General features: G+C 37.0%; 67 protein-coding genes and 2 pseudogenes (1 of these 69 running past the window's edge). 37 read left to right on the top strand and 32 right to left on the bottom strand.

All coding sequences use genetic code 11. From position 1 onward, the window contains the following. Positions 1–976, top strand: the 3' portion of a protein-coding gene (locus FG382_RS06765) for an RtcB family protein (protein WP_188713357.1). Its footprint begins 119 nt before the window's first position; only the last 976 of its 1095 coding nucleotides appear in the window; its start codon lies off the left edge, out of view; the stop codon is at positions 974–976. Between the two features lie 30 nt (positions 977–1006). Here the strand turns inward: FG382_RS06765 and FG382_RS06760 are convergent, their stop codons facing one another. The 4 genes from FG382_RS06760 to FG382_RS06745 all read right to left on the bottom strand — a co-directional run bounded on the left by FG382_RS06760 (position 1007) and on the right by FG382_RS06745 (position 3796). Next, complete coding sequence (locus FG382_RS06760) at positions 1007–1813, bottom strand: hypothetical protein (RefSeq protein WP_142538144.1); 807 nt, start codon at positions 1811–1813, stop codon at positions 1007–1009. A 95-nt stretch (positions 1814–1908) separates the two neighbouring features. Then, on the bottom strand, positions 1909–2286 hold the full coding sequence (locus FG382_RS06755; protein WP_142538143.1) for a hypothetical protein: 378 nt from the start codon (positions 2284–2286) through the stop codon (positions 1909–1911). A 19-nt stretch (positions 2287–2305) separates the two neighbouring features. Further along, positions 2306–2779 carry an acyl-CoA thioesterase gene (locus tag FG382_RS06750; protein WP_142538142.1) on the bottom strand — a complete coding sequence of 158 codons (474 nt, stop codon included), beginning with the start codon at positions 2777–2779 and terminating at the stop codon, positions 2306–2308. Positions 2780–2833: 54 nt separating this feature from the next. After that, positions 2834–3796, bottom strand: coding sequence for a DUF4003 family protein (locus FG382_RS06745; RefSeq protein WP_142538141.1), 963 nt, complete (start codon positions 3794–3796; stop codon positions 2834–2836). Positions 3797–3890: 94 nt separating this feature from the next. Between FG382_RS06745 and rluF the strand changes: the two genes are divergently transcribed. The 4 genes from rluF (at position 3891) to FG382_RS06725 (ending at position 6014) form a co-directional block, all read left to right on the top strand. After that, complete coding sequence (gene rluF / locus FG382_RS06740; protein WP_142538140.1) at positions 3891–4595, top strand: 23S rRNA pseudouridine(2604) synthase RluF; 705 nt, start codon at positions 3891–3893, stop codon at positions 4593–4595. 113 nt (positions 4596–4708) lie between these two features. Next, positions 4709–5131: an SRPBCC family protein gene (locus FG382_RS06735; protein WP_142538139.1), complete on the top strand. Its 423-nt coding sequence runs from the start codon at positions 4709–4711 to the stop codon at positions 5129–5131. Then, entirely contained in the window at positions 5132–5485 is a 354-nt protein-coding gene (locus FG382_RS06730) for an ArsR/SmtB family transcription factor (protein WP_142538138.1), read from the top strand. Positions 5486–5660: 175 nt separating this feature from the next. Next, positions 5661–6014 (top strand): VOC family protein, encoded by a 354-nt coding sequence (locus FG382_RS06725; protein ID WP_142538137.1) that lies wholly within the window; start codon positions 5661–5663, stop codon positions 6012–6014. A gap of 126 nt (positions 6015–6140) precedes the next feature. On the opposite strand, the gene FG382_RS06720 is transcribed toward FG382_RS06725, so the two are convergent. The 5 genes from FG382_RS06720 to FG382_RS06700 all read right to left on the bottom strand — a co-directional run bounded on the left by FG382_RS06720 (position 6141) and on the right by FG382_RS06700 (position 10523). Continuing rightward, a complete protein-coding gene (locus FG382_RS06720; RefSeq protein ID WP_142538136.1) occupies positions 6141–7682 on the bottom strand; it encodes a Mur ligase family protein in 1542 nt (513 codons plus the stop codon). A 98-nt stretch (positions 7683–7780) separates the two neighbouring features. Beyond that, positions 7781–8083, bottom strand: a complete 303-nt coding sequence (locus FG382_RS06715; RefSeq protein ID WP_373287650.1) for a DUF6509 family protein — start codon at positions 8081–8083, stop codon at positions 7781–7783. 206 nt (positions 8084–8289) lie between these two features. Next, on the bottom strand, positions 8290–9306 hold the full coding sequence (locus FG382_RS06710) for a serine hydrolase domain-containing protein (RefSeq protein ID WP_142538134.1): 1017 nt from the start codon (positions 9304–9306) through the stop codon (positions 8290–8292). Positions 9307–9413: 107 nt separating this feature from the next. Next, the gene (locus FG382_RS06705; RefSeq protein WP_142538133.1) at positions 9414–10067 is read right to left on the bottom strand and encodes a glyoxalase; all 654 of its coding nucleotides are present in this window, start codon (positions 10065–10067) and stop codon (positions 9414–9416) included. A 12-nt stretch (positions 10068–10079) separates the two neighbouring features. Next, the gene (locus FG382_RS06700; RefSeq protein WP_142538132.1) at positions 10080–10523 is read right to left on the bottom strand and encodes an ASCH domain-containing protein; all 444 of its coding nucleotides are present in this window, start codon (positions 10521–10523) and stop codon (positions 10080–10082) included. 118 nt (positions 10524–10641) lie between these two features. Between FG382_RS06700 and FG382_RS06695 the strand changes: the two genes are divergently transcribed. Beyond that, positions 10642–11814, top strand: a complete 1173-nt coding sequence (locus FG382_RS06695; protein WP_142538131.1) for an alanyl-tRNA editing protein — start codon at positions 10642–10644, stop codon at positions 11812–11814. Positions 11815–11888: 74 nt separating this feature from the next. After that, positions 11889–12344: a transporter gene (locus FG382_RS06690; RefSeq protein ID WP_142538130.1), complete on the top strand. Its 456-nt coding sequence runs from the start codon at positions 11889–11891 to the stop codon at positions 12342–12344. Between the two features lie 29 nt (positions 12345–12373). On the opposite strand, the gene FG382_RS06685 is transcribed toward FG382_RS06690, so the two are convergent. Further along, positions 12374–12652: a hypothetical protein gene (locus FG382_RS06685; protein WP_142538129.1), complete on the bottom strand. Its 279-nt coding sequence runs from the start codon at positions 12650–12652 to the stop codon at positions 12374–12376. Positions 12653–12820: 168 nt separating this feature from the next. On the opposite strand from FG382_RS06685, the gene FG382_RS06680 reads away from it, so the two are divergent. From FG382_RS06680 to FG382_RS06665, 4 genes are all read left to right on the top strand, one after another. After that, complete coding sequence (locus tag FG382_RS06680; RefSeq protein WP_142538128.1) at positions 12821–13216, top strand: MarR family winged helix-turn-helix transcriptional regulator; 396 nt, start codon at positions 12821–12823, stop codon at positions 13214–13216. A gap of 12 nt (positions 13217–13228) precedes the next feature. Next, positions 13229–14398, top strand: a complete 1170-nt coding sequence (locus tag FG382_RS06675; protein ID WP_229677442.1) for an MFS transporter — start codon at positions 13229–13231, stop codon at positions 14396–14398. A 102-nt stretch (positions 14399–14500) separates the two neighbouring features. Then, positions 14501–15037: a superoxide dismutase family protein gene (locus FG382_RS06670; RefSeq protein ID WP_142538126.1), complete on the top strand. Its 537-nt coding sequence runs from the start codon at positions 14501–14503 to the stop codon at positions 15035–15037. A gap of 17 nt (positions 15038–15054) precedes the next feature. Then, the gene (locus FG382_RS06665) at positions 15055–16137 is read left to right on the top strand and encodes a CAP domain-containing protein (RefSeq protein ID WP_142538125.1); all 1083 of its coding nucleotides are present in this window, start codon (positions 15055–15057) and stop codon (positions 16135–16137) included. Between the two features lie 80 nt (positions 16138–16217). Here the strand turns inward: FG382_RS06665 and FG382_RS06660 are convergent, their stop codons facing one another. From FG382_RS06660 to adh, 5 genes are all read right to left on the bottom strand, one after another. Next, positions 16218–16886 carry a DNA alkylation repair protein gene (locus tag FG382_RS06660; RefSeq protein WP_142538124.1) on the bottom strand — a complete coding sequence of 223 codons (669 nt, stop codon included), beginning with the start codon at positions 16884–16886 and terminating at the stop codon, positions 16218–16220. Further along, the gene (gene nfsA, locus FG382_RS06655; RefSeq protein ID WP_142538123.1) at positions 16883–17614 is read right to left on the bottom strand and encodes an oxygen-insensitive NADPH nitroreductase; all 732 of its coding nucleotides are present in this window, start codon (positions 17612–17614) and stop codon (positions 16883–16885) included. Before nfsA ends, FG382_RS06660 begins: the two co-directional genes overlap by 4 nt. A 114-nt stretch (positions 17615–17728) precedes the next feature. Beyond that, positions 17729–18742 (bottom strand): DUF1646 family protein, encoded by a 1014-nt coding sequence (locus FG382_RS06650; RefSeq protein ID WP_142538122.1) that lies wholly within the window; start codon positions 18740–18742, stop codon positions 17729–17731. 188 nt (positions 18743–18930) lie between these two features. Continuing rightward, the gene (locus FG382_RS06645; RefSeq protein WP_142538121.1) at positions 18931–19281 is read right to left on the bottom strand and encodes a DUF779 domain-containing protein; all 351 of its coding nucleotides are present in this window, start codon (positions 19279–19281) and stop codon (positions 18931–18933) included. 20 nt (positions 19282–19301) lie between these two features. Then, positions 19302–20822 (bottom strand): aldehyde dehydrogenase, encoded by a 1521-nt coding sequence (gene adh, locus FG382_RS06640; protein ID WP_142538120.1) that lies wholly within the window; start codon positions 20820–20822, stop codon positions 19302–19304. 1131 nt (positions 20823–21953) lie between these two features. Here adh and FG382_RS06630 point away from each other — a divergent pair. Further along, a complete protein-coding gene (locus tag FG382_RS06630) occupies positions 21954–22778 on the top strand; it encodes an ABC transporter ATP-binding protein (RefSeq protein WP_142538118.1) in 825 nt (274 codons plus the stop codon). A gap of 161 nt (positions 22779–22939) precedes the next feature. Here the strand turns inward: FG382_RS06630 and ahpF are convergent, their stop codons facing one another. Together ahpF and ahpC are read right to left on the bottom strand one after the other, a co-directional pair. After that, the gene (gene ahpF, locus FG382_RS06625) at positions 22940–24469 is read right to left on the bottom strand and encodes an alkyl hydroperoxide reductase subunit F (RefSeq protein ID WP_142538117.1); all 1530 of its coding nucleotides are present in this window, start codon (positions 24467–24469) and stop codon (positions 22940–22942) included. 12 nt (positions 24470–24481) lie between these two features. Further along, positions 24482–25051 carry an alkyl hydroperoxide reductase subunit C gene (ahpC, locus tag FG382_RS06620; RefSeq protein ID WP_142538116.1) on the bottom strand — a complete coding sequence of 190 codons (570 nt, stop codon included), beginning with the start codon at positions 25049–25051 and terminating at the stop codon, positions 24482–24484. Positions 25052–25573: 522 nt separating this feature from the next. Between ahpC and FG382_RS06615 the strand changes: the two genes are divergently transcribed. The 4 genes from FG382_RS06615 (at position 25574) to FG382_RS06600 (ending at position 29415) form a co-directional block, all read left to right on the top strand. Next, complete coding sequence (locus FG382_RS06615; RefSeq protein WP_142538115.1) at positions 25574–25906, top strand: metal-sensitive transcriptional regulator; 333 nt, start codon at positions 25574–25576, stop codon at positions 25904–25906. A 78-nt stretch (positions 25907–25984) separates the two neighbouring features. Then, positions 25985–26191, top strand: coding sequence for a copper chaperone CopZ (gene copZ / locus FG382_RS06610; protein ID WP_142538114.1), 207 nt, complete (start codon positions 25985–25987; stop codon positions 26189–26191). A gap of 71 nt (positions 26192–26262) precedes the next feature. After that, a complete protein-coding gene (locus tag FG382_RS06605; RefSeq protein WP_142538113.1) occupies positions 26263–28680 on the top strand; it encodes a heavy metal translocating P-type ATPase in 2418 nt (805 codons plus the stop codon). A gap of 171 nt (positions 28681–28851) precedes the next feature. After that, positions 28852–29415 carry a beta-class carbonic anhydrase gene (locus FG382_RS06600; protein WP_142538112.1) on the top strand — a complete coding sequence of 188 codons (564 nt, stop codon included), beginning with the start codon at positions 28852–28854 and terminating at the stop codon, positions 29413–29415. Positions 29416–29553: 138 nt separating this feature from the next. On the opposite strand, the gene FG382_RS06595 is transcribed toward FG382_RS06600, so the two are convergent. Beyond that, complete coding sequence (locus FG382_RS06595) at positions 29554–30312, bottom strand: MBL fold metallo-hydrolase (protein WP_142538111.1); 759 nt, start codon at positions 30310–30312, stop codon at positions 29554–29556. A 116-nt stretch (positions 30313–30428) separates the two neighbouring features. Here FG382_RS06595 and FG382_RS06590 point away from each other — a divergent pair, with 116 nt between their 5' ends. From FG382_RS06590 to FG382_RS06535, 12 genes are all read left to right on the top strand, one after another. After that, positions 30429–30839, top strand: coding sequence for an Lrp/AsnC family transcriptional regulator (locus tag FG382_RS06590; RefSeq protein WP_142538110.1), 411 nt, complete (start codon positions 30429–30431; stop codon positions 30837–30839). A 105-nt stretch (positions 30840–30944) separates the two neighbouring features. Next, on the top strand, positions 30945–31205 hold the full coding sequence (locus FG382_RS06585; RefSeq protein WP_142538109.1) for a metal-sensitive transcriptional regulator: 261 nt from the start codon (positions 30945–30947) through the stop codon (positions 31203–31205). 78 nt (positions 31206–31283) lie between these two features. Further along, positions 31284–31511, top strand: a complete 228-nt coding sequence (locus tag FG382_RS06580) for a sulfurtransferase TusA family protein (RefSeq protein ID WP_142538108.1) — start codon at positions 31284–31286, stop codon at positions 31509–31511. A gap of 65 nt (positions 31512–31576) precedes the next feature. Continuing rightward, positions 31577–31939 (top strand): rhodanese-like domain-containing protein, encoded by a 363-nt coding sequence (locus tag FG382_RS06575; RefSeq protein ID WP_142538107.1) that lies wholly within the window; start codon positions 31577–31579, stop codon positions 31937–31939. Between the two features lie 19 nt (positions 31940–31958). Further along, positions 31959–32255, top strand: coding sequence for a rhodanese-like domain-containing protein (locus FG382_RS06570; RefSeq protein WP_142538106.1), 297 nt, complete (start codon positions 31959–31961; stop codon positions 32253–32255). A gap of 89 nt (positions 32256–32344) precedes the next feature. Then, positions 32345–32596 (top strand): glutaredoxin family protein, encoded by a 252-nt coding sequence (locus FG382_RS06565; protein WP_142538105.1) that lies wholly within the window; start codon positions 32345–32347, stop codon positions 32594–32596. Beyond that, positions 32589–32984, top strand: coding sequence for a DsrE/DsrF/DrsH-like family protein (locus FG382_RS06560; protein WP_142538104.1), 396 nt, complete (start codon positions 32589–32591; stop codon positions 32982–32984). Before FG382_RS06565 ends, FG382_RS06560 begins: the two co-directional genes overlap by 8 nt. A 91-nt stretch (positions 32985–33075) precedes the next feature. Then, on the top strand, positions 33076–33510 hold the full coding sequence (locus tag FG382_RS06555) for an OsmC family protein (protein ID WP_142538103.1): 435 nt from the start codon (positions 33076–33078) through the stop codon (positions 33508–33510). Between the two features lie 68 nt (positions 33511–33578). Next, positions 33579–34706, top strand: a complete 1128-nt coding sequence (locus FG382_RS06550) for an MBL fold metallo-hydrolase (RefSeq protein ID WP_142538102.1) — start codon at positions 33579–33581, stop codon at positions 34704–34706. A gap of 51 nt (positions 34707–34757) precedes the next feature. Next, positions 34758–35534 (top strand): sulfite exporter TauE/SafE family protein, encoded by a 777-nt coding sequence (locus FG382_RS06545; RefSeq protein ID WP_142538101.1) that lies wholly within the window; start codon positions 34758–34760, stop codon positions 35532–35534. A gap of 40 nt (positions 35535–35574) precedes the next feature. Further along, positions 35575–35931: a thioredoxin family protein gene (locus FG382_RS06540; protein WP_229677285.1), complete on the top strand. Its 357-nt coding sequence runs from the start codon at positions 35575–35577 to the stop codon at positions 35929–35931. A gap of 48 nt (positions 35932–35979) precedes the next feature. After that, on the top strand, positions 35980–36591 hold the full coding sequence (locus FG382_RS06535) for an SAM-dependent methyltransferase (protein WP_142538100.1): 612 nt from the start codon (positions 35980–35982) through the stop codon (positions 36589–36591). Positions 36592–37127: 536 nt separating this feature from the next. On the opposite strand, the gene FG382_RS06530 is transcribed toward FG382_RS06535, so the two are convergent. Beyond that, positions 37128–37790 carry a DUF2306 domain-containing protein gene (locus tag FG382_RS06530; RefSeq protein WP_142538099.1) on the bottom strand — a complete coding sequence of 221 codons (663 nt, stop codon included), beginning with the start codon at positions 37788–37790 and terminating at the stop codon, positions 37128–37130. 258 nt (positions 37791–38048) lie between these two features. Between FG382_RS06530 and FG382_RS06525 the strand changes: the two genes are divergently transcribed. Next, positions 38049–38681 carry a LysE family translocator gene (locus FG382_RS06525; protein ID WP_142538098.1) on the top strand — a complete coding sequence of 211 codons (633 nt, stop codon included), beginning with the start codon at positions 38049–38051 and terminating at the stop codon, positions 38679–38681. Between the two features lie 104 nt (positions 38682–38785). Here FG382_RS06525 and yiaA read toward each other — a convergent pair whose 3' ends face one another. Beyond that, positions 38786–39256 carry an inner membrane protein YiaA gene (gene yiaA, locus FG382_RS06520; protein ID WP_142538097.1) on the bottom strand — a complete coding sequence of 157 codons (471 nt, stop codon included), beginning with the start codon at positions 39254–39256 and terminating at the stop codon, positions 38786–38788. A 272-nt stretch (positions 39257–39528) separates the two neighbouring features. Next, complete coding sequence (locus FG382_RS06515; RefSeq protein WP_142538096.1) at positions 39529–39858, bottom strand: YflT domain-containing protein; 330 nt, start codon at positions 39856–39858, stop codon at positions 39529–39531. Between the two features lie 156 nt (positions 39859–40014). Between FG382_RS06515 and FG382_RS06510 the strand changes: the two genes are divergently transcribed. Together FG382_RS06510 and FG382_RS06505 are read left to right on the top strand one after the other, a co-directional pair. Next, entirely contained in the window at positions 40015–40512 is a 498-nt protein-coding gene (locus tag FG382_RS06510) for a flavin reductase family protein (RefSeq protein ID WP_142538095.1), read from the top strand. 183 nt (positions 40513–40695) lie between these two features. Then, a complete protein-coding gene (locus FG382_RS06505; RefSeq protein ID WP_142538094.1) occupies positions 40696–41091 on the top strand; it encodes a VOC family protein in 396 nt (131 codons plus the stop codon). A gap of 54 nt (positions 41092–41145) precedes the next feature. On the opposite strand, the gene FG382_RS06500 is transcribed toward FG382_RS06505, so the two are convergent. From FG382_RS06500 to FG382_RS06490, 3 genes are all read right to left on the bottom strand, one after another. Beyond that, complete coding sequence (locus FG382_RS06500; RefSeq protein WP_142538093.1) at positions 41146–42183, bottom strand: PTS sugar transporter subunit IIC; 1038 nt, start codon at positions 42181–42183, stop codon at positions 41146–41148. A gap of 207 nt (positions 42184–42390) precedes the next feature. Further along, positions 42391–43131, bottom strand: coding sequence for a metallophosphoesterase family protein (locus FG382_RS06495; RefSeq protein ID WP_142538092.1), 741 nt, complete (start codon positions 43129–43131; stop codon positions 42391–42393). A 15-nt stretch (positions 43132–43146) separates the two neighbouring features. Then, positions 43147–43839: a TVP38/TMEM64 family protein gene (locus tag FG382_RS06490; protein ID WP_142538091.1), complete on the bottom strand. Its 693-nt coding sequence runs from the start codon at positions 43837–43839 to the stop codon at positions 43147–43149. A 137-nt stretch (positions 43840–43976) separates the two neighbouring features. Here FG382_RS06490 and FG382_RS06485 point away from each other — a divergent pair, with 137 nt between their 5' ends. Next, positions 43977–44711 carry a class I SAM-dependent DNA methyltransferase gene (locus FG382_RS06485; protein ID WP_142538090.1) on the top strand — a complete coding sequence of 245 codons (735 nt, stop codon included), beginning with the start codon at positions 43977–43979 and terminating at the stop codon, positions 44709–44711. Between the two features lie 78 nt (positions 44712–44789). Beyond that, the gene (locus FG382_RS06480) at positions 44790–46037 is read left to right on the top strand and encodes an erythromycin esterase family protein (RefSeq protein WP_142538089.1); all 1248 of its coding nucleotides are present in this window, start codon (positions 44790–44792) and stop codon (positions 46035–46037) included. 51 nt (positions 46038–46088) lie between these two features. Here FG382_RS06480 and FG382_RS06475 read toward each other — a convergent pair whose 3' ends face one another. From FG382_RS06475 to FG382_RS06465, 3 genes and pseudogenes are all read right to left on the bottom strand, one after another. Next, the gene (locus tag FG382_RS06475) at positions 46089–46904 is read right to left on the bottom strand and encodes a DUF2785 domain-containing protein (RefSeq protein ID WP_142538088.1); all 816 of its coding nucleotides are present in this window, start codon (positions 46902–46904) and stop codon (positions 46089–46091) included. Positions 46905–46953: 49 nt separating this feature from the next. Further along, a pseudogene (locus FG382_RS23190) lies at positions 46954–47118 on the bottom strand (DUF1129 family protein); the annotation flags it as partial. Between the two features lie 33 nt (positions 47119–47151). Continuing rightward, positions 47152–47394: pseudogene (locus tag FG382_RS06465) on the bottom strand (PadR family transcriptional regulator); the annotation flags it as partial. A 219-nt stretch (positions 47395–47613) separates the two neighbouring features. Between FG382_RS06465 and dacB the strand changes: the two are divergent. From dacB to FG382_RS06450, 3 genes are all read left to right on the top strand, one after another. Continuing rightward, the gene (gene dacB / locus FG382_RS06460) at positions 47614–49098 is read left to right on the top strand and encodes a D-alanyl-D-alanine carboxypeptidase/D-alanyl-D-alanine endopeptidase (RefSeq protein ID WP_142538086.1); all 1485 of its coding nucleotides are present in this window, start codon (positions 47614–47616) and stop codon (positions 49096–49098) included. 144 nt (positions 49099–49242) lie between these two features. Next, on the top strand, positions 49243–49815 hold the full coding sequence (locus FG382_RS06455; protein ID WP_142538230.1) for a TetR/AcrR family transcriptional regulator: 573 nt from the start codon (positions 49243–49245) through the stop codon (positions 49813–49815). A gap of 104 nt (positions 49816–49919) precedes the next feature. Continuing rightward, positions 49920–52013, top strand: coding sequence for an MMPL family transporter (locus FG382_RS06450; protein ID WP_142538085.1), 2094 nt, complete (start codon positions 49920–49922; stop codon positions 52011–52013). An 82-nt stretch (positions 52014–52095) separates the two neighbouring features. On the opposite strand, the gene FG382_RS06445 is transcribed toward FG382_RS06450, so the two are convergent. Then, the gene (locus FG382_RS06445) at positions 52096–52824 is read right to left on the bottom strand and encodes a polysaccharide deacetylase family protein (protein WP_142538084.1); all 729 of its coding nucleotides are present in this window, start codon (positions 52822–52824) and stop codon (positions 52096–52098) included. 213 nt (positions 52825–53037) lie between these two features. On the opposite strand from FG382_RS06445, the gene FG382_RS06440 reads away from it, so the two are divergent. Continuing rightward, the gene (locus tag FG382_RS06440; RefSeq protein ID WP_142538083.1) at positions 53038–54600 is read left to right on the top strand and encodes a histidine kinase N-terminal 7TM domain-containing diguanylate cyclase; all 1563 of its coding nucleotides are present in this window, start codon (positions 53038–53040) and stop codon (positions 54598–54600) included. A 125-nt stretch (positions 54601–54725) separates the two neighbouring features. Here the strand turns inward: FG382_RS06440 and FG382_RS06435 are convergent, their stop codons facing one another. The 4 genes from FG382_RS06435 to FG382_RS06420 all read right to left on the bottom strand — a co-directional run bounded on the left by FG382_RS06435 (position 54726) and on the right by FG382_RS06420 (position 56837). Beyond that, positions 54726–55295 carry a manganese catalase family protein gene (locus tag FG382_RS06435; RefSeq protein WP_142538082.1) on the bottom strand — a complete coding sequence of 190 codons (570 nt, stop codon included), beginning with the start codon at positions 55293–55295 and terminating at the stop codon, positions 54726–54728. Between the two features lie 16 nt (positions 55296–55311). Further along, positions 55312–55578, bottom strand: coding sequence for a spore coat protein CotJB (locus FG382_RS06430; RefSeq protein ID WP_142538081.1), 267 nt, complete (start codon positions 55576–55578; stop codon positions 55312–55314). Continuing rightward, complete coding sequence (locus FG382_RS06425) at positions 55575–55793, bottom strand: spore coat associated protein CotJA (RefSeq protein ID WP_142538080.1); 219 nt, start codon at positions 55791–55793, stop codon at positions 55575–55577. The genes FG382_RS06430 and FG382_RS06425 overlap by 4 nt, the downstream gene beginning before the upstream one ends. 138 nt (positions 55794–55931) lie before the next feature. Beyond that, positions 55932–56837, bottom strand: a complete 906-nt coding sequence (locus FG382_RS06420; protein ID WP_142538079.1) for an AEC family transporter — start codon at positions 56835–56837, stop codon at positions 55932–55934. Positions 56838–57032 lie beyond the last annotated feature (195 nt).

Genomic DNA, 57032 nt, shown 5'->3' with positions numbered 1-57032 from the left:
ACGGATGATGCCTGATCTCCATGCTGGGAAAGGATGTACTGTGGGAACAACCATGACAGTTTCCGACAAAGTTGTACCTAATTTTGTTGGAGTCGACTTAGGTTGCGGTATGATTTGTGCAAAACTAGAGCTTAAAAGAGAAGACATTAACTTCGAAAAGCTAGATAAAACTATTAAGAAAAATGTCCCAAGCGGAACGCGAGTTAGAAACAAAGAGCATCGTCATACAATAGAAATACCATTTGCAGAAGTTACTGCTCCGATTAATGAAAGTCGCGCTCGTTTGAGTCTCGGAACTCTTGGTGGTGGAAATCATTTTATCGAACTGAACGAAGGAAACGACGGCAGTATCTATTTAGTTATTCACTCGGGAAGCAGAAATTTAGGAAAACAAATTGCGGAACATTATCAACAAGTTGCCTATCAATCTCTAGGAGATGCGGTTCCGAAAGATCTAGCGTATGTAGAAGGTCAAAATATGAAAGATTATTTATGGGATCTTTCTATTGCCCAAAAGTACGCAGCACTTAATCGTAAAACGATGGCTGATGTCATTTGCAGGGGGATGAATTGGAAGATCGAATCCGTATTCGACACGATTCATAACTATATCGATTTAGATAATATGATACTTCGTAAAGGTGCAATTTCTGCACAGGATGGAGAAATTGTCATTATTCCGATGAATATGCGGGATGGTTCATTAATCTGCCGCGGTAAAGGTAATCCTGATTGGAATTATTCTGGTCCACATGGTGCAGGTCGTATTATGAGTCGTTCCCAAGCTAGAAAATTAGTTGCATTGGAGGACTTTCAGGATTCGATGAAAGACGTCTGGAGCACTTCTGTTGTAGCAAGTACGGTTGATGAATCGCCATTCGCTTATAAAGATATGCAAGATATACTTGCACATATTGAGGATACTGTAGATGTGCTGGAAGTGATTAAACCAATTTATAATTACAAAGCGCATTAATGGAGGAGCTGACAATACAAAGTCAGCTCCTTATTGATTGGCCGTCCAGTAATAAAACAATGCAGTAAAGGTCAATTTTTCTATGTGCGATAAATCATTTGCGAGCGATACATGAATGTTCATCGCTTGTGCTTCAAATGCCGGGTGAGTTGCATAAGGAAACATACCAAAACGATACGTTGCCAGACGTTTTCCCTCAAAGCTATTTACGTCGATATCTCCGTATGTACTTTTCGCTTTCATTTCGTGCATCTTTTCATTATGCACATCGAAAATAACTGCTCTATTTTTTAAAGAGGCTAATGGCATAATAACAGTGGATATAGGTGATTTTGTATGATCATATACTTTCATTCGCATAAATTTAAGTTTATTTTTTATCGTAAAATGACTTACTAACTTCCCATCCATTGTCTTCACATCATACGTAATCGGGAAGAACATACCACTTTTAAAAATCGCAAAGGCAGTTAGCTTACGTTTAATTGGTTCATTTTCGGTTGGTGTAATTTTGTAAAGCCGCTCTCCTGTATGGGAAACTAAGTAACTTTGAGGAATGATGGACACATCATTTTGAAAGTTAAGCTCGTTAACAGGGAAATCGACAGAATAATATTCGCTATCTGTTTTTTTCTCATCTGGTAACTTTTCTGCTGCATGCTGAAAAAAGTAAGAAGTACCTAACAGCATGCATACTGAAAATCCCAACATAAAATGCGTCTCGAAATCTTTCCACATAATATCTTTAAATATAAAAACTAGCGCTACATAGATAACTAACGTTAACAATGAACCTAACTTCGTATACTTTGCCGTCCGTTCATATATATGCTTCATCTGCAACACCTCTACCAATACATACGATTGAACATTCCTTATAGTTTCACAAAAAAACTTTAGAAGCTATATATTCATAACTTCTAAAGGTAATTTTACGGATTTTTCAATGCCCGCCCAAATATTCTTTTTAAAAAGTATCCTAATCCATATAAGCAAATGAATACAAAAAGGACTAATAACATTGTTTCCAAAGAAGCGGATAAAGAAAATGGATCTAAGAAAATCTGAAACAACACGAGTAAATAAATAATTCCAGCACCACTTGTTAGCAAAATTATCCCGATTATAGCTAATTGAGGGAAAGAAAGTTTCTTTATGTGTTGCCGATGTTTTACTAACTCCAGAATAATTACAAAAGCTATAATGATAAAGGTGATTGTCAGTTCCTTAATATACATAGAATTGATCAAATAAACGACGAGCAGCATAATCAAAATATATTTATAAAGTTCGTCGATTCGCTTTAACATGCGATCACTTCCTACTCTTCTAGTATCTCATCTCCATGCGTTGTCTACGATGTAAGCGTCTAGCAGGTCCCGTTTCAAATAATCGAATTTCCTCTTTCGTTTCTGGATGAATACCTTTTACTGGAATAGGTTTATTGTTTTCATCCACCGCTACCATTGTTACAAAAGACTCGGTCGTTAGCTTTTCTTCCCCAGTTAAAACATTTGTTGATGTTACACGTACATATACTTCCATGGAAGAACGGCCAGTCGAGGAAACAATTGCATCTAATTCAATTACATCCCCTACTCTTGCGGAAGAAACAAAATCTACTGAATCTATAGATGCTGTTACAACAGCTCCTTTTGCATGCTTCATAGCCGTAATTGCCGCAATTTCATCGATATAGGCAAGTACTTTTCCACCGAAGATTGTTTGATGATGGTTTGTGTCCGGAGGAAGGACTAAATGGGTTTGAATTGTTCTAGATTGGCTCATCGGGTTTGTGTTCATATTTATTGCTCCTTTAATCGTCTGTTTCTATTCCTTGATAGTATACCATGATGTTTAATTGTTACTGGATGATGCTGCCACGCTCGTTGCCGCAATAGTAGAAATCATCATCGCTTGTTGCGCTTGTAGAATAAGTTTTAAGGAAGTTGCCATCGAAATTGCGGCAGTCGCATAGATATCTTTTGATGTTCTTAATGAAAGACCAAACGCTATTGGCAATGCTGATTCTTTATACCAAGAAAATAGTTTCATACTTGCAATAGATTCGTAAGTAGTCACGATTTCATTTAACTGATCTTCCTCTAATTTTAGGGCAGCCATAAATCCAATAATCGGATATTGAGGCATCGATGTTTTAATTTTGACGCTTTTAAAACCATCACGAATAATAACAGCCCTTTGTATTAAACTTTCTTCATAGGTAGGATTTGTGTACGTTATCACTTGAGACATCCACTGCAATTCATTGCCAGCGTAAAATTTATGTCCCTTCAGTTCTTTGTAGTACCTGTTCATCGTTTCCGCACGAAGAGCAGTATCTCCTTCTAGCTGCCCTAAAAACATTGCATACGGATAATCATCTGTTGATGTCAGAAAACGATGATGTTTTTTCATATCTGCCATTAGTTGCTCTGCATGCTTTATTTCTCCTGGCCAATTCTCTTTGTCATTAGACATCATTAACGCAGCTAAATACGCGTAGCTATTCATCTTAAAAGAAGCTGCTTTTAATGCCTCTGCTTTTTCTATTAGCAAATCTACCGCTTGTTTCACTTCCATATCACTTACATCTAGCGTGGAGACGAAAAGAGGGTGTAAGTGAGAACGCAATGGACTAAACATGCCAGCACTTTTTTTAATATGCGTCGAAATCTCATTATATCTTTTCTCGTTAAATTCTCTCTCTAATGTTACATAATACCCTGCAAGCGATAATGTTACTCTCTTATCTACCGTCCATCCTAAATCTTTTTTAAGTGCATTATATGTTCGTTCGATTTTTTCATTTACCGTCATCTTCGCTCACTCCTTTTCTTTTATACGGAATTTGCACTATAATGGTTTCACGCTTTGATATAATTATATTAACTAATAAAAGTAGGTGGCAATTATGCGTATAAATAAATTTTTAAGTGAAGCCGGCATTGTATCTCGCCGAGGAGCGGACAAGTGGATTACAGATGGAAGAGTCATGATAAATGGAAAACAAGCAGAATTAGGTAGTCAAGTTGAAGCTGGCGATGATGTACAAGTAGACGGAAAACCAATTGTTGTGGAACAACCACTAGTGTATCTTGTTTTAAATAAGCCTGTAGGCATCACAAGTACTACAGAACGCCATATTAAAGGTAACATCGTTGACTATGTGAATCATCCACTTCGCATTTTCCATATTGGTCGATTAGATAAAGACTCGGATGGTCTCATCCTATTAACGAATGATGGCGATATCGTCAATGAAATTCTTCGTGCTGAAAAAGGGCATGAAAAAGAATATGTAGTCACAGTCAATGAAAAAATTACAGATACTTTTTTAACGAAAATGGCGGCAGGAGTTAACATTCTTGGAACGAAGACTCTTCCTTGTAAAGTAAGAAAGTTAGGACCAAATACGTTCAACATCATTTTAACACAAGGTCTAAATAGACAAATTAGAAGAATGTGCTCTGCACTTGGCTTTACTGTTAAACGATTACAACGCATTCGAATTATGAATATTACAATTGAAGGGCTTCCCATTGGAGAATGGAGAGAGTTGACGGAAAACGAGAAAAAAGAATTATTCACAACACTTGACTATTCTCCTAAACGGTAATTGCGGAAACATCGAATACGATTTTATTCATTTGACATAACACCAAAAGGTTTCATATAATAAATAAAATGAAACTAAAAGGTTTCATATCCAACATGAAAGCAGGGAAACCGATGGAAAATACATTACCAGATATTACACAAACGATCGTATTAAATGCTCCCATTCAAAAAGTGTGGGATACAGTAACAACATCCGAGGGCATTGCCTCATGGTTTATGCCAAATGATTTTAAACTGGAATTAGGTCATGAATTTCATATTCAATCACCTTTCGGACCATCTCCTTGCAAAGTAACGGAAATAGATGCTCCTAATAAGCTCACATTTATATGGGATACAGATGGTTGGGTCGTATCCTTTATTTTAAAAGAATTAGGGGATCAAACGGAGTTCACACTCATTCATGGTGGATGGAAAGAGCCGGAAGCAATCATTCCAAAAGCGAACCAAAAAAGTGCTATTATTCGTGAAACAATGTCCCAAGGTTGGGTAGGCATTATTCAAAACGGTTTGCGAAAGGCTGTTGAAAATTAATTGTCTTCTTCTGCACAAAAGTATGATGTATTTCAAGCAATAGCAGACCCAACGCGAAGAGAAGTTTTAAAGCTACTCGCATATAAAGAACTTCCTATATCGGAGATTACTTCCCACTTTCCGATGAGTCGAACAGCAATTGCAAAGCATCTTCATATACTTTCAGAAGCCAATTTAGTGAGCGGACAAAAAGTCGGTAGAGAAAAAAGATATCACCTACAACCAGAAACCTTTCAAGAGTTAAAAGACTGGCTTTCTTATTATGATCAGTTTTGGAATAATAAGTTGTCTATGTTGAAGTATGTAGTCGAAAACGACGGAGAAGATAGCAGAAAAAACAAAGAGACCGATTGAAGATTATCTTCCGGCATAAACATTAAAAAGTGACTATCCAATTTTATATCGATTGGATAGTCATTTTTTGTTGGATACTTATTAACTCATATAGGACAATTTTCTTTCAAAAAGACAGGATTTTATATAAGTTACATGGAATGTTTAAATATAAAAAATTTAAAGGAGGGTTTTTATGAATAATCCTATCTTAAATCAAATTGGAACAGTATTTATTCCGGTAAGCAATATAGAGAACGCGAGAGATTGGTACTCTGATATTTTAGGGTTAAAAACAGAGGGGAAAATTGAGTTTGGTCACCTTTACGTTATTCCTATGGAAGGTACAGGGATCGTATTGGATAGCAAAATTCATTCAGAGGAAAGAATATTTAAAACACCGCCATTCCACTTAAATACTAAAAACATTGAAGAAGCATTTCAGTATATGCGTAATAAGGGTGTAAATTTGATTACAGAAATTGAACATAATCATTATTTTAATTTCAAAGACCCTGATGGAAATATATTAATGATTTGTGAATGTTAATTTAAAGCGAAAGTATGCTTTAATGGAATAGCCCAGTTCGCGGAACTGGGCTACTTGGGAAATGTTTTCAACTTCATTTCGATGAAAACCAAAGACGTTATGCATATCCTCGGTCTTTGTTCGTTATTATGAATTACCAGCTACACGTTTTTCAAGTGCTTGGAATAATTTCTTTTTGTCTACATTTGGTCGAATTGTTTCCAGTTGTTCTAATGCTATTTTTGCACCGTAGTCCATTCCCTGGCATCCTGCAAGTAATACAAGATCACCTTCTTCGATGTTCTGTAGGCCTTGTTCAATTGCATTTGGCAATTCCTCATATAAACGTACATTAATTCCTGCTTCTTCCATTACTTCTTCAAATACGGCAAGTTCGCTATCTGACACCACGTCCTTTTGAGTTACATGCGATCGGCTTAATGTAGCTATCACTTCATGTATCCCGAGTCTAGGCGCCCATTTTGCAATTGTCTCCGCATTCTCTCTATTCACGGTAACTCCTCGATCTCCTCTTATTGCATACACAAGACAAATACGGTTAAAATCCATTCTTTCTAATGTACCTAATGTAATATCAATGTTCCCGCTATTTGCAAAGTGATCATCGATAATTTTAAAGTCATCCTCAAAGATAATTTCGAAACGGCGCTCTACTCCAACAAACTCTTTTAAGCTTTTTTGAATCGTTTCAACAGGCACTTCGCATAATAGACCAATTATAATACTAACTATCGAATTATATACAGAATGGAAACCTGGTGTAGAAAGTTCAATTTGGAATTGTTGTTTTGGAATAACAAGATCCTTCGTAACGATATCTTTAGAAATGACTACTGTAAATTGTGCACGACCAGTTGATAAATCGAGGTTTTTACAAGTAACATCTGCAGACTGTTCTTCCACACCATAAGTGATGACTTCCGCTTTTGTTTGATTGACAAGGGAGGCCGAATACGTATCATCTAAATTTAAGATTGCTATTTTATCCTCACCAGCGTTACGAATAAGGCTAGATTTATGTTCAAAATAATTTTCAAAGGATGAATGTAAATCGATATGCTCACGACTGATATTATTTAAAGTAACAATATCAAAGTCTACGCAGCCTACACGATTCAATTCAAGCGCAGATGAAGATACTTCCATTGTCGCATGTGTTACATCCTCTTCTACCATTTGTGCATAAAATCGTTGTAAATCTAAAGATTCAGGTGTCGTCAGCTCAGATGGTTCTGCATAATCACCGATTTTCACCACAACAGTGCCCATTAACCCTGTTTTCAAACCGTGGTTTTCTAATATAGCATTTGTCATAAACGAAGTAGATGTCTTCCCATTTGTCGCAGTAATGCCAATTGTTTTTAATTTTCTAGTTGGGTGATTATAAAAAGCATCTGCAAGTGTTGCAAGTGCAATACGACCGTTTTCTACTTTGTACTGAGGTACTTCCAAACCTTCGATAAAGTCCTCTACTACAAGTGCTACCGCTCCATTTTCAACCGCTTGTCCAGCAAACTGGTGTCCATCTACCTTAAACCCTTTTATACAAACAAACACTTGTCCTTCTTCCACTTTACGTGAATTGTAAGCAAGTCCTGTTATATCTATTTTTTTTGCATTTTTTACTTCAGTTATGTTGATATATTCCATTAAATTGGTAATTTCCATTAATGTGGCCACCTTTTTGTGAAATCTTTGTACATTACAGTTTACCCCAATTTACAAAAGAAGAAAACCGAGAAGAACGTCCCTTCTCGGTTTCGGTTTTAAATTGCTTCGTTATAATGTTCTTTACAAAAAGCAAAAACTTCCACTTCTTCTTCCTCTTCAAGTCCAAAGTCTAACACTTTGCCATTGCTTCGATTCAAGAAATGATATTGTACGATTCTTTCTTCCGTTTCTACAACTGCTAAAATTACTCGTAAATCCAATGAGCTGTCCTCATCAAATAACTCGTCATCTTCCGGCACTTCGATCCCCAATAAAAACTCATAGCGATCGCCCGTAATAATGCCTGTTGGGTCTTTTATTTTTTCAACCTCATAGGATGTTATTTTCAAAAAGTCCACCTCCGTTTATACAGTTTATCATGTTTTGTAAATAAAATAATCCAATTTATATGTTATCGATACAAAGAATACATATAGCAGAAGAGGAAAACCCGTGAAACGCAGTTCCACTTCGCCTCCTATTTCTAGTATTCAGAAAAGTGCTGTATTCCATTCTTTTTTTCATTCCATTGTTATTTTATATAAAAAAGTAAGGAACAAAAAAATCAATTTAATCTTTCCTCTATTTCACTCATCATCTTATATGCGCCCCTAGAAATATTTGCGCAAACGGCAAGGCTAGCATTCATTTCCGGATAATAGGAGGAATGAAAGCTTACCCCTGGATCATATCCCATTAGGTGATACTTAAAAATAGTATCCTCTTTTTTCTTTATCCATACTCCGTAGCCGTAAAAATCATCCGCTTCTTCCTGTACATGAGGTGTCAATAATGTTTTCGTCAATGATTCCCTTAATAATTTATGATTCACAAGAGCATCCCAAAACTTCAGCATATCCCCTACTGTTACAAAGGCTCCCCCATCTGAACCACCTTGAACAGGGATTGAGTACATATTAGTTTTCCAAATTCCATCCTCGAGTTCAATATAACCAAGTGCTGTTTTTGCTGGAAGAGAGTCTAATGCGAAATAACCCGAATCCGTCATCTTTGCTTTTTCAAAAATGGATTTTTGTACATAATCCTTAAATTCAAGGCCACTTGCTTTCTCGATGATTAAACCGAGTACGATAAAACCAGCATTATTATAGTGAAATTTCTCACCCGGGCTAAACTTCATTTGGGCATGTTGGAAGAATGGTAAGAAGTCTTGAAGACGTCTCATACGATACATTGGCTTTTCTATCCATAGTTCCTCAAAGTCATCCATTATCTCTTCATCGAAATAGTCAGGAATGCCAGAAGTATGAGTCAGAAGATGATGAATTGTAATATTTTCATCGAAATTTGGAAAGGAGATGTCTAGGCATTCCTTTAATTTGGAATCGAACGAAAGCTTCCCTTCTTCTACAAGTTGGCTAATAGCTACCGCTGTAAATATTTTGCATCCCGATGCTATTCCAAATCGTGTGTTTATTTCATTGTCTACTGTATCTACTCGATTGGCATAGCCATAACTGCTTTTAGCAAGGACTTGCTCTCTTTGTTTTACAAGGATGGATCCCGAAAAACCAATTTCTTTTTGAGTATGTTCAATTTGTTCCTTTAAACCATTTCCCATTCAAATCACCCGCTTTGTAATTTCGAACAATCTATTGTTCTTCCATTGTACACTATTATTCGTAGTCCTCGCATAATACTGCTAGGATAGCGTATTAGTCGTTTTCGTTATATTATGTTTATTTTTCCATCTTCCGAAATACTAATTGTTTGACCATCTGTAAGTTCTATTTCGATAGGTGAAGTTATACTTATTTTTTTAGAAAAATACCATCTTCTGTTTGGTGGGACCAATAAAATAAATGTATCCTTACTCCCTAGAAAGTTAAGCTCTTTTGGATCAATATCCACATGTCCTGAAACATGTACACCAATGGCCTGTATTTGCTCTCCTACTTCCTGGACAAAAGGAGTAGTTATACTGACCTCACTAAGATTTATAAGGGAATCAATACTGAAATCACTCCATTTATCTACATGTCGTCTTGCAATTAGTTCGATTATATTGCCTGCCGGATCTTCAAAATAAAATGCATCTGCATTAAAACGAGAATAGTAAATTTCATCCACTGCGTCTTCTCTATTTAACGTAACTCTCTCTTTTGCCCAATGTTTTGCTAAAGTAAACTGGTTTCCCGGAATATTAATAGCGAAATGGTATGCAGTATTGTGAGAAGACTCTTGAAAAGTTAATGTGGACGTACCGATAGATAACTTGAAAAACTCATCCCCTGATTCAAGAATAGTAAGCCCTAATACATTTCCATAGAAGCCCTTAAGTTGTTTTAGTTTATCTGTATATAACTTTACTGCCCGAAACATTTTTTCACCCCATTATTTGACGTCTATCAATTCAAAACGCTCACAAACTAAAAGCATATCCTCAGAAAACGTTAATCCTACTTCTTTGAGCCCTTTTGTAAAAAATTCGATATGCACATCACGCCAATATTTGTAGGAACGATCTCCTTCTCCTTCTGCGTAAGCAAAATCAACTGGAACCTCATTCATAGGCATTATGCTTACTTCGGAAGTTCGTATGATGCAAACAGGTTCATCTTTGCTGTTTAATACAATACTATAATCATCTACTTTTGGTAGTGCCTCATTTTCTATCTCATAAAATATATGCCCGGAACAGGTTGCTGATTTTACTCCGTTTACAACTAGTTGGACTAATTCATCTGGACTTCCTCCAAATTGCCATGCACTAACAGATTCAGGCATTTCTTTCCCTTTCCAAAAGGATGTCCAATAATTTTGCGCTTGTACATTCATTATAAATTCCTCGATTCTTTGTTCCTTTATACTATCAGTATATTAAAACAATTGTACAATTACTATTGCAAATAGTAGGATTACTCTTAATATAAACGATAGAAGGAGTGAATGGCCCATGTCTAAAAAGTTATATTATAAAAACCCATATATCCAAACATTTTCTGCCCGAGTCATTAAACAAGAACAGGATTACGTTGTTCTTTCAGAAACTGCATTCTACCCTACTGGTGGTGGACAGCCACATGATACAGGTACATTAAATGGAATTCCGGTTGTAGATGTGGAAATAATCGACGGGGAAATTAGACATTTTCTCGCAGAACCCTTACAAGTTAATACAGAAAAAGTGGAAGGCTCTATCGATTGGGATAGACGGTTTGATCACATGCAACAACATGCTGGACAGCATATATTATCCGCTGCATTTGAAAGCTTATTTGGATTCCAAACGATTAGTTTTCACTTAGGAAAAGAAAGCGCAACAATCGATTTAGACACGTCTATTGTTACTGAAGAACAACTAAATGAAGCTGAAAAGCTAGCCAATCAAATCATCTTGGAAAATTGGCCAATCGATACGAAGTGGGTTACTTTAGAAGAGCTTAAGCAGTACAAGTTACGAAAAGCCACTACTTTAACAGAAGATATACGACTTGTCATCATCCCTGATTTCGATTACAACGCTTGTGGAGGTACTCATCCTGAAAAAACAGGACAAGTTAGACTCGTTAAAATACTACGAACAGAAAAACAAAAAAGCCATATCCGAGTAGAATTCATTTGCGGAGAAAGGGTCCTTGCGCATTTACATCGCAAGCAACAGGTTTTGCTAAATTTAATAAACACCTTAAATGCACCAGAAGAGAAGCTACCCGATGCAGCAAAGACATTGCTAGACAACGGAAAAGCTTTTGAAAAACAAATAAATGAATTAAAAGATACGCTCATACATCACGAAGCAAAAGAACTACTATCGAAAGCTGAAACATCGATTATTACAGCCACTTTTCATAACCGTACTATTCAAGCATTGCAGAAATTAGCACGGACAGTAGTAACTAGCTCACCTGAAACAACTTGCTTATTTGTTTCGGAAAATGAACACAAACTACAAATAGTAGCTGCAAAAGGCAACTTGGTAGAACAAAACATGAAAGAATTAGTTGCAAATGTTCTTCCCTACCTAAATGGGAAAGGAGGAGGCAATGAAAAAATGGCACAAGGAGGAGGAGATAACATAATATCCAGCGAACAATTAATAGAAAAAGCACTTTTTTATATTCGATAAGGCAAATCACCGTTCCATAAAAATCCTCCCCCCATATACTAATTTGACAATGTAAGAAAAGGAGGATTTTTGCGTTGAACAATCAATTTCCATTTCCACAAGATCAAAACCCATTTTCTTCAGGCAGTACACGTTTCCCGGGTAATATGATGCCACCAATAGATCAGTTCCCTGGTCGTTTCCCTGGGCAATTTCCCGGGCAATTTCCGGGGCAACAAGGACCTTCATTTCCCCCTAGTTTTCCACCAGGGCAGCAACAAAACCCAGAAGGAAATCCACCAACTAACCCACCGCCGTCATTTACGCCGCAACGTCAGCAGCAATCTGTATCAGCTTTTGCGGTTGACCCGGGCGCTATAAGGGGTTGTTTATTCCGAAATACGTACATCTGGCTCATAAACGGTAATTCTTTCTGGTTTTATCCAACCTTTGTTGGTAGAAGATCGGTAGCTGGATTTAGATGGACTGGACGTATGTGGACATATTATGGAACAGATTTAAATAGAATCTCATCTTTTCAATGTTTCTAAAGAAAAACCGAGCGATTATGCTCGGTTTTTTATGCACGATTACGGTAAGCCATAAGGGAAGTTTTAATGGAAGAATAGGATCCTATCGCCGCTCCACTATAAAAAAAACCCATAAAAATACCTGCAGCTAAATTATGCGGGTGGCTTATAAAAATAGAAATGATAAGTCCAATAGACGTGGCAATAGTCGATATGTATTGCGGACGAATAGGTAGCACTCTTTTTAAAATTTCAGTTAACACAATGATAACTGGTACCGCCCAAAGAGAGTCCCAAATATTCGTATGTATTGTAGGAAATTCTGTCATATCACTCTGTCTCCTTATTTTCAGATTTCTAATTAGTTTGGACATGTCTTCCTCATTCAATGCAATCCTCTTTTTTATCTTTCTTTACAGATTTCATCAATCGTAGTAAAATATATTTAGCTAGGTAAATATATTTCTCTAACATATTACAAAGGAGCCTTTTAATCGATGAACCCACTTTTTCATGAGCTTTTTCAGAAAACACGCTTTCTAACGAATGAAATAAATGTGACTTTAAAGAAACACAATTTATATGCTTCCCAATGGACAGTTCTCTATACCATTCAAAAACATGGGGAAATGTCACTGACACAAATTTGGAAGTATTTAAACGTGGAAGCCCCAACCATTACTCGCACTGTTTATCGTTTGGTTGAGCTTGGATGGATTGATATTCGCCCTGGAAAAGATCGTCGTGAGAAAATTGTTCGTTTATCAGAAAAGGCTTCTCAAGATTTCTCTGCTATAAAAGAATCTATTTTGGAATTTGAAGATAGAATGGTCGAAGGTCTTACAAAGGAAGAAGAAACTATATTAATCGAGCTTTTACGCAAAATTAAATAAGGAGTAATACATGTGAACAAAAAAGAACCTATATGGACAAAAGCATTTATCAGTTTGTTTGCAACAAACTTTTCTATTTTTATTATATTTTATGGGTTAGTATCCGCCCTTCCTCTTTATGCCACGGACATTTTATCTCGGTCAGATGAAGATGCAGGTTTATTAATGACTATATTTTTAATCTCCGCAATAATAGTACGACCATTCTCAGGAAAAATACTGGACTTAATTGGTAAGCGCAAAGTACTTTGGACTACCTTCTTTCTCTATCTTCTATGTACTGCACTCTATTATTTTGTCGAACCCTTTGAAGCTTTATTAGTCTTACGCCTCGTGCAAGGAATATTCTTTAGTATTGCAACGACTGCTAGTGGATCCTTGGCAGCAGACAATATTCCTGTTTCTAGACGTGGTGCAGGATTAGGATATTTTGTTATGTCCACAAACCTAGCTGTTGTTGTAGGGCCTTTCATTACATTAACCATTATCCAATCCTTCTCATACGATGCTATGTTCCTAACATTGACTTCCTTACTTATTGTAGGTGCTGTTGCGGCATTAATGATACCGGCTGATGAGAAATCTACTATTCCAGCTGCTAAAACCCGATTGACTTGGAATGACCTTTTTGAGAAAAAGGCTTTGCCTATTGCACTCAATGCTTGTATAGTCGGTTTTGCTTATGCTAGTGTTCTTTCCTATTTGTCAATTTATTCACAACAAAAAGGGGTTTTACATTTAACAAGTAGCTTTTTTGCAATATTTGCTATTGTGATGCTAGTAACTCGACCGTATACTGGACGAGTTTTTGATGAAAAGGGACCGAAGTATATAATCATTCCTGGTTTACTTTCTTTCGTTATCGGTCTTATTTTACTTGCTTTGATGAATTCACCTTTCCTATTTTTACTATCAGGAGCGTTTATCGGACTTGGTTATGGAGCTGTCGTGCCTAGCTTTCAAACACTTGCTATCCAATCTACAATGCACGCTAGAAGCGGATATGCGACTGCTACGTTCTTCACATTATTCGATACGGGATTAGCTGTCGGATCTTTCATTCTTGGAATGATTGCTACACAATTTGGCTATCAAAATCTATATTTATTGTCTAGCGTATTTGTTATTTTGGCACTTATTTTGTTTATGGGAATACAAAAGAAGAAAGACCGTTTAGCGTAAAAAGCTGAACGGCTTTTCTTTTCCAATTTATTCGTTCATTTATGAATATAATCCCTCTATTTGGCAAGACTTGAATGGACTTATATTAAGGAGGGAATTTAGTTGAAGAAACAATATATTAGCTTATACGTTTTAATAATAGTCATACTCAGTGGATGCAGCTTTCCGTTAGCAGGCGCAGATTCGAATGAACAAGTACAAGTTTCACTTCTTAACACAGAGGGGAAAGAAGTAGGTCAGGCTACACTCACAGATCAAGCAAAAGGTGTGCATATTTTCATAAAAGCAGAGGGGTTATCACCAGGAGTGAAGGCTATCCACTTCCATGAAACTGCGCTGTGCGAAAAACCCGATTTCAAAACTGCAGGAGCTCATTTTAATCCTACACATAAAGAGCATGGTTTTCAAAATCCAAAAGGCTATCACTTAGGGGATTTGCCTAACATCGAAGTCGATGCTAATGGTACAGTAGAATTGGAAACAGTATCACCGGCAGTTGTATTAGCATCTGGAAAAAGTAACTCTCTACTAGACGCAGATGGCAGCTCTATTATTATTCATGAAAATGCGGATGATTATAAGACAGATCCTTCCGGCAATTCAGGAGATCGAATAGTTTGTGGGGAAATTAAGAAATAGGTTGGAAGGTGAATTGGATGAAAAAAATAGGCTGGTTGCTACTTTTGGTTGTAGCCATTTTCTTTTCTCGACCTTTATGGGAAGAGCATGCTGCAAAATATGTAGACCTTACTTTTTTAGAACCTGTAGATGAATGGATCGATTCGATAGAGGTTATGGACTATTTAAACGAAGCAAAAGCATACTGGAAAGAAATAAAGGAGGAACCAGCCACAAATATCTCTTCCAATCAGCAAGCAATACCCGGTGAAGGAATTGAATTAGATCAAATTACCATCGGAATGAAGAAAAGTGACATTGAGAAAATTCACGGAAATGCAAAGCGAGTGAGCTTGAATGAATATAATTTAGTTTGGCATACGTACCATGAAGATTATCAAAACTTTATGATGGTTTCATACGATAACAAAAATACAGTGAATGCCATGTTTACCAATCAACCTTCCGAATCTTCTTTTTTAGGTTTAAATATGGATAGCACAAGAGATGAAGTTCTTGCTAAATTAGGAGAACCGATAAAAAAATTAAAAAAAGGAAATATCATCTATATATTACCTGATGCAGGAGAATATGATTTGTATCTAATCGATCATAATTATATAACATTCTTTTACGATTTACATGAAGATAACACTATTACCGCCATTCAAATTATGAAAGAATCTGTCGAAAAAAATCAAACTAAGACATTTGGAAAACCTTCCGAGGAACTAAAGACAGGATTTGAGTTTCAGCTTTTTGACCTAACAAATTCCGCCAGAGTCCTTAGAGGTTTGTCAATTCTGACATATGATGAAGCTGTAAGTAATACAGCTCGTAAGCATAGCGAGGATATGGCAATTCACAACTACTTTAGTCATGAAAATTTAAAAGGGAAATCTCCTTTTGATCGACTAGAGGAGGACGGATTAACTTTTTCATACGCAGGTGAGAACTTGGCTTATGGACAAACTAGTAGTATCTTTGCTCATGAGGGATTGATGAATTCTATGGGTCACCGGAAAAACATACTAAATGCGGATTACCGAAATCTAGGTGTAGGGACTGCCTTTAACAAAGATGCCACTCCTTACTACACGGAAAACTTTTTCTCAAAGTAGGAAAGAACAACATAGACGACTAAACACTACTGAAAGCAACTATAAAAATTGGGGCTATCCTTTTAAGGTAGCCCCTTTCCTTATTTCATATGCTTTAATGCTTCTCTCTTACTTAACGGTGCAAGCTTAGTATTTTCTACAAACTGACGAACAACCTCTGGGCTTGTTTTTGCATATTCTCTTAACACCCAACCAATTGCTTTCTGAATAAAAAACTCTTTCGAGGTAGCATGTCGATTAATCGTAGCAAACAATAATTCTTCATTCGTTTCTTGCTTATACTTTAACTGATGTAAAATAGAAGCGCGGTTTGTCCACATATTAGCGGACTTAGCCCACTCCATCATGACAGCTTCTCCTTCTACTCGATTCCTTTTCACAATGTCTCCAACTATTTTAGGCGCAATTGCATCGACACTATCCCACCAAGAATTTGTTTCAATGAGCGTTAAGCAAAAAGCTAAATGTTCGATTGTTAATTGCTTTTGGTATTTGGCAAGTAATTCAATCGCTACGTAATGATACTCTCGTTCTTTTAACTGAAAAAGTGCCCATACTTCCTCCTGTACCGTTTTCAAACTAGGAAGCTCATTCTCTTTCACGAGTGCTCGAAACAACATTCTCCTTTCTGGTGTTTTAATGCCAAGGAAAGGAAAGTGATTTTTCATATATGTGGCCATGGGAACTGCATTATCATTATTTCGATGAGGCTCCATATAGCTTTTTACAAGTTCAATTGACCATTTCATTTTAAGTGAAATCCTTTACTTGCTAGAAACTCACGGATATGTGGGCGACGTGGACTTTCTAGAAACTCTGCCATTTGTTGTGTCCAATTTGCTACTTTTTGGTTAGAACCACGGTTTGCGTAATATTCCTCCATCGTGTGATCATATTCCGTTAATAGTGATTCATATTTTGCACTATCATAGCTATTTTCATGTAATACGGCAGCAACTGGAAGACGAGGCTTCACTTCATTTTGTTGATCTGGTACGCCTAAAGTAATCGCGAATAACGGGAAAACGCCTTCCGGCAAGTCCACTAACTGACTAATTTCTTTAGGGGCATTTCGCACACCTCCTATGAAGCAAATTCCATATCCTTTCGATTCTGCAGCAATCACTAAATTTTGTGCAAACAAAGCAACATCGACTGCTCCAACTAAAACATTTTCGGTTGTATCAATTACAATCTCAGTATTATGTAGCTTCCCCGCTGCTTGAAGTCGGTGAAAATCGGCACATAGTAATAATGCTGCACCTGCTGTCTCAAATTGTTTTGGATTTTTTGAAAGTCTGCCTAGTTCTTCTTTTTTCTCTGCGTCTGTAACCCAAATGATGCTATATGCTTGTACGAAATGGGAACTAGCCGCATGCTGTGCAGTTTCCACTAACGCAATAACCTCTTCTTTCGTGAGTGTGTAGTCTTTATACTTTCGAACCGATGAATGGGAACGTAATAACTTTTCTACCATTTGCGACAACCTCTTTCCTTTTTAATTGTTATCTTTAAGTATAGCGAAAAAATGAAAAGAGTGGACAAAAGAGCCCTCATAGACACTTCCATCCACTCTTATACTTCCAACAATTTAGAATGCAAATAGTACAATAAAATAGACAACCATTGCTACTAGTCCAAGTGGGAACCCAAACTTCGCCCACTCTTTACTTTGAATACCTAGTTTACCTGCAGAAATTATATTCGGTATGTTCCCAGGAATAAGCATTCCACCACTAATCATAAGCCCAAGAAGGATCGCTCGAATTGTTTCCTCACTCATAGCTGGACTAATTTCAGCAGCTGCTAACGTAGCATTATCCAATACAGCCGAAATCATATTAATCCAATACAAAATAGCAGGATTCAAGTCAAGTAAGTAATTATTAATTAATGGTTCAAAACCTGCTCCGAGTAATGTTAATCCCATTACAAACAAATAAATTTTAACGGTTCGAATAATGATTTCTTTATATGACTCGCTTTCTTGGTTACTAGATAAACCATCTTTATTTTGATTCGGTTTTACAAGTAAAGCTGCTAATATCCCAAAAATAATGACCGCAGAAATAATTTCCGGACCAATTAAACGGAATAGATAGAAAAAGTCTTCATCCAATCTGCTAATAGCAATGGTTGAAAGTGGTTCTCCAATTGGAGTTAAAGCTGCACCAAGGCCGATTGAGAAACAAGCTAATATAACGAGACGTACTTCTGATTTTCGGTCCAGTTTAATCACACTTACGATCAATACCAATACTAAAGCTGCAATAATTGCCGTTATTACACTCGAAATCAAGCCTAGAATAATGACTATCAGTGCACTGAATAACCGGAAAGGCATTGCATTACTTATACCTAGAATCCCTTTTTCTAAAGGGGTTTGTAGCCATTTAAATAATAATCCTGCCACTAAAACAGCGAGCGTTATTTTAATAGGATCTTCTAACGCTTTTATAAATAGAGACATATCTAGCACGCCACTAACAATCGCCGCTGCGAAACCCATGATGAATAAAAATACTTCTAAATTATGCTCTACGTATTTAACACTAAAAGGTAAAAACAATACGAACAACAGTATAATAATTAAACCAATAATCATTGCTATGTAATCTTCCCTTCCAACTAGACATCTCCAAACAATATTTAAAAAATATCAATATTAGTAGTTTAACTTAATTGTAACAATATTCTAACAATTATTTTTCTCTTCCATAAATATTTTAGTCCCTTTTCATAAAAAAAAGCGAATAAGAAGTTTTTTATCTTCCCATTCGCTCATTATTATACTTAAAGTAGTCTATATTCTTCCTCTGTAAATGCACGAGACCTTGTTAAGAAACGTTTCCCCTCAACTCCTTCAAGAGAAAACATTCCCCCTCTACCTTCCACTACGTCAATGATTAACTGCGTATGCTTCCAATAATCGAACTGGCTTTTATGCATATAAAATGGAACATCCCCAATTTCGCCTAATAATATATCCTGATCCCCAATTATAAGGTCTCCATCAGGATAACACATCGGAGAAGAACCATCACAGCAACCACCTGACTGATGAAACATTAATGGACCGTGTTTGCTTTTTAGTAATTCAATAAGTTCCAGTGCAGCTTCTGTTGCAATTACACGCTCAACCATCTACATGCACCTCCTTCTAATCAAAAGAAGCCAAGCTTGTTTTCACTATAACTCACAAGAAGATTCTTTGTTTGTTGATAGTGACTTAACATCATTAAATGGTTTTCACGGCCTACTCCAGACATTTTATATCCACCAAATGCAGCATGCGCAGGATATTGGTGGTAGCAGTTTGTCCATACACGACCTGCTTGAATGCCACGCCCAAAACGGTATGCCGTATTCATATCTCTTGTCCAAATACCAGATCCTAACCCATATAATGTATCATTTGCAATTTCTAATGCTTCTTCTTTTGTCTTGAAGGTTGTAACAGATACTACCGGACCGAAAATTTCCTCTTGGAAAATACGCATTTTGTTATTCCCTTTGAATACAGTCGGTTTAATATAGTACCCTTCTGCAAGCTCACCTTCAAGCGTGTTACGCCCTCCACCGATTAAGCACTCTGCGCCTTCTTGTTTTCCAATATCTAAGTAAGATAAGATTTTCTCCATTTGTTCGGAAGAAGCTTGAGCCCCCATCATCACATTAGGATCTAGCGGATTTCCTGTTTGAATCGCTTCCACTCTTTGCAAAACACGTTCCATGAATTTATCATAGATAGACTCTTGGATAAGTGCACGAGAAGGACATGTACATACTTCTCCTTGGTTTAACGCAAACAAAACAAAGCCTTCCACTGCTTTATCTAAAAATGCATCGTCCTCATCCATAATATCTTCAAAGAAAATATTTGGTGATTTTCCTCCAAGCTCTAACGTCACTGGGATTAAGTTTTGAGAAGCATATTGCATGATCAATCGACCAGTAGTCGTTTCACCAGTGAATGCAATTTTACTAATTCTAGGACTAGATGCTAGTGGTTTTCCAGCCTCTAAACCAAAGCCATTTACAATATTTAAAACACCCGGTGGCAACAGATCTCCAATTAGTTCCGTCAGTACTAAAATCGAAGCAGGAGTTTGTTCGGCAGGCTTTAACACGACACAGTTACCTGCTGCTAATGCCGGTGCCAACTTCCAAACTGCCATTAAAAGTGGGAAATTCCAAGGAATAATTTGTCCCACTACACCAAGCGGTTCATGAAAATGATACGCTACAGTATCATTATCAATTTGACTTAACCCACCTTCTTGAGCCCGGATAGCACCTGCAAAATAACGGAAATGATCAATAGCCAGTGGTAAGTCTGCATTTAATGTTTCCCGTACTGCTTTCCCATTATCCCAAGTTTCTGCCACTGCCAGCATTTCTAAATTTTCTTCTATACGATTTGCAATTTTATTTAATATATTTGACCTTTCAGCAACAGAAGTTTTACCCCATGCATCTTTTGCTGCATGTGCCGCATCTAATGCAAGTTCGACATCTTCTGCGGTTGACCTTGCAACTTGGGTAAATACTTGTCCTGTTACCGGTGTAATATTATCAAAATATTGTCCTTTTACTGGGGGTGTCCATTCGCCGTTAATATAGTTTTCATACTTGTCCTTAAACGAAACCTTTGAACCTTCTGTATTCGGAAATGCGTAAACCATTCTGTAATTCCTCCCCTAAGTAACATTTTTTTGCACACCACAAATATATATGCAAGCATCTATTCACGTATGCGCTTTCAAAACTATTTAAATAAAAATAGCCTCAACACTATAATGTCAGATTATAATAATAATTACAAATATTAAGTTTGATAGATTTATTGAAAGGAGAAGATTTTTTTATGTATGCTGCTAAATAAAAATTCGCACAGTATAGGGAAACTGCGCGGTAGTGAGTTGAATGAAGTGGACGCTTGGATTTCCGCTACAGGGTGGACGCTTTCCGCCGGCTTGGCTTCAGCCGCTTCCTTCTCTACGCTCAGTCCAGGGTCTTCAGCTCAAGCTATTCCGGCTGGAGTCGCCACCCTTTCGCTACAATCCAGTAGAGTCTGCTCATTACTAAGAAATGATGCACTAAATCTAGTGCTATATTGTTTTTCTATAGGAAAAACCTAAGATTAATGGAATAAGACTTANTCATTTTGCTCTGACAGAGGAACAAAGGCTAAGAACGCCACATCGTGTGGCAACGCCTTTGAAACCAACATCCTGTTGGCCTCGGCTGGAGTCGCCACCCTTTCGCTACAATCCAGTAGAGTCTGCTAATTACTAAGAAATGATCCACTAAATCTAGTACTATATTGTTTTTCTATAGGAAAAACCTATGATTAATGGAATAAGACTTACTTTATAGGGATTATTAGTAGGTTCTATTGATTGGAGTGCAAGGCGACGACTCCTGTGGGATTAGCGAGACAGGTGAGACCCCGCACGTAGCGTTAGCGGAGGAGGAGGCTCACCGCTCGCCCCACGGAAAGCTTCCGCCTGGAGCGGAAAACATGGCGGACATCTTAGTATCTTACCGCGCAGTTTCCTTATTATGTGCGTTATTGCACTTTATCGTTCTCATGAACTAAATTGGCCAGTGACAGGTGCTTAGCGCTCTTGTTCCTTTATGCATTCTATTATAAGAGTTTTTACTAATCTACTATTCTATAATTTAAAGTAGATTAACTTGTGTATAATATATTGTAATAAACGAATATTCACAATGATCAAACGAATGTATTCTGAGCAACTTTGCACAATTCAAGGTAAAGTATGAAATTATTTCAAATATGGGGGAAAGTTATGGATAAAGTTATTGCTTTTAAGGATGTATCATGGAGAAGAAGTGGTCAGGAAATATTAAGTCAGATTAACTGGGAAGTAAAAGAAAATGAGCATTGGGCCATTCTAGGGTTGAATGGTTCTGGAAAAACCTCATTATTAAACATCGTCAATGGCTATAACTTTCCAAGCACAGGAAACGTTTCGGTTCTAGGTCATGAATTTGGAAGGACCAACCTACCAGAGTTGCGAAAAGAAATAGGGTATGTAAGTAGTTCATTAGAGAGGTTTTCTCAAATTTTAGAGCGTGAAACAGTAGAGGAAATCATTGTAAGCGGCAAATTTGCCTCATTTGGTTTGTACGAAAAAGTGTCAAACGAGGACTGGGAAAAAGCGGATGCGTTACTTTCTGCACTGCGTTTAGATTATTTAAATGGAAAATCATATAATTCATTGTCACAAGGAGAAAGAAGAAGGGTACTTATCGCTCGCGCTTTAATGAGTGATCCCAAAATTCTTATTCTCGATGAACCTTGTACAGGTTTAGACGTATTTTCCCGTGAAGAAGTATTATTTCTAATGAATGAGATTGTCCAAAATGATTGTCATTTACTTTATGTGACGCATCATATTGAAGAAATTGTGGATGTCATTTCGCATGTGATACTTCTTAGAGACGGAAAAATAGTAGCTTCGGGACCAAAGGAAGAAGTTCTGACAGATGAACTATTATCAGAAGCTTATAAAATGCCGGTAAAAATTCGTTGGGAAGAAGATCGTCCATGGCTAACGATACAAAAGGATTTTGAAAAGATAAAGTTTAGTAATGTAAAAACATTACTATAAAAGTATAACTATCATATTTAGAGGATGGTTGGCTCACTCCCAGACGGAAGAGGGGGCTGATGTCTAAAATAAACAGAGTGCCACACAAGTTTACACAGCTTTTCGTTTGCACAAAAAAAGGAACAGGCTCATTTTGACCTGTTCCTTTAACTATTTGTTGATTAATTTCGGACTAGATAATCAAATGCACCTAAAGCAGCGGTTGCACCTGAACCCATCGAAATAATAATCTGTTTATACGCACTGTCTGTGCAGTCTCCTGCAGCAAATACGCCAGGTACGTTCGTTGCACCACGCTTATCGACAACGATTTCTCCAAATTTCGTACGCTCAACGGCGTCACCTAGCCATTCCGTACTCGGCACAAGACCAATTTGAACAAAAACGCCAGCTAGTTCAACATGCTTTTCTTCACCTGTTTCACGCTCAATGTAAGTAATACCGTTTACGTTATCAGTACCGGTAATTTCTTTCGTTTGAACATTTTTATGAACTGTAACGTTGGATAAGCTATAAAGACGCTCTTGTAGAACAGAATCGGCTTTTAACTCAGGCATAAATTCAAGAACGGTTACATGGTTTACAATTCCTGCAAGGTCTATCGCTGCCTCGATACCGGAATTACCTCCGCCAATAACAGCAACATCTTTACCTGCAAATAATGGGCCATCACAATGTGGACAGTACGCGACACCTTTGTTTTTAAACTCAGCCTCGCCAGGTACTCCAACATTGCGCCAACGCGCTCCTGTTGAAAGGATAACGGTTTTACTCTTTAGAACAGCACCGTTCTCCAGTTCAATTTCAACTAGATCTTTCTTCTCCAAACGTTTTGCACGCTGTAAGTTCATCACATCGACATTGTACTCTTTTACGTGTTCCTCAAGACTTGAAGCAAGTTTAGGACCTTCCGTATGTTTAACACTGATAAAGTTTTCAATCGAAGCTGTATCCAAAATCTGACCACCGAAACGATCAGCAACAATCCCTGTACGAATGCCTTTACGTGCCGCATAAATTGCTGCACTTGCACCCGCTGGTCCACCGCCGATAACGAGTACATCATACGGATCTTTATCCGCGAATTCTGATGCATCCGGTCCGCTTCCCAGTTTTGCTAGAATTTCTTCGACAGTCATACGACCGCTAGAGAATGATTCTCCATTTAATAATACAGTCGGAACAGCCATGATGTTTTTGCTTTCCACTTCATCTTTAAACGCTGCGCCATCAATCATCGTATGCGTTATGTTAGGGTTCAACACGCTCATTAGGTTAAGTGCTTGTACAACTTCCGGACAGTTTTGACAGCTTAAACTAATATACGATTCGAAGCGATAAGTGCCCTCAAGGTTTTTCGCTTGTGCGATCACTTTCTCATCGACTTTAGGAGCTCTACCACTCACTTGTAATAAGGCAAGAACGAATGAAGTGAATTCGTGTCCAAGTGGTATACCGGCAAAAACAACGCCAGTATCTTCACCAATACGATTAACGCTAAAGCTCGGTGTTCTTTCTAAGTCTACCATTTCTACTTTAATGCGAGATGACATGGTGGCCAACTCATCCACTAGTGACGTCATTTCACGCGACACTTTATCTTCTCCTGCGCTAACTTTAAGTAGAACATCGCCCTCCATCAATTCAAGATATTGGGCTAATTGTGCTTTTATATCTGCGTCTAACATGATTGTATCTACTCCTTAAATTTTCCCTACAAGGTCAAGGCTTGGTTTAAGTGTTTCTTCGCCTTCTTTCCATTTTGCTGGGCAAACTTCACCTGGATTGTTGCGAACATATTGTGCAGCTTTGATTTTGTCAACTAGAATGCTTGCATCACGACCGATGCCATCTGCATTGATTTCTGCTGCTTGAACGATTCCGTCTGGATCGATGATGAATGTACCGCGTTGTGCAAGACCTGCTTCTTCGTCAAGTACATCAAAGTTGCGTGAAATAGCTTGTGCAGGGTCACCGATCATAATATATTCCAGTTTGCTAATCGCATCTGAATGATCATGCCATGCTTTATGTGTAAAATGTGTGTCTGTTGAAACAGAATATACTTCAACACCAAGATCTTTTAGTGTCGCATATTGATCTTGAAGATCTCCAAGTTCAGTTGGACAAACGAATGTAAAATCTGCTGGGTAAAAGCAAACAACACTCCATTGACCTTTTAGGTTTTCTTGAGAAACCTCGATAAATTCACCGTTACCGCTATTAAAAGCTGAAGCTTTGAATGGTAATATTTCTTTTCCTATTAAAGACATAATTAAAATTCCTCCTAGTGTGTTTTTGTACATAGTTAGTTTAGGTTATATAGTCCAGTCCTAAACGGCAGTAACAATAAAATATACTGCATCTTAACTATAATAATTATAATTACATAATTATTGTCGTATAAGTGTCCCGATTTGTCAACAATTCTACTCTGTCCTATAGTACGAGTCATCGGTTAATACTGATGCTAATAATAGTTTTATTGACTTGATGCGTCTTTTCATGGGTTAGAAACAGAAAGGAAGTATATTTTTATTTCATTTATAAATTCTCAATTATCTTAAGGAATTCTCAATTATAGAATATTCAGTCAACTAATTGACGCTTTCCAAACAGAGGGCTTATGATGTCGAATGGATGTTTTGTTTTTAGAAAAGTTATTTTTTTCAATAGTAATTACTCCGTTAAACTAAATGTTAGGCGCAAAAAATTACAAGATAAAATTCGTACTTCTAACTTTACATACCCCCTAATGGTATGATAAGATGTAATCAAGTTAGTAGGTTAAACAGATGGAAAACTTAGTGAATGAAGTAGCTTGCCATACAGAAGAGGTTACCTCATGCCGAAAGAGTCATCATCCAGAGCATGTGAAAGATAATTTGACGACCCGATTAAATCGAATCGAGGGTCAAATTCGCGGTATTAAAGGAATGATAGAAAAAGATGTTTACTGTGATGATGTGATCACACAACTGTCTGCTACACAGTCTGCGTTAAATAGCGTTGCCAAAATTCTGTTAGAAGGTCATTTAAAAGGATGTGTCGTTGATCGTCTTTCAGAAGGTGATGAAGAAGTATTAGACGAATTAGTAGTAACGATTCAAAAGCTAATGAAAAAATAAAAAGAATAGTGAACTATTTTTTTATTTAATATATACCCCTATGGCGTATAGGGGAGAATAAAAAAGGAGAGAAAAAACATGAAAAATATAACTTTAGAAGTACAGGGTATGTCTTGTGGGCATTGTGTGAATGCAGTCGAGGGAAGCGTTGGTCAATTAGCAGGAGTAGAACAAGTAAAAGTGAACCTAGCGGATGCTCAAGTCGAGGTAGCATTCGATGAATCGCAAGTAACACTTGATACAATTAAAGAAACGATTGAAGATCAAGGATATGAGGTAGAATAAAGAGTGCTTTTTAAAGCACTCTCTCATTTTCAATAAATTATACCCCTAATAGGTATGAGGAGGTAAACATTATGAGTATAGAAGTAAAAGAATCAAATATACAAATTACTGGAATGACCTGTGCGGCATGTGCTACCCGTATAGAAAAAGGGCTCAACAAAATGGAAGGTGTCGAGCAAGCAACAGTCAACTTGGCATTAGAAAAATCATCGATTAAATATGACCCATCCAAACTGAATGCAGTAGATTTGGAAAAGAAAATTGAAGCACTTGGCTATGGTGTAATGAAAGAAAAAGCGGAATTTGATATTACAGGAATGACTTGTGCAGCATGTTCTACTCGTATTGAAAAAGGGTTAAATAAAATGGAAGGTGTTGCATCAGCGAACGTTAATTTAGCGCTTGAAAAAGCAACAATCGAATTTAATCCATCAGAAGTAACAATTGCGGACATTATTGCGAAGGTAGAGAAGCTTGGTTACGGTGCACATCAAAAGCAAGAAGATAAACAACAAGTAGACCACCGTGAAAAGGCCATCAAAGAACAGAAACGTAAGTTTATTGCATCGGCTATTTTATCGTTACCATTATTATGGACGATGGTAGCGCACTTTTCTTTTACATCATTTTTATACGTGCCAGACTTTTTAATGAATCCATGGATACAACTAATTTTAGCAACACCGGTACAATTTATTATCGGAAAACAGTTTTATGTCGGTGCATATAAAACGCTTCGTAATGGCGGTGCCAATATGGATGTGCTTGTTGTTATGGGTACTTCTGCAGCCTATTTTTATAGTGTTTATCAGGCAATTATTACAGCTGGTACACATCACAGTCCTCACCTATATTTTGAAACAAGTGCTGTATTGATTACACTTATTGTTTTAGGTAAATTATTTGAGGCCAAAGCTAAAGGCCGTTCATCTGAAGCGATTAAAAAATTAATGGGACTTCAAGCAAAAACAGCAATCGTTTTACGTGACGGTATTGAAAAAGAGATACCATTAGCAGAAGTAGTAATTGGAGATACTATTTTAGTAAAGCCAGGTGAAAAAATTCCAGTTGACGGAGAAGTACTAGAAGGGACGTCAGCCGTTGATGAATCCATGTTAACAGGTGAAAGTTTGCCGGTTGATAAAAAAAGCGGTGATGTCTTATACGGTTCGACGATTAATAAAAATGGTTTTATAAAAATGAAAGCTACAAAAGTTGGTCGTGACACAGCATTGGCTCAAATTATTAAAGTAGTAGAAGACGCTCAAGGATCAAAAGCACCAATTCAACGTATGGCGGATCAAATATCAGGTATTTTTGTACCGATTGTAGTAGGAATCGCGATTCTTACCTTCCTAGTATGGATTATTTGGGTTAAACCAGGTGAGTTTACGCCTGCACTGGAAGTGTTAATCGCGGTATTAGTTATCGCTTGTCCTTGTGCTCTTGGTTTAGCGACACCGACTTCTATTATGGCAGGTTCGGGTCGTGCAGCTGAATTTGGTATTTTATTCAAAGGCGGCGAGCATTTAGAACAAACGCAAAGCATCGATACAGTCGTTGTGGATAAAACAGGAACTGTAACACATGGTAAACCTGTACTAACAGATGTTTTAGTAGTAGCTGATCAAGACGAAGAGAAATTTTTATCATTGATCGGTGCAGCAGAAAAACAATCCGAGCACCCATTAGCACAAGCAATCGTACAAGGGATTGGGGAAAAAGGTATTGAACTTGGTGACGTCCAATTCTTCGAAGCAATTCCAGGGTATGGTGTGCAAACAACCGTTTCAGGTCAAGGCGTGGTCATTGGAACACGTAAGCTCATGCAGCAATACGGCATCGATATTACAGCTGTTCTTCCAACAATGGAGAAATTGGAGAGCGACGGTAAAACAGCGATGCTAGCTGGGATTAATGGACAATATGCAGGGCTAGTTGCTGTAGCAGATACGATCAAAGACACATCAGTGGAAGCTGTACGTCGTTTAAAAGAAATGGGTATCAAAGTCATTATGATGACAGGTGATAATAAGCGAGCAGCACAAGCTATTGGGAAAGAGGTAGGTGTTGACGAGGTGATTGCAGAAGTTCTTCCAGAAGGTAAAGCAGAAGAGGTGAAGAAACTGCAAGCGACCGGTAAAAAAGTGGCGATGGTCGGCGATGGTATTAATGACGCTCCAGCACTAGCTACAGCTGATATTGGGATGGCTATTGGGACGGGGACTGACGTTGCGATGGAAGCCGCTGACGTTACGCTAATCCGAGGAGATTTAAATAGTATTGCCGATGCAATTTTAATGAGTCGCAAAACAATGCGCAATATTAAACAAAACTTATTCTGGGCATTTGGCTACAATACACTTGGTATTCCTATTGCAGCCATCGGGTTACTTGCTCCATGGGTTGCAGGGGCAGCAATGGCATTTAGCTCTGTGTCAGTCGTGTTAAATGCTTTACGTTTGCAAAGAGTGAAATTAGAAAAATAGATTAGTTAACTATAGAGTGAACGGTGTTTACACTGTTTCCTCTATAGATTACATATTACTCCATGTTAATTCAGAGGCTTCTATATATAGTAAGAACAATTGGAGTTATTGTATATTGAATATAAAAGAAAGTTATGAAATAATTTTATAAACTATATAGGAGTGATATAAATGACATTAATTTCTGAGATTCTTGAATACAATAACAAATTTGTTGAAGATAAAGAATATGAAAAATATGAAACGACCAAATTTCCTAATAAAAAAATGGTGATTCTTACTTGTATGGATACACGACTTGTGGAATTATTGCCCAAAGCAATGAACATAAAAAATGGTGACATTAAGCTTATTAAAAATGCGGGAGCAATTGTGTCGCATCCATTTGGAAGTGTCATGCGAAGTATATTAGTTGCCGTTTATGAGCTTGGTGCAAAAGAAGTCGCGATCGTTGGACATCATGGTTGTGGAATGAATGGGTTAGAGCCTAATTCTTTCTTAGAAAAATGTAAGGAAGGCGGATTAGATGAAACCGTCCTACCAACCTTAATGAATGCAGGTATTGACGTTAAAAGCTGGTTAACAGGATTTCAATCAGTTGAAGAAAGTGTCGAACAAAGCGTTAATATGGTCAAGAATCATCCGATGTTTCCCAAACACATAAGTGTCCATGGGCTTGTAATCTGCCCGGAAACAGGAAAGTTAGATGTAGTAGTAGACGGATATGAGCGTTAATTGATTGAAAAATCCTTTCCTGATGTCTTTACATTCATCTATATTAAACAAGGAATTCCGTTTTTAAATCAAATGGACAACTATGAAATATGGATAAAAAAACAGACAGAAATGTTGTTTTTCTGTCTGTTTTTATGCTTAGAATGAGTAGGATTCGCCATCGTCTGGCACTAATACATTGGAAGAGATTCCTTTTTCCTGACTAAAGCTTTTCAATTCTTCTCTCGATAATGTCCAGTGATTGACAGCTTCCATATGGACCGAAATAATTTTTGCGTCAGGAGCAGCTTTATACACTTCATAAACATCATCTTTCCCCATTACGAGCGAACCGCCTTCAAGGAATTGATTGTCTCCAGCATTTACAACAATTACTTCCGGTTTATGTGTCTCAATCACTTCTTGAACAGCTTCATACCAAACAGTATCTCCTGCTACATATAAAGTTTTTTCACTTGGATGCTTGAAGACAACGCCACATACTTGACCGGCAAGTTCTAACACCGGTCCTCTTCCATGTTCCCCTTTTGTTTTAACTAATTGAACATCTTCAAAGAGCGTATCTTCTTGTAAAACTTCTATATTATTGAAACCAGCGTTTTGAATTACTGTCGCATCCTGCGCATTTTGAACAAATAATTTAATATCTTTTGGCAATGCTTCTATAGCGGCATCATCCCAGTGATCTAAATGTAGATGTGTGACGATTACCGCATCGACATTAATTAATTCATTAATTGGTGTAACCAAATTAACCAGTGGATTGTTTTGGTCTTGTCTTAATGAATTAGGAAAAGGTGGGTAAGTTCCTTTCTCTGCTAACATTGGGTCTATTAAAAACTTTTTGCCTGCATATTGAACAACGAGCGTAGCATTTCGAATAAGTTGAATATCCATAATTACAACTCCTTTTCTTTGATTCGTATATAGTTTATACTATGGTCAATCAGCGTTACATAGATAAATTCAAGTCTTTTTGCGGTTTGACTTGATAAATGAAAGGAGTTGAACAAATGTTAGATAACACAGATCAGCTTATTTTGGATGAGCTATCCAAAAACAGTCGTATCACCATGAAAGAATTGGGTGAGAAGGTCCATTTAACTGGACAAGCTGCTTCAGGTAGAGTTGCCAAGTTAGAGGATAATGGCTTGATAGAGGGGTATACAATAAAAGTTAATCAAACTAAATTAGGGTATTTTATACACGCTTTTATTACGATTATTACACAAAGTACTTACCATCAACCTTATCTATCGTTTATAAAAACTCAAGAAGCATACATAATCCATAATTATAAAATCAGTGGGGATGGTTGTTATCTTCTCGAATGCAAATTTCCATCGAATAAAGCATTAGGTGAATTTCTGGAAGATTTAAACAAACATGCAAATTATAAATTATCAATTGTTATTAATAAGTAGTTGAATTAATAGGGTAGGACTAGTTGTCAGTGTTGACAATATACCTGTGAGGGTATAATATGATGACTGTCAGTAATTTTGTGATGAACTTGGAGGTGAACTTCTATGGAATATAATGATCAACTTAAAAATAGAGTAAAGCGTATGGAAGGGCAACTTCGCGGGATCTTAAAAATGATGGAAGAAAACAAAGATTGTAAAGATGTCATTACCCAGTTGTCGGCTGTTCGCTCAGCAGTAGATCGTACAATAGGTGTGATTGTAAGTTCAAACTTAGTTGAATGTGTTCAAGATGCTGAAAAAAATGGAGAAAAAACGGACGAACTAATTAAAGAAGCTGTCAACTTGCTTGTAAAAAGCAGATGAAACTTAAGGGTTGACATCTTTTTTTTCTTCCGTTAATATACCCGTAGGGGTAACGGTAAAAGAAAAGGAGGAATAAAAATGAATGTTGATAAAGTATTAGATGTAAAAGGATTAGCATGCCCAATGCCAATCGTAAAAAGTAAAATGGCCATAAATGCACTTGAAGAGGGTCAATTACTAGAGGTTCACACAACAGATAAGGGAGCTAAAAATGACTTCCCAGCCTGGGCTAAATCTGGTGGTCATGAGCTTCTGAAACATGAGGAAGAAGATGATGTATTAAAGTTTTGGATTAAAAAGGGCTAATTCTATTTTTTTATACATTTTTATACCCAGAGGGGTAAATAATTTCCGTTAAGGTGGTAACAGATTTGGAATACTTAACTTACATCCTTATCGCTCTTTTCTTAGTTTTCATTTTACAGCGTGCTCTACCAACAAAAGGAGTGAGGCAACTATCAACAACAGATTTAAAAGGAGAGTTAAATAACAGGGAAAAGCAATTTGTGGATGTTCGAACACCTGGTGAATTTAAAGGTAATCATATCAAAGGCTTTAAAAATATTCCTCTTCACCAACTTTCTCAAAAAGCGGATAAGGAACTTTTAAAGGAAAAAGAAGTGATTGTTATTTGCCAAAGTGGAATGAGAAGTCAAAAAGCGACTAAGATATTAAAAAAAATGGGCTTTACTAAAGTAACAAATGTAAAAGGTGGCATAAGCACCTGGAGATAATAGAATAGGGGGTCTTAAAATGAAAGAAATGACTGCAAAAGAAGTGGAGACTTTAATGAATGAAGGAAAGCTATTAAATATAATCGACGTGCGTGAGGTAGATGAAGTAGCAGATGGGAAAATTCCAGGAGCAATAAATATTCCATTAGGATTAGTTGAGTTTCGTATGCATGAATTAGATAAGTCAAAAGAGTATATCATGGTTTGTCGTTCAGGAGGAAGAAGTGGACGTGCAACAGAATTCCTTGAAGATCAAGGTTATAACGTGATCAATATGCAAGGTGGCATGCTTTCTTGGGAAGGCAAGGAAGAGTAAATTTTTTTAGAATTTCATATACCCCTAATGGTATTTAGGTGACGGAAATGAAGGATATTTACAAATAATCGTTAAGGAGAGATTTGAAAATGAATTCAGTAACAGTATATACAACAACACAATGTCCTTATTGTGTTATGTTAAAGAACTTTTTATCCGAACAAAACATTCCTTTTATTGAAGTGAATGTGGAAACACAACCTGAAGTTATGCAACGACTTGTAAAAACAACAGGACAAATGGGAGTGCCACAAACTGAAGTGAATGGTCAATGGATTGTAGGCTTTGATCCAAACAATATTATGATTGCATTAAGAAATGGAGGAAAAATAAATGAATAAAAAAGTAGCAATTATCGCAAGCAATGGTGGATTATTTGATGCATACAAAGTATTTAATATCGCAACTGCAGCTGCTGCAACAGATCAAGAAGTAGCCATTTTCTTCACATTCGAGGGTTTGAACTTAATTCATCAAGAGGCATATCAGCAACTTCCGATGCCAGTAGGAAAAGAGCATTTTGCAGAAGGATTTACTAATGCCAATGTTCCGTCCATACCGGAATTAGTAGCAATGGCAAAAGAGATGGGTGTTACATTCATTGGCTGCCAAATGACTATGGATGTTATGGGATTAGATAAAGAGAACTTTATCGATGGAATTGAAGTAGGCGGAGCTGTTACATTTTTAGAGTTTGCTAAAGACGCGGACGTAACATTGACATTTTAACTTCACTCAGCTGAAATTTTAGGATTCTAGAAATGAAAAGTAATGAAGATTGAGATTAAATATTAATAATTTTAATGGGGGAATGTGAACGATGACAGAGTTGAAAACAAATTTAAATATTGTTTGGCATGGTGGAGCAACAGGGAATGGGACTCTTAAGGCAGATTATCTGGATACAAAAGTTGCTATTCCAATCTCTTTGGGGGGCAGTGGGAACGGGACAGATCCTAAAGAGTTACTAGTTTCTTCAGCCGCAACTTGTTTTATAGCAACGCTTACTTATATGCTTGAAAGCAGAAAGTTACCTGTAGTAGAACATACAATAAATTCCGAGGCAGCGATATCCGATAATGGATTTAACATAACTCACTATCCACAAATCATTTTATCTGCGGATGCAACAGAAATACAAATTCAATCTGCACAAAGAGCAATAGAAGGAGCAGATAAAGGATGCGAAGTCGGAAACTTATTGAAAAAAGCAGGCGTTACTATTGAAGTACAAGGTAAAGTTTCTTTGAAATAAAAGAAAGAAGATGTAACAATCACGTTTTAAATTTTTTTATAAATAAATATACCGTAGGGGGTAAAAATATGACTGTGAATACCATGACTTCAAAAGAGGTAACAAAAAAAGTATTTAACAAAGAAGAGCTATTTATTTTAGATGTTCGGAATGAAAGTGATTTTGCAGACTGGAAAATTGAAGGGGAGAACTTTGATTATTTAAATGTACCATATTTTGAATTACTTGATGGTGTGGAAGGGATTTTGGCTAAAATTCCTTCTGATAAAGATGTACTTGTTGTTTGTGCCAAAGGGCGCTCGTCTATGGTAGTGGCAGAGATGCTTTCAGCGACAGGACTTTCAGTTTCTTCCCTAACGGGTGGAATGAGTACATGGAGTGAACATTTAGAACCTGTAAAAATTGGGGATCTAAAAGATGGGGGAGAAATTTATCAGTTTGTACGAATTGGTAAGGGATGCTTGTCTTATATGATCGTCTCAAACGGTGAGGCTGCCATTGTAGACGCTGCAAGAATGACGAATGTCTATCTGGATTTTGCAAATCGTATTGGGGCAAAAATTACCCATATTTTCGATACGCATTTACATGCCGACCATATTTCTGGTGGGAGACAACTTGCAGAAAAAACAAACGCAATATACTTGCTTCCACCAAAAGACGCTGTGGATGTTACCTTTGAATATGAACCATTAGAAGATGGAGATGTAGTGACAATTGGTAATGCTTTTATAAATATTCATGCGTTATATTCTCCAGGACATACAATTGGATCAACGTCTTTTGTTGTGGACGAAAAGTTCTTATTATCAGGAGATATATTATTTATTGATTCCATTGGAAGACCAGACTTAGCTGGGTTAGCCGAGGACTGGGTGGGAGATCTACGAGAAAGTCTATACACGAGATACAAAGAGTTATCTGGGGAACTAATCGTTCTACCAGCACACTTTATGATTATAGATGAATTAAATGCAGATGGTAGTGTATCTGAAAAGTTAAGTACGCTCTATGAAACAAATCATGGGCTAAACATTGAGGATGAAAATGAATTTAGAAAAATGGTGACTGAAAATTTACCGCCACAGCCAAATGCATATCAAGATATTCGTGAAATGAATATGGGGAAAAAGAGCACTGATGAAGAAACGCAACGTGAAATGGAAATTGGACCAAATCGTTGTGCAATTCGATAAGGAATTTAAAAAGGGAGCTATTGTAGCTTCCCTTTTTAGTAGGAGGTTAAAATGGATATAAGCTTTATTGCTATCATCTTCTTCATAGGATTAATAGGCTCATTTATTTCGGGAATGTTAGGAATAGGTGGATCCATTATTAATTTTCCTATGTTGTTGTATATTCCTTCAGCACTTGGCGTTGCTCATTTTACAGCCCATGAAGTGTCGGGAATAACTGCAATTCAAGTATTTTTTGCGACAATCGGTGGTGTCATTGCCTATCGTAAAGGTGAATTATTAAATAAAAAACTGATTGCTTATATGGGTGTTAGTATTTTAATTGGTAGTTTCATTGGAGGATTTGGCTCCACACAGATTCCTGAAAACGGAATTAATATAGTCTATGGAATTTTAGCGATAATTGCTGCCATCATGATGTTCATACCTAAAAAAGGGCTTGATGACATACCCCTTGAGCAAATAAATTTTAACAAATGGATTGCCGCATTACTTGCCCTAATCGTGGGGGTAGCTGCAGGAATTGTTGGAGCAGGAGGGGCGTTCTTATTAGTGCCCATCATGCTTACTGTATTAAAAATACCAACACGAATGACAATTGCTTCCTCCTTGGCGATAACCCTTATTTCGTCAATTGGTGCCATTAGCGGAAAAGTGTCAACCGGGCAAGTAGAATTCTTACCATCACTTATCATGGTGATTGCAAGTTTAATTGCTGCACCACTTGGGGCTATGACTGGGAAAAAGTTAAATACAAAAGTGTTACAGATAATTTTAGCTGTATTAATATTTGTAACTGCAGTGAAGATTTGGTTAGATATATTATAATGTTGCTGACTTGAACAAACTGCATCAGAAAATTAATACTATGAAAACGAAAGGAGAAGATATGATTACATTAACATCGCTCACTTCAGTAGAAAAGTTTATCGAGGACCATCAATTTAGTTTCTTATACGTATCCAGAACTAATTGTGGCGTATGTCATGTTATATTGCCTCAGTTGAAGGAGTTGTTAAAAGAATTTCCACTCATACAGCTAGGGCATATAAATGCAGACGATGTCGAGGAAATAGCTGGACGTCTTTCGATTTTTACGGTGCCTGCGCTACTTTTATTTGTAGATGGCAAAGAAATTATAAGGGAAGCCCGATTTGTTCAAATGCAATCTTTACAAGATAGGATAGGTAAAATTTATAACATGATTGTTCACGAAACAGACTGATGTTGATTCATTCACTTCGCGATTATAGTTTGGAAAGGATGACATAAGATGAATCATTGGAATGCACGTTTTCAAACAGAGGATTATGTTTATGGTAAGGAACCAAATGTCTTCTTGAAAGAATTTCAACATAAATTAAATGTTTCTGGTAATGCTTTGGCCATAGCTGAAGGGGAAGGGCGAAATGCAGTTTACTTAGCAGAACAGGGAATGAACGTTACAGCTTGGGATTATGCGGAATCTGGACTTCAGAAAACAAATAAGCTTGCGAAAGAACGGGATGTAGCTGTCTCGACCAAACTGGTAGATTTAAACGAAGCAAACTGGAGTGAAGCTAAATGGGATGAAATTGTATGCATTTTTGGTCACTTTCCGACCGAGCTTCGAAAGAAAACCCTTCAAGGTGTCAAGGAGGCTTTAAAGCCCGGTGGATATTTCCTGACAGAGGTTTATTCACATTACCAGATTCCTTATCAAAGTGGTGGACCGCAAGAACTGGATTTTCTATACAAACCAGAGGAGTTTTTGAAAGACTTTGCTGACTGGCGCATAGTTCACTTTTTCATGGGAGAGGTTGTCCGTCATGAAGGTGAAAAACATAATGGATTATCACATGTAATTCAATTTGTTGGGCAGAAACCGAAGGATCAACAAAATTAAAGCATATCTAATCTATTATAAAGGACGACTCTGAAACATGAATTAGAGTCGTTTTTTTATGGTTTAGAAGATTATTAGCTCTATGATTTGTCGACCAGTATAGGGGAACTGTGAGGTAAGGTGTGTTATTAGGAGTTTACTATGACTTTCGCTTCAAGCGGACGCTTTCCGCCGGCATGGCTTCAATCTCCTCGTCGCTAAAGCTCCTGCGGGATGAGTGAGACAGATAAGCCATCACATCGTACGCGTTGCGTCGGTGATGGCTTATCGCTCACCCCGCGGAAAGCGTCTGCCCTGAAGCGGAAATCCCAGCGGACACTTCATTCAACTCACTACCACGCAGTTTCCCTATTATATGCGACACTCCACTATTATTGCTCATTTCCATTTGCCATATCGTCTATTTCCTTCATTTACTTGAAGTAAGGTTTATTGTCACCCATGATATATACTTTGCTAGAGAAGCTGCCGATAGGGGAATGTTTCTAAATCAAGGCATGATTATAAAAGAATATCCCTTAAAGTTACATTTTCTATTATTCTACTACTGTTGGATGAGCAGGCAAGGTAGATACCTGTTTTTTAATTAGTCTCCTTTGTATGTATAACTCTGCAATAACAATATTGGGAATCCAAGCTAACCAAGCGATAATAGCATAACTAAGTTCGAAACGCTCTAAACCTAATACTAACATGAACAAAGGTAGCCAAATACGGAGTGTGACTGCTGCAAAGGTTAAGGAGTAATTACGGATCATCCACTGTTGGTGGTCGTTCACTCGATTAGCTTTTATTCTAGCAAGTGCTTGATAGGCAGAAACCAACCAAAATACTGACAAGGAACCAAAACCTAGCTTTCCAGCTAATCCTCCTGTAGCGTAAAACGCTAGATAAAGACCGGAAATACCGCCGAATAGAATACCAAGCATATACAGCTTTCCTATTCGTTTATGACGAATAATACTTTTTTCTCTAAATGTTGCAGATAAAGTAAAAGGACCAATCGCTAATGCTACAATGCTCCCTGCAATATGGATAAATAGCATAACGTACCAGAATGTACTCAATTTAGAAAGCGACATTAACTTCATCTGAACGAGCCCTGCATGATCCACTCCAATAATAAAATACTGAACAACGGCATAACCGGCTACTCCAATTGCTAAAAAAGTAAAAATATATCCACTTATTTTATTCATTCTGTTATCTCTCCGTTATTAGTAAAATTTAAGATGTACTTCTGCTTTTTGGCATAAATATACTATGAACAGAAGATTACGTCAATGCTCCGGAATTTAAAAGAGGTCATAATGATGAGTGTAAGTGGCATTTTTTCTCTGCCGATAAATATTAAAATTATAAGAGAATAAGAATATTATATAATTTTTATGTATTTTTATGCTAAAATAGTTACAAACGGACGTATGAAGGGAACAAATTTGGAAGAAGTGTATCTTTTGAGTTTATTTTTTACGTATTTACTAGCAGGGCTTGCGATTGCAATGCCTGTAGGAGCAATGACGGTTGAAATGACGAAGCAAGGTTTGAAAAATGGGTTCTTGCATGGGTGGGCTGTAGGACTAGGTGGGATGACCATCGACTTCCTATTGATTATTGCATTATATATGGGTCTTGCTTCTGTGCTTGCCGAGCCTTTTATTCAAATACCCATGTGGCTTATTGGTGCAGGCTTTTTGGCATATTTAGGCTATGAATCTATTAAAAATGCGGATCAGGGCATTACATTGGCTGGTGATAAACCAACGAAATCATTTTTTAGCTCGTATCGTAATGGTTTGCTTGTAGCTGTTTCACCAGGAAACCTGGTGTTTTGGATTTCCGTCTTTGGAGCAGTGCTTGCCGATTCTTACGATACAACACAGCCGGCCACATTTTTAATCGTTGGAGCTGGTATTTTAGCTGGTATCTTGCTTCATGATGTTGGATTACTTGCTATTGTTTCAGTTACAAGAAAAGTAATGAATCAAACAATGATAAAATGGGTTTCCATCATTGCTGGATTAATATTAATTGGTTTTGCTGGATACTTTTTATATGAGTTTGTATTGGCGATAAAAGGAGTAATATAGTTTGCTATTAGAAATGCTGATGCAATGTAAAGATTAATCGATGAACGAATAAGTGCCAGTCAATCACATGTTAAAGAATGTGAGTGACTGGCACTGTTCATTATTCAATCTGCTTCTCGTGCTTTTTGCGTATCTCTTACATTTTTCTGAACTGTTATTGCTGCAAATATGCTAAGAACAAAAGCCATAGCATAAAATCCTTTTTCGCTTAAAACAATACTTCCTGCATTGTATAAGCCGATACCCATCAATAAAATAGAAATAATAATTGCAACCCAGCTAATTCCATAATAAATATTCGTAACTGGGATTCCTTCTTCTTTATCTCTTACTGCTTTTTGTAAAGATACAGATGCATAGAGTCCAAATATTAAAATTGCAAAGTAATAGCCTTTTTCATTCAATTCCATTGCGGCATTGAACAAACCTATTAGATAAGCAGAGATTCCTATTATCAGCGCTGCCACAGAAGCCCCTTTGAAAGCGGAAGTAGGTTCACCATCTTTTCTTTCCATTTTCGGTTTTGGGACGTTTTGTTTTTCCTTATCAAATAATCCTTCATGATCATTAGTCATTGAATGTTTCCCTCCTTTATAACCATCATATCCAAACGACTATTAAACGGCAACGTTTTTTGAATAGTCCATCCTTTCTAAATAAACGATTCGATTGATTTAAAGAAAAAGAAACAGATGTGTTCAGTGAACTGTATCCTGTTAGAAAATCGAGCCAGTTGAAACAATGAAAGAGGGGATAAAGGTGTAATTTAAATATTATATGCACAAAAGAAAAATCCTATTTCCCTTTACAGGAAATAGGATTAATCACTTTATTAACAGATGTATATTTATTCTTGTGGTTTATGTGCAATAATTACTAGCTTCCCTTTATCGAGCTCCATTTCTGCAGCTGCCGCTTCTTCTTTTGATAATCCGGTTGCCTCCATTTTGTTACGGAGTTCATCTCCACGGGAAGTGAAAATGTTTTTCATGGAATCCAGAAGACCTTGTTCTTTTAAACCAACATCTTTTGTATCTAAAGCATCGTTAATATCGTCGGCTCTTTCTTTGAAATGGGCGAAAATATGAATATGGTCTTTAGAATAACCTTGTGATTCCAGAGTCTCAATTTCTTGTTTTGCTTGTAAGGCATTTTCTACTGTTAATTTGACTGTCATTATAATTCCTCCATTTGTTGTTTTATTTGTGATATATCTATCTTTACCCTTCCGGAAGTGATTTAAACAAAAGTGAAAATTCTGTAGAATCAAAAAGTGTGAAAGAATATAATGACTTTGATATGCTTAAAAGAAAATAGAATGGAAGAAGTTCATATGAATAATAAAATAGAACAGATAGCAAGTTTTAAGGCGGCAATGGGCAATTACCCTACAGGTGTAACGGTTGTAACAGCATTTAACCAAGAGGGGAAACCGATGGGACTGACAGTTAACTCGTTTGCATCGGTCTCCTTAGAACCACTACTTATTTTATGGTCAATTGATAAGCGAGTGTACTCGTATGAAGAATTTTTAAAAGTAGACAAATTTACCGTGAATATTTTAGCTTCTGATCAGAGTGATTTATGTACGCTATTTTCTAGCAGAGTAGAAGATCGCTTCAGCCAATGTGACTGGGAAAAGTCGGAACTGAATTTGCCAGTTCTTGCGGATACATTAGCTACTTTACAATGTAAAGTATTTAGCCAAATCGATGCAGGAGATCACACGACCATTATTGGTGAAGTGCTGGATATCCAAAATGAAGATAAAGAACCGCTTCTTTATCATCGAAGAACTATTGGAGCTATACCGGAAGAATTTTATAATTAAGTGCCAAAAAAGATGTTTTCTATTTTAGAAGGCATCTTTTTTTGCTATCGATAGGCAAAACTATCCATTTTACCTTCGAGAAGATTCTATCATAGTTATGCAAATTTCCATCGTAAAAATTCAGAATATATGACATAATCAGAATGAACAGGTTTCCAATAATTTCAGAAAAGAGGTTTTCGGATGGGACGAGTTGTACATTTTGAAATTCATGTGGATGAGATGGACAGAGCTAAGCAATTTTACGGTGAAGTTTTCGGCTGGCAATTTGAAGACTGGAGTGACTTTGCAGGAACACCTTATTTTGGAGCTATTACAGGAGATAAAGAGGAAAGGGGAATTGATGGTGCCTTAATGCAACGTAGGACACCATCACCTGAAAGTGGACAAAGTGTAAATGCATTTGTTTGCACAATGCAGGTGGAAGATTATGATTCTACAGAAGCAGCAATTTTAGCTCAAGGCGGTACAATTTCTGTTCCCAAACATGCGTTGCCTGGAATGGCATGGCAAGGATATTTTATCGATTCTGAAGGGAATATTATTGGAATTCACCAACCAGACGAAAATGCCAAATAAGTGAATGATGCCAGGAACCATACTATTATAAAGTTTGGTTCCTGGCATTTATTTTTATTCAAAATCTAATTTATAATCATTTGCTTTAATCAGTTTTAACTTTCGAGAGAAGACATAGATGAGACCGATATTTAATAGAATCGGGAGTATTAAAAAGGTACTTAACATGATGGTGATATTTTCTAAAGTCCATCCGCCATCCGCTAAGTTTATGTAATTTAAAGGTCCAACTAATCCGGATATGCCGAACCCAGCACTATAAGGTGTTCCTTGGATGTTAAGTACTCCTGCGAGTGCACCTAGTATTGCTGCACTAATTAGCATAGGAAAAGCAATCTTTGGTTTCATAAAGAAGTTTCTCATTTGAATTTTCGGAGAACCGAGCACATGTGCAAGAGCGGTTCCAAGGCTATTTGCTTTGTAGCTTGCAATGGCCAAACCAAACCCAGTTGCAACAATACCTAGATTTGCGGCACCAGATCCAATACCAGAGAGCATAATAACTGTAGCAACTCCAACAGTAGAAATAGGGGATAGGATAATGAGACTAAAAACTACTGCAATAATGGCACCCATTAAAACTGGCTGTAGTGTTGTAAGATGTGCAATGCCTTGACCTAGTAAACCTGTGGATTTTTTCATAAATGGTAATAGTAAATATCCAATCATCCCCGGAACTAAAATAGTTAAAGTAGGAATAACTAGAATGGAATATTCTCTTAATCGGTCACCGACTAGTTTGACAAATAAAACTGCTAGTGCAGCAGTAATTCCCGTGTTAATAACAATTCCAATACCTTGAAGTGCAAATAAGCCATCTGCTGTTTTTTGAACCGCACCACTACCGACCATCGCTGCAATACCAACGCTAGCTGTTTGAATGGGTGTTAGTTCAAACTTAATCCCAACCATAACGCCAATCATTACCGGCAATAAACTCATAACAAACACAGTGATATCAAACAAATGCTGTAAAGCTGGAACGTGAGGGATTATTAACTTTAAAATTTCCCCTAACAATGCATTGGGGATCAATGCTACTACAATCCCAATGCTCATCCCGGTTAATAACTTATTGAAAAATTCTTTCACGTTACTAATCTCCATTTCTATTATGTATATTGTTGTTCATTATAGGGAGTATTCAGAAAACATTCAATATACTTTAACGCTTTAAAGTGAGAGTGTAAGAAATGACATCAAGAATATATTATATTTAGGTGTATTTATGTGATTGAAAACAAAATAACTCCCTTTGAACATTTTATTGTTTAAAGGGAGTTATTTGTAAAAGTTAATTTATTCACCAACATAAAAAAGTTTAAACATGATTTCTCTTTGTGGGACTTGAAGGGTCTCAAATCTTTGTAGAAAAGCTTTTTTATCATATGGTGCATGATGAATTTGAATAATTGGCTGCTTCAGTTTTGCAAAGTCAATAATCGCGTAAGGAGCCGTACTTCCTTTTGAAACACCTAGTGCACCTGGGTTTACATAAATTTGATGTTCATTTTTAAAAAGATGTTCAGGATGATTGTGTCCAAAACAAATAATATCAGCAGGGTAATGGGCGAACATTTTCTCCATATTATGTAGAGTTGGCTCTAGTATACTGTGAAAAGGCTCGTCTTTAATATGGGCGTTACGCTTATTTAATTCAATATGATAGTGAATTCCAATGGTGCGCGTCTCATTAATTTCTTTTTCAATGATTCGTGGCAATCGCCTTAGCTTAGTCTCATTTTCAGCAGATAATTGCTTTGCGACCCATTCGTGGTGTTCGCGTGTGTGTTTATAGGTTTCCGGATGTCCCTCGCCTCCGATGAGTGACAGGATGGCTTCATCATGGTTTCCTGTAATCATTCGAATGTTTGGACGGGAAAATAGTAAATCTAACACTTCATTCGTGTCTGGACCCATGGCAATCATATCGCCAAGGCACCAAATTTCTTCTATATCTCCACGTACGTCTAATTCCTTCAAAACTGCTTTAAGTGCTAGTTCGTTTCCATGAATATCTGTCAGTATAGCAATTTTCACATGTATTCACTCCGTTCAAGGGAATAATTTATCCTTATCATCATGAGCAGCATTTCTTTTTCGTTTCACTATTTTAGATAAATAAAATAAGAGGATCGCTACTGCGATAATAATCCAAATAATATATTCATCCCAGTTGGCGGACAGTATTCCTGCAGGTATGAGAGCGAGAATAAAGAAATAAATAAAATTACCGATAGAGGTTGCGAGTAAATAAGGAAGCAATCGGATTGTGCTTAGCCCTGCAACGATATTGACTAAACTCGTAGGGACAAAGGGAAAGATTCTTGCCTGAAATACATAAGCAAATCCATTTGCATCGATTTTTTCTATCAGCTTTGTATTAAATTTTTCTGCAATAACCTCTTGAAAAATATAGCGCGCTCCATAATACACAAGTAATGAGGCAAGTACACCCGTTAACCAGCTCCATATAAAACCATTGATAAACCCAAATAGCGTCATATTAATCGTAATCACAAGAATTAATGGAAAAATAGTAAAAGAGTTTTGAATAAGCATAACTAAAAACATGAAAAATAAAGCATATCCCATATTTTTATTTAAAAACTGTCGAATTGCTTCTACGTCACCGTTCCAAAGTAACATGATTAACTCTCTATTCAATATAAAAAATAAGCCGAAAAGGAACAATCCACACCATAATAACCATTGTCTTTTTGTTAGATTATTTAATATAGTTTTCATAAGTCACCGTGCTTTCTATACAATGTACGGTTCAAAGAGAATTATTATTCAATAGTACCATGATTTTGTAAAATCTAAAGTAAATTGCTAAGCTAAGAATAATAGAGATAAATCTTAATGGGAATAGAGGGAATGCTATGGAATTTAAGGGGTCAAGTGCATACGATCAAGCAGAGTTTTTCAAGAATTATATGAAAAGAAGGGGCAGACTGGATAGCCCAAACAATGCAATAGAGGGTCCAATCATCTATGAACTGATGGATGATTTTATGGAAAAGAAAGTATTAGATTTAGGCTGTGGGGATGCTGCGTTCGGGAAAGAATTATTAGAAAAGGGTGCTAAGCATTATTTAGGAATAGAAGGTTCGGAACAAATGGTAGCCGCTGCAAAAGAGAATCTATTTAATAGGAACGGGGTTATCCATTTCGGCACAATGGAATCTTTTCATTTTCCTGTAAATGAATTTGATATCATTACTTCTCGATTTGCTATTCATTATATAGAAGATATTCAAAAACTGTTTAACCATGTACACGATGCATTAAGTGATCATGGAAGGTTTATATTTAGTGTGCAACATCCGCTCACAACGTCCTCATTTGTTAGTAAGCAGGCCGGGGACAAACGGGGGAATTGGGTAGTGGACGATTATTTTCTGGCAGGAGAGCGAAAAGAACCATGGATAGACAAAGTAGTTGTTAAATACCACAGGACAATCGAACAATATTTTACCGCACTAAAAAATGCAGGTTTCTCCGTGTTGGATTTACGAGAAGGCACTCCAAAGCGAGCCCATTTTAATAGCGAAGAGGAATATGAAAGAAGACTCAGGATTCCTGTCGTTTTAGCATTTTCTTGTTTGAAAGCATAAGCGAAGAGGGAATCGTATCAGTGAGATGAATGAAAGGCAGGTACCCAACTCAAACTGAATGCAAAAGGAGTGTTTTCATTGATTCCACTAGAAGAAGCGATTAAAGATTATGCCTTACCATATGAAAACAATGAAGATTTAACACCGATCTTGGAAGCAATTGGAGATGCTAAAATTGTTTTATTAGGAGAAGCAAGCCATGGAACTTCCGAGTTTTATACAGCCCGAGCGGAGTTGTCGAAACGGTTAATAGAAGAGAAAGGATTCACTCTTATTGCGGTGGAAGGAGACTGGCCGTCTACTCAGCATATTAATAGGTATATAAAAGGCTATAAAGAAGGCCCTGAGAATGTGCAACAAGCATTTAAAGCCTTTAAACGCTTTCCGACATGGATGTGGGCAAATGAAGAAATCGCTGAGTTTGTTACATGGTTAAAAAATTACAACGATCTAAAAGAAGAGAAGGTGGGATTCTACGGAATTGACGTGTATAGTCTATGGGAATCACTTGATGAAGTAATCAATTATTTGAGTAGGACTAACCCCCAAGGGACGGATCTAGCGTTTGCCAAAAAAGCCTTCTCTTGTTTCGAGCCATTTAACCGTCATCCTGAAACCTATGCATTTTCTTCCGTCAATATCTCAGATGCATGTGTTGATGAAGTATCTAAGCTGTTAACTTCTATTCGGGCTCACGAAGACAAGTACAAAGATGCCGAAGAAACAGATTTAAATTTAAAGATAAATGCAATGGTCGCTAGAAATGCAGAAGAATACTACCGTGCGATGGTACGAAGTGATGAGTTGTCATGGAATGTTCGGGACGAGCATATGGTCGAGGCAATCAATGAAATTATGGACTACCATGGAAAAGATGCGAAAATAATCATTTGGGAACATAACACACATATTGGGGATGCATCTGCAACCGATATGGAAGCAGCGGGCATGGTAAATGTCGGTCAAATTTTGCGTTTGCAAAATAGAAAAGAAAATGTATTTGCTATTGGCTTTGGTACGCATAGAGGTACGGTTATCGCCTCGAACGAATGGGGACTCCCCTATAAGGAAATAGAAGTACCTCCAGCAAGAAAAGAATCATGGGAAGCTGCATTACATAATGCTGGTGCGTATGACAAGCTGTTAATATTCAATGAAGAAAATCGATCCATATTCAATAATTGGATTGGACACCGCGCCATAGGGGTAGTGTATCATCCTGAATTTGAGGCTTACGGCAATTATGTCCCATCTAAAATTGGCAGTCGTTATGATGCGTTTATCTATATGGATCAAACAAAGGCACTTTCGCCGATCCCAATGTAAGATTTGGAAATCAAAAAAGGCGCTCGCAGATTACTGGAGCACCTTTGCTTTCTAATAGAGTAATTTTAATACCAGTTGCTTAATTGTCTCTTTCAAATCTTTTTGAATAGCTTCTTTTTCAAGTAAGAAGTAGGTTGATTTCAGGAAGTTTTTAAATGCAAGATTCGCGTAATAGGGTTGTAATGCCCCATCGGCCTTTGCTTCTTTATAAACCAGGAATTGATGAAGCTCTAGTAACCAATTCGTGATTTCTGTTTCCTGAAGCTGATGCTTTGTTAGCGTTACAAAAGAATAGGATAAGCGTTCTTCTTCGTCATCCTGGTAACCATTAGCGATTGTGATAAATCGAGCGATATGTTGTAGCACTTTTCGTGCATCATGTTCAGTTGCTAATGGATGTTTGATCACTGAATCTAACAAATCTGCTCCATGTGCTACTGCATGGGCCCATCCTTTCCGAGCTACATGACCTCTTAGATCATTCTCTCTTGTCATATAGTCATGAGTAGTATCTATTACTTTTCTTACTAGATCCTCATCTACTACTTGTTTGCTCGAATCGTATTCTAATATGGCAGCGTATACAAGTGAAGTGAACGATCGTGTAAACACAAAGTCGGACGAAGATTGTTCGATATTCTTTACTAGTAATTCATTTTCTAGTAGCTTCTTTAAAATATATTCCAGCTGCTGTTTATTTAGATGATCTTTAATAATTAACGTCCCAAAAGCAGTGTATATTAATTTATCTCTTAAAATAGGGTCTGTTGAACCGATATTTTCAATCATGTCATCTAAAATATCAAGTGATACAAGTTTCAAATCATCTACTATAATACATTTTAATATATCTTCAAACTTCGTCATTTTTTTCTCCCTTTCATAATCCAAGATATAAGTACCAGCACTGCACCGACTCCTTTTGACCTTCTAATAAGTGATCTAACATTTCCATTAAAACTTCTTCCGACTGTTGTTCCGATAGGCTGAGTTTCGTTCGTATATAAAGCAATAAATTCGAGTAGTACTTTTCATTTTCCTCTGTAAGCAAATTTCTTTTTTGATTTTTTGTGCAATTAATTCACTTCCGAAATGACTATTAGTGCTTCCTTTCCTTCTGAGTTAACGAGTAATACTTTCGGTTTGGTCCAGATTGGGAAGGCATCATTTCGCCAATAATAAGTCTATTTTTTTGCAATCGTAATAAAACCGGATAAATTGTTCCTTCGCTAACCTCTGCTAAACCAATGTCCTGTAAACTACGGGATAATTCATATCCATAAACAGGTTCTTTTTCAATAACGGCAAGTACGCATCCATCTAAAATTCCTTTTAGCAGCTGACTTCTAATTGACATAAATAATCCTCCTAGCAACTATATTGCTTAACAAGATAGTGTTCTAAGAAAGGAACTACTTGTTAAGCAAAGTAGTAAGTTTGAGTATAATATAGAAAGAAATTTAATGTCACCTAGGCAATTAGAACGCATTTTCGAAAAGTTTATAAATCAACTTATTTTCTGACAATTAAGTGTTAGAATACAAATAACTACATAATTCAACATGGGAGGTACATAGTGAACGTTTGGAGAAAAATTTTAGTTAGTTTCGTTGCTCTTTTGATGATCAGTAGTAGCGCATTTATACCTTTAGAAGAAGATTCCAATGTAGAGGCAGCCACTTCTTATGCAAACTTACAAAATAAGCTAAATAATATAATGGCAGATAGTAGGATGAAAAACGCTACCTCTAGTGTGACAGTTCGAAAAGCATCCACTGGAGAAGTTCTTTATCAATATAATGGAGACAAAGAAATTACTCCTGCTTCTTCACTAAAGCTGCTGACAGGAGCTGCTGCTCTAGAAAATCTTGGAGAGAACTATCGCTTTTCAACTATTGTATTAACTGACGGCAAGTTGAAAAATGGAACACTAAATGGCAATTTGTATGTAAAGGGTCAAGGGGATCCGACTTTATTGAAAAACCACTTTGACAATTTTGCGAGTAGTTTAGCAAAGCAGGGGATCAAAAGGGTTTCTGGTAATTTAGTCGGTGACGATACATGGTACGATAATGTTCGCTTATCTGCAGGGATATTAGCAGAGGACGAGCCCTATTATTATGCAGCGCCAATTTCTGCACTAACACTTTCGCCTAACGGAGATTTCGATGCAGGCTCTGTCATTGTGGAAGCAAAGCCGGGAACAAACGGGAAAGCGACTAAAGTATCGATGTCACCTATTACAAGCGTTTTAAAAATTGTAAATAACTCCAAAACAGTTCCTAAAGGAAGCAAAAATACATTAAAAATTACGCGACAAGTGGGGACCAATAAAGTTATTATCAGTGGAAACTCACCAATTGGTACTTCCGGGGTAAAAGAATGGATATCCGTCACTAATCCAACTATTTATGCGCTAGATATTTTCAAAAGATCACTCGCGGAAAAAGGTATTACCTTTGCGACATCTTCTAAAGTTATAGAAGGAAAAACTCCTAAAAATGCAAAGGTGTTAGTGTCACGCAAGTCCATGCCATTGAAAGAATTAATCATTCCTTTTATGAAACTAAGCAATAATACGCATGCAGAAATGTTAGCCAAAGAAATGGGTAAAGTTAAATATGGAGAAGGCAGCTGGGATGCAGGTTTACTGGTCATGCATGAGTATGCAGCCTCAGTTGGATTGGACGTAACAAAGTGGAAATTTGAAGATGCATCTGGTATGTCTTATTCAAATAAAGTTAGTTCTAGCCAGCTGTCGCAGTTATTGTATGTTGTTCGCAAAGAGCCTTGGTACAATACGTATTATAAAAGTCTCCCGATTGCAGGAGTATCCGACCGATTTGTAGGAGGAACACTCCGTAATCGATTGAAATCAGCTCCGGCCAAGGGAAATATACAAGCAAAAACAGGCAGTCTCGAAAATATTAAATCACTTTCAGGGTATGCTAAAACGAAAAACGGAGAAACGCTTATATTCACGGTACTAACCGAGAAAAACAAAACAAGCACAATTCCGGTTATAGACCAACTTGCAACGACAATCACTAATTATAAATAACTAAAAGAAAAGAAATTCGACTGATATTACAGAGGGGTTACCGGTGCCTAGCACCATTACCACTTCTGTAATATTTTTGATTTGGAGATTGTTTATGAAATGGGCGTCATGTACTATAATTACGTAAGTAGCGAGGTGAAAGAAATGGCACGTGAACGAAAATATACAGATGAGGATTTGTTCCAAGCGACGAAACAAATGATTATTGCGGATGGGTATGAAGCATTTACTTTCAGTAAATTAGCATCGGTCTTAAATGTATCAAGAGGAAGTATATATAAGTATTATGAAAATAAGGATGAGTTAATATCTGAATTTCTTATGTATGAGATGAATAGGTTTCTAAAGAAATTTAATGACCTTGATAAGTCAGGGGATTTCCAAACGCAATTTGATCTTATAATTGATTTCATCTTCGAACAGAGCAATATACATCAAGTAGTAGAAATCATCCCCCAAATTCCCATTAGTACAACAAAAAGGGTGGAAGATAACAAATCCAAGCTAAGTGAATACTATGTGGATATGTATGAACAATTTCAAGGTTTTATTGAATTGGGAAGGCAAGAAAATGTGATTAAAAATCATATTCCTACTGCAGTTCTACTAGGTATGATTTTTCAAACGATTGCAATCCCAAACCATTTTGGAATACCGCAAGCGGAATGGGTTTCTTCTATCAAAGAAATACTAAGTCATGGGATGTTCGAAAAATGATAATTGACATAACTGTCACCTTTGCACATAATGAAAAGGATAGTTATGTTTTTTTTATTAAAAGTGACACTAGTGTCACTTAAAAAGGTTATGGAGGGAGAAAAATGAAAAAAGCTTTACGTCATGTTACAGATTTTGTAGCTAAAAAGAGTGGAATGTGGACGACACTAGGAATCTGGTTAGCTATTACAGTTCTTTTAACTGTTTTTGCACCAAGTGCAAGCGAATATAAAGTATCTAGTGTAGATTCATTACCGGAGGATGCAAAATCAGTTATAGCTCAAAAGAATATCGACGAACATTTTAAAGACGCGGAAAGTATTCCAGGAATCCTTGTTCTACAATCGGAAGAAGGGGAAATAAATGTGGAAGCGCTTGGATTGGCTTTAGACAAAGTAAGCTCTGCTAATATAAATGGATTAAAAGAAATGATTTCATTTAGCAGCTTGCCACCTCAAGCACTTGCAGGTTTTTTCTCAGAGGATAAAAATACAGTTGTTATTCCTTTTAGTTTTGATCCATCTTTAGAAACAGATGAACTAGAAGCTAGTTTGGAAGCAACCAAAAAAATAGTAACTGATGAAACAGGTTCTACTGTTTATATGACTGGTCCCGCTGGAATTGCTGTAGATACGACCAACTTGTTTTCTAGAGCAGATGTTGTTTTATTGTTATCGACGGTAGGAATTATATTGATCCTGTTAATGGTAATTTATCGTTCTCCTTTATTAGCATTGATTCCGCTTTTGGCAGCTGCAATTGTGTATCAAGTTGTAAATCAGTTGCTCGGAATTTTAGGGGCAAATGGATTGGAATTAGCTAGTCAATCGGTTTCCATTATGTCCATTCTTTTATTTGCCGCAACAATCGATTACTCGTTATTTGTATTCTCTCGTTACAGAGAAGAATTGAAGAACTATGAACAAAAATTTGATGCGATGAAGTGGGCGATGCGCGAGACCGGAATTCCAGTGTTTTTTGCAGGAGGTACAGTATTTGTTGCAATGCTTGTGCTCTTTTTCGCTAACTTTGGAGATTATAAAAACTTTGCTCCAATCTTTGGTACTACGATGTTCGTCATTATGTTTGCTTCGGTAACGTTAATCCCAGCTTTATTTACTTTATTCGGACGTAAGTCATTCTGGCCTCGTATTCCAAAATACGAAGAGCAAGAAGTAAAAGCAAGCTCGTTATGGAATAAGATCGGTTCGTTCGTTGTGAACAAACCACTTATTGCTGCTTTTTCTATATTAATCATATTAGTAGTTTCAGCGTTGAATATGTTCAACATGAAATATGAGTTTGATACGATCAAGTCCTTCCCGGATGATATGCCTTCTCGAGAAGGATATGAAATAATTGAAGAGAAATTTGAAAAAGGGGATCTCGCCCCAACGACCGTTTTGTTTGAATCTGCTAGTGAAATTACAGAAGACGTTGAAGCAAGTGTAATGGAACAGTTGTCTAAACAAGAATTAGTTAGTTCTGTTCGTCCAACAGGAGTTTCAGAAGATGGTCTTGCGGTTCAATATCAATTAACGTTTGGAGAAAGTCCGTATTCCGAGAAATCGATGGACGCGCTCGAAGAAATGGTAAGGAATGCTGAGAACATTGTAAAAGCTAGCAACGCTGAAGGGGAGCTGTTCTTCGCTGGTGAAACGGCTATTAAAGTAGATGATCGTTCGGTAAACGATCGAGACTTAATCGTCATCGTGTTACTTGAAACTCTCTTGATTTTCACCTTGTTAATCGTTTTAACGAGATCGTTAAAAATGCCGATTTATATGATGGGAACGATATTATTATCTTTCTTAGCGGCACTTGGTCTTGGAATGTTTTTATCGAATCTATTCTTCGATATAGATACCATAAGTAATCGAGTTCCTCTGTATTCATTTGTCTTCCTAGTAGCGCTGGGAATTGATTATAATATTATTTTAATTTCGAGGTTTTTAGAAGAACGTAAAAAGCACCATGTAAAAGAAGCGGTTCAAATTGCAGTAACAAATACAGGAGGGGTTATTTCTTCAGCAGGTATTCTATTGGCCGCAACTTTTGCCGTGCTAATGACGCAGCCGATTCAGCTCCTTTTTGTCTTCGGTTTCATCGTCGCTGTTGGTATTATATTAGATACTTTCCTCATTAGAGGTATTCTTCTGCCAGCTTTAATCGTTCTATTTGAAAAAGATAAAAACTAAAAACATAACAGTATTCTTACTTATGCTAGCCGCTTGTAAGAATACTGTTATAAAAATTTGCTGTATTATAACGAGGAATAGGTTAGTTTTTCAAGCTCATACTTGTTATTTCTAGTAGCTCTGATATAGTAACGAACTCATATCCCTGAGCTTGTAGTTTTGGAAGGATTTCTTCCAGTGCCTTTACCGTTTGAGAGCGATCTCCACCCGCATCGTGAAACAGTACAATATTGCCTGGTTTGGCACCGGATAGAACGGTCGATACAATTTTATCCACACCTGGAGATTTCCAATCTTCGGTATCTTGATGCCATGACCACATCACTACTCTGTAGCCGTTTTCTACAGCTGTATTGATGATTCCATCATCATAAGTTCCTCCTACAGGACGATAATACAGCGGATAAGTACCAGTTATATCATGGATGATTTCATTTGTCTTTTTTAATTCATCTTCTAGTTTTTCAGGGGTGATTTTATATGGATGAGTATACGTATGATTGGCTATTTCATGACCTTCTTGTCCCATCTTCAGAATTATATCAGGCATGTTTTCAGCGCGTTCACCAATCACAAAAAATGTAGCTTTAGCATCGTATTGCGCTAGTAAATCCAAAATTTGCGTAGTATAGGTAGAGTGGGGTCCATCGTCAAAGGTGAGGGCAATAACTTTTTCCTCCGTCTGAATGTCCCAAAGCACATAACCCCTCTGTTCATAATACGGTCTCCCTTTATCCATTGCGGAGGATGCATAAGCGATACAAAATATCAAAATAATAAATAATCCAATCTTCCATACTAAAGACTTCATAAATAATTCCTCCTAGTTCAACTACAGTGAGGGAAGTTTTTTTCGTTGTAATTATTGTTCACTTATACAGACAGATTATACAGTAGCTTTTCCTTTAGACAATTTAAGCTTACCTATAAATTATCCAAAATTTTAGTATAGTCAGAGGGTTATAAGCTGCTATATAATACAAATAACTATATGAAGTAATTGGAAATGGAGTAATAATTATTAATGTACATACTAATAGTTATATTAGCTGGGACGATTAGCCTCTTTTTATGTTTGTATGCTCATTTAAAGCTCAAGGAAGCACCTGGAGCACTACCCTATTTTTTTGTAACATTATTATCGACCATCTTTACATTTTCTTATGCCTTCGAACTAGCAAGTACATCCTTGGAGCAAGTGCAATTTTGGTTAAGAATGGAGTATCTTGCCTTACCTTTTATACCGGTCTTCGTTTTAATTATGTGTGTTGAATATGTGGGACAAAAGCTGAAGCAGTGGATCTATTATGTACTTTTTATGATACCGATCATGACTATTTTTATGCTCAACACAAACAATCTTCACCATTTGTATTACGTCTCCATGCAGCTAAATAATGAGGGACCGTCTCCAATTTTAGAATTAGAATATGGTCCTTGGTTTTATATTCATTCCATTTTTGTTTTCTTGTGTCTGATGATAGCAATTATTGTGTTGTTGAGGCAATTGAAAAAATCTCAATTTAGATTCCGAATGCAAGTCTTGTTAATGGTAACTGGGCTTATGATTCCTATTCTAGCGAGCTGTTTATATTTAAACGATTTAACTCCATATGGAATCGATCTTGGACCTGTGTCTATGAGTATTACATTTATTTTTCACGGTGTTGCGCTTTTATCCTTTCAAATGTTTCATGTATCGCCGATTGTGAGAGATAAAGTATTTGAAAGTATGAAAGAAGGAGTTATTGTATTAAATCAAAATGGAGCGATAGTCGATTACAATAAGGCCATTTTAAAAGTAATCCCCAATTTAAATTACCGAGCCATTGGAAAGATGTTAATGGATATACTTGGTAATGAGAGCGCGCTTGCTGAAATTATGGAAGTAGGCAAAGAATGTGACTATAAAATATGTATAGCAGATAAAATTACTTATTTTCATATAAGTTTTTCACCCATCCAAAATAGGCGGAAGATACATCTGGGAAAGATTATAACCTTCGCTGATGTAACCGAAAGAGTAAATCTACAGGAAAAGCTAAAGCAATTAGCAAGTATGGATGGTTTAACCCAGGTGCTTAATCGAACTTTTTTCATGAAAAAAGCGGAGATGATAATAGACAATCTTGAAATGACTGGAGGGAATGTATCCGTTATTATGTTCGATATTGATCATTTTAAAAAAGTGAATGATACATTTGGTCATGAGGCAGGAGACATTGTATTAACCCAAGTGACAAGCATTGCAAAAGAAAGCTTAAGAGCCACAGATTTAATAGGACGATATGGCGGTGAAGAGTTCATCTTATGTATGCCGCATACCTCTTTACTTGAGGCGCACGAAGTAGCTGATCTTATACGAGAAAAAGTATTTGCAAATCGTACGAGTATTAATGGGAAAGAAATTTGTATAACTTCAAGCTTCGGTATTTCAAACGCATTCATTGAAACAGGGGATAATAGGGTACTGTTACAAATGCTTATTAGACAGGCAGATCAGGCTCTGTATAAAGCAAAAGACAATGGTAGAAACTGTGTTCACCTTTATAGACAAAAAGAATTCTCCTTACCATTCGAACAATGAAAATACTTGTTAGCTGGGATTAACTTTACTATTGTGTTTTTTATGTATGGTAAAATGTAAAAGCGTTACTGGAACTTACGTGCCAGTAACGCTTTTGTGATGATAAGAGCTAAAATAATATGTTTTTAGAATATCTTTTTTCGGTCTCTTTCTTCTTTTAAAATTTCCACAGATTCTCTAAATCGTAGGGAGTGGATATTTTCTCTTTCTCTTAAAAATCTGAGTGCATCACTTACACCCGGGTCATCTGATATGTCGATTAGCCATTGATAAGTTGCACGTGCTTTTTCTTCGGCAGCAATATCTTCATATAAATCGGCAATCGGATCTCCTTTAGATTGAATGTAGGTTGCTGTAAAAGGAACACCACCAGCATTTTCATAGAAAAGTGAATGTCCATGATTGACAAAATGTGCTCCAAGCCCTGCTTTTTCTAACTGCTCAGGTGTGGCATCTTTCGTCAACTTGTAAATCATCGTGGCAAGCATTTCAAGATGAGAAAACTCTTCTGTTGAAATATCGGTTAAAACACCAATAACTTTGTCAGGAACAGTGTATCGCTGGTTCATATACCGGAGAGCGGCCGCAAGTTCCCCATCAGCTCCTCCATATTGTTCCATGAGATACTTTGCAAGCATTGGATTACAAGTGGTTACTTCTACGGGGTAAAGCAACTTTTTTTCATACACCCACATTCCAGATTCTCCTTTCTCATCTTTGCCATGGCCACGGCGTAGAGTTCCAGTGCCATCCTACCTCGATTGCTTGTGCAGAAGGAACAGATAGAAGAGAAAGGGGTCCGAATCTTGATTCGTATTGCCTTCTGACCTTTGCTGCTTCTTTTATTGCTTCTCGCCATTGTTGAATTGCTTCCATATCATTGGGATGTGTATCTATATATAGGGTAAGTTCTACGACTACGAAATCGGCTTGTTGTACTTTTTTAAGTAACTGCCATTCTTCTTCCTGTGGACTCATGAAATTCCCTCCTCGCGATAAAACCCATCCACAAATTGTGGCCAAAGTGAACCCTGTTTAAGGGCTTCTTCCGGTGAATTCTGTGGAAGACCAGGCTTTTGGAAATTTGTAAAAAGCTGAGGTGGCAAAACAAAAGTTTTTTCTAAAATAGGCGGACATGGATCCCGTGGAGATACATACGGTCTATAAGTTCCTCGGAATTGCGATTGATTCAAACCAAATCACTCCTTCAGACTATCCTATGAAGATAGCGCCTAAATGATACTGGAGGACAACTTGTTCTTGGGAATTTGTGTAGAGATGAAAAAAAAGCCTTCTTGCTCATGCGAAATAAAAGAAGGCTTTTTATTGAATTATATTCCAAGGAAAAATAATACAAAAGGAATAGTGAAAATACTAATAATGGTTGTAATAAATGTCGTGAAAGATACAAGATCTGGTTCTGTGCCAAATTGAAGCGCGAGAAGTGTTGTATTCGCGGCAGTTGGCATGGCTGCTTGTATGATAAAGACCGTTTTGATCAGATCATTCAGTGGCATAAAATATACGACTAGTGCTGCAATAACAGGGGAAATTACCATTCGAATAATAGTCGCAACCGATACATATCGATAAGCAACCTTTTTCCTTGAAATAACGGCTAGCTGCATACCAAGAACGAGCATTACCGTTGGGATAGACGCATCCGCCACTAGTCCAATCCCATCCATGATCGATTTTGGAACTGAAGCACCGACTAATTGCAAAAGGATTCCTAAGGTTGCTGCATAAATGAGCGGCATGCGGATGACCCTTTGTAAAGATTGACGCCACGATGCCTTTTCTTCCCCACCTAAAGAAGCAAAGAAAATTCCGAATGTATTGATGAATAAACCATGTAATACCATAATGATAACAGCATAATCAAAACCCACGGCACCTAAAGCAAAAAGAACAACTGGAGCTCCGTAGTTACCGCTATTGGGAAAGGCAGCACCTAGCATTAACGCCGCAAATTGAGGACGAGAAGATTTCATCATACGTGCAGTTAACCATACGAAAAGGAAAAGTCCGAATATGAGAAGGACACAAGCTAACACCATATAAAAGTAATCAATGGTTAACGCATGCGTATAAAATGTGCGAAAAGCTAAAAAAGGAGACATAAGATAAAGAGCCGCGGTCGAAATAGACTTAATATCAAACCCTATTAATCTCTGTCCAATAAACCCAATAAAAAAGATAATAAAAACAGGTAAAATAATTAACAATAAATCCACAAAACTCACCTCATCAACAAATTACAAGTCTGTTATAGATAGCGAGCATCCATAACAAAACACTTTTATCCCGCATTAACGGGCAGTAAGACTCCCACTTCAAGATTGAAGAAAAGCGAAAAGATAAGTGGGAGATCAACTGTCCGTAAAAGCCCGATTGGTTCAACTAACAATCAGTGGGGGATGAAAAAACCC

The sequence above is a fragment of the Psychrobacillus lasiicapitis genome, from assembly GCF_006861795.1.
GTDB lineage: Bacteria > Bacillota > Bacilli > Bacillales_A > Planococcaceae > Psychrobacillus > Psychrobacillus lasiicapitis.
Note: the sequence above shows the minus strand (reverse complement) of the source record. Positions and strands in the feature narration are given on the sequence as shown.

What these genes read in the sequence shown, in the direction of transcription:
- FG382_RS06645 (WP_142538121.1), bottom strand. Translation starts at nt 19,281, where the DNA reads ATGGTTGAGCGTGTAATTGCAACAGAAGCTGCACTGGAACTTATTGAA.
- FG382_RS06680 (WP_142538128.1), top strand. Translation starts at nt 12,821, where the DNA reads ATGAACCCACTTTTTCATGAGCTTTTTCAGAAAACACGCTTTCTAACG.
- FG382_RS06475 (WP_142538088.1), bottom strand. Translation starts at nt 46,904, where the DNA reads ATGACGAAGTTTGAAGATATATTAAAATGTATTATAGTAGATGATTTG.
- FG382_RS06440 (WP_142538083.1), top strand. Translation starts at nt 53,038, where the DNA reads ATGTACATACTAATAGTTATATTAGCTGGGACGATTAGCCTCTTTTTA.
- ahpC (WP_142538116.1), bottom strand. Translation starts at nt 25,051, where the DNA reads ATGTCTTTAATAGGAAAAGAAATATTACCATTCAAAGCTTCAGCTTTT.
- FG382_RS06755 (WP_142538143.1), bottom strand. Translation starts at nt 2,286, where the DNA reads ATGTTAAAGCGAATCGACGAACTTTATAAATATATTTTGATTATGCTG.
- FG382_RS06570 (WP_142538106.1), top strand. Translation starts at nt 31,959, where the DNA reads ATGAAAGAAATGACTGCAAAAGAAGTGGAGACTTTAATGAATGAAGGA.
- FG382_RS06745 (WP_142538141.1), bottom strand. Translation starts at nt 3,796, where the DNA reads ATGACGGTAAATGAAAAAATCGAACGAACATATAATGCACTTAAAAAA.
- FG382_RS06455 (WP_142538230.1), top strand. Translation starts at nt 49,243, where the DNA reads ATGGCACGTGAACGAAAATATACAGATGAGGATTTGTTCCAAGCGACG.
- FG382_RS06445 (WP_142538084.1), bottom strand. Translation starts at nt 52,824, where the DNA reads ATGAAGTCTTTAGTATGGAAGATTGGATTATTTATTATTTTGATATTT.
- FG382_RS06750 (WP_142538142.1), bottom strand. Translation starts at nt 2,779, where the DNA reads ATGAACACAAACCCGATGAGCCAATCTAGAACAATTCAAACCCATTTA.
- FG382_RS06725 (WP_142538137.1), top strand. Translation starts at nt 5,661, where the DNA reads ATGAATAATCCTATCTTAAATCAAATTGGAACAGTATTTATTCCGGTA.
- FG382_RS06685 (WP_142538129.1), bottom strand. Translation starts at nt 12,652, where the DNA reads ATGACAGAATTTCCTACAATACATACGAATATTTGGGACTCTCTTTGG.
- FG382_RS06535 (WP_142538100.1), top strand. Translation starts at nt 35,980, where the DNA reads ATGAATCATTGGAATGCACGTTTTCAAACAGAGGATTATGTTTATGGT.
- FG382_RS06585 (WP_142538109.1), top strand. Translation starts at nt 30,945, where the DNA reads ATGGAATATAATGATCAACTTAAAAATAGAGTAAAGCGTATGGAAGGG.
- FG382_RS06705 (WP_142538133.1), bottom strand. Translation starts at nt 10,067, where the DNA reads ATGTTTCGGGCAGTAAAGTTATATACAGATAAACTAAAACAACTTAAG.
- yiaA (WP_142538097.1), bottom strand. Translation starts at nt 39,256, where the DNA reads ATGACTAATGATCATGAAGGATTATTTGATAAGGAAAAACAAAACGTC.
- FG382_RS06580 (WP_142538108.1), top strand. Translation starts at nt 31,284, where the DNA reads ATGAATGTTGATAAAGTATTAGATGTAAAAGGATTAGCATGCCCAATG.
- FG382_RS06595 (WP_142538111.1), bottom strand. Translation starts at nt 30,312, where the DNA reads ATGGATATTCAACTTATTCGAAATGCTACGCTCGTTGTTCAATATGCA.
- FG382_RS06650 (WP_142538122.1), bottom strand. Translation starts at nt 18,742, where the DNA reads ATGATTATTGGTTTAATTATTATACTGTTGTTCGTATTGTTTTTACCT.
- FG382_RS06665 (WP_142538125.1), top strand. Translation starts at nt 15,055, where the DNA reads ATGAAAAAAATAGGCTGGTTGCTACTTTTGGTTGTAGCCATTTTCTTT.
- nfsA (WP_142538123.1), bottom strand. Translation starts at nt 17,614, where the DNA reads ATGGTAGAAAAGTTATTACGTTCCCATTCATCGGTTCGAAAGTATAAA.
- FG382_RS06760 (WP_142538144.1), bottom strand. Translation starts at nt 1,813, where the DNA reads ATGAAGCATATATATGAACGGACGGCAAAGTATACGAAGTTAGGTTCA.
- FG382_RS06515 (WP_142538096.1), bottom strand. Translation starts at nt 39,858, where the DNA reads ATGACAGTCAAATTAACAGTAGAAAATGCCTTACAAGCAAAACAAGAA.
- copZ (WP_142538114.1), top strand. Translation starts at nt 25,985, where the DNA reads ATGAAAAATATAACTTTAGAAGTACAGGGTATGTCTTGTGGGCATTGT.
- FG382_RS06565 (WP_142538105.1), top strand. Translation starts at nt 32,345, where the DNA reads ATGAATTCAGTAACAGTATATACAACAACACAATGTCCTTATTGTGTT.
- FG382_RS06720 (WP_142538136.1), bottom strand. Translation starts at nt 7,682, where the DNA reads ATGGAAATTACCAATTTAATGGAATATATCAACATAACTGAAGTAAAA.
- FG382_RS06530 (WP_142538099.1), bottom strand. Translation starts at nt 37,790, where the DNA reads ATGAATAAAATAAGTGGATATATTTTTACTTTTTTAGCAATTGGAGTA.
- adh (WP_142538120.1), bottom strand. Translation starts at nt 20,822, where the DNA reads ATGGTTTACGCATTTCCGAATACAGAAGGTTCAAAGGTTTCGTTTAAG.
- FG382_RS06660 (WP_142538124.1), bottom strand. Translation starts at nt 16,886, where the DNA reads ATGAAATGGTCAATTGAACTTGTAAAAAGCTATATGGAGCCTCATCGA.
- FG382_RS06695 (WP_142538131.1), top strand. Translation starts at nt 10,642, where the DNA reads ATGTCTAAAAAGTTATATTATAAAAACCCATATATCCAAACATTTTCT.
- FG382_RS06485 (WP_142538090.1), top strand. Translation starts at nt 43,977, where the DNA reads ATGGAATTTAAGGGGTCAAGTGCATACGATCAAGCAGAGTTTTTCAAG.
- FG382_RS06590 (WP_142538110.1), top strand. Translation starts at nt 30,429, where the DNA reads ATGTTAGATAACACAGATCAGCTTATTTTGGATGAGCTATCCAAAAAC.
- FG382_RS06545 (WP_142538101.1), top strand. Translation starts at nt 34,758, where the DNA reads ATGGATATAAGCTTTATTGCTATCATCTTCTTCATAGGATTAATAGGC.
- FG382_RS06450 (WP_142538085.1), top strand. Translation starts at nt 49,920, where the DNA reads ATGAAAAAAGCTTTACGTCATGTTACAGATTTTGTAGCTAAAAAGAGT.
- FG382_RS06735 (WP_142538139.1), top strand. Translation starts at nt 4,709, where the DNA reads ATGGAAAATACATTACCAGATATTACACAAACGATCGTATTAAATGCT.
- FG382_RS06435 (WP_142538082.1), bottom strand. Translation starts at nt 55,295, where the DNA reads ATGTGGGTGTATGAAAAAAAGTTGCTTTACCCCGTAGAAGTAACCACT.
- FG382_RS06505 (WP_142538094.1), top strand. Translation starts at nt 40,696, where the DNA reads ATGGGACGAGTTGTACATTTTGAAATTCATGTGGATGAGATGGACAGA.
- FG382_RS06560 (WP_142538104.1), top strand. Translation starts at nt 32,589, where the DNA reads ATGAATAAAAAAGTAGCAATTATCGCAAGCAATGGTGGATTATTTGAT.
- FG382_RS06550 (WP_142538102.1), top strand. Translation starts at nt 33,579, where the DNA reads ATGACTGTGAATACCATGACTTCAAAAGAGGTAACAAAAAAAGTATTT.
- FG382_RS06605 (WP_142538113.1), top strand. Translation starts at nt 26,263, where the DNA reads ATGAGTATAGAAGTAAAAGAATCAAATATACAAATTACTGGAATGACC.
- FG382_RS06490 (WP_142538091.1), bottom strand. Translation starts at nt 43,839, where the DNA reads ATGAAAACTATATTAAATAATCTAACAAAAAGACAATGGTTATTATGG.
- FG382_RS06600 (WP_142538112.1), top strand. Translation starts at nt 28,852, where the DNA reads ATGACATTAATTTCTGAGATTCTTGAATACAATAACAAATTTGTTGAA.
- FG382_RS06710 (WP_142538134.1), bottom strand. Translation starts at nt 9,306, where the DNA reads ATGGGAAATGGTTTAAAGGAACAAATTGAACATACTCAAAAAGAAATT.
- FG382_RS06615 (WP_142538115.1), top strand. Translation starts at nt 25,574, where the DNA reads ATGGAAAACTTAGTGAATGAAGTAGCTTGCCATACAGAAGAGGTTACC.
- FG382_RS06700 (WP_142538132.1), bottom strand. Translation starts at nt 10,523, where the DNA reads ATGAATGTACAAGCGCAAAATTATTGGACATCCTTTTGGAAAGGGAAA.
- FG382_RS06555 (WP_142538103.1), top strand. Translation starts at nt 33,076, where the DNA reads ATGACAGAGTTGAAAACAAATTTAAATATTGTTTGGCATGGTGGAGCA.
- rluF (WP_142538140.1), top strand. Translation starts at nt 3,891, where the DNA reads ATGCGTATAAATAAATTTTTAAGTGAAGCCGGCATTGTATCTCGCCGA.
- FG382_RS06510 (WP_142538095.1), top strand. Translation starts at nt 40,015, where the DNA reads ATGAATAATAAAATAGAACAGATAGCAAGTTTTAAGGCGGCAATGGGC.
- FG382_RS06630 (WP_142538118.1), top strand. Translation starts at nt 21,954, where the DNA reads ATGGATAAAGTTATTGCTTTTAAGGATGTATCATGGAGAAGAAGTGGT.
- FG382_RS06430 (WP_142538081.1), bottom strand. Translation starts at nt 55,578, where the DNA reads ATGAGTCCACAGGAAGAAGAATGGCAGTTACTTAAAAAAGTACAACAA.
- FG382_RS06540 (WP_229677285.1), top strand. Translation starts at nt 35,575, where the DNA reads ATGAAAACGAAAGGAGAAGATATGATTACATTAACATCGCTCACTTCA.